The organism is Nocardioides anomalus (assembly GCF_011046535.1).
In the GTDB taxonomy this organism is placed as follows: Bacteria; Actinomycetota; Actinomycetes; order Propionibacteriales; family Nocardioidaceae; genus Nocardioides; species Nocardioides anomalus.
The window spans coordinates 4464216-4520393 of record NZ_CP049257.1 but is presented as its reverse complement, the minus strand read 5'-3'; the positions used below and the strand labels follow the sequence as shown (position 1 = coordinate 4520393).

Below are 56178 nucleotides of genomic sequence, written 5' to 3'. Positions count from 1 at the left end.
CATCGCGCAGCGCCCGCCGCGCCGCAGCATGTCCATGCCCCACATGAGGGTCTCGGGCACGCCGGCGCACTCGAGGACCACGTCGGCGCCCAGGCCTCCGGTGAGCTCGCGCACCGCGGCCACCGGGTCACCGGCGGTGGAGTCCACGGTCTCGAAGCCGAGCCCGGCGGCCCGTTCGAGCCGGTAGCCGCGGCCGACCACGATCACCCGGGCCGCGCCGCAGATCAGGGCGGCGTCGGCGGCGAGGAGGCCGACCGCGCCCGCGCCGGTCACCGCGACGGTGTCGCCGGGCTGGATGCCGCCGCGCCGGGCCACGTGCAGGGCGATGCTGGCCGGGTCGGCGATCGCGCCCTCGTCGAAGCCCAGCTCGTCGGGGAGCCGGAAGATGCACTTGACGTTGTGCACGGCGTAGGTGGCGTTGACGCCCTGCGCGTTGTGGCCGTACTGCTTGTGCAGGCCGGGCTTGCCGTAGTTCTCGCAGAGGTTGTAGCGACCCTCGACGCACTTCTGGCACACGCCGCACGCGTTGTGGCTGGTGCCGGCCACCCGGTCGCCCTCCCGCCAGCCCAGCGCCTGCGTCCCGGGGCCGAGGGCGACCAGCTCGCCGGCCCACTCGTGACCGGGGGTGAACGGGAACCGCTCGGGCCAGAAGCCTGGGTAGTCGCCGTTGATGAGGTGGGCGTCGGTGCCGCAGATCGAGACCGAGCGGACCCGGGCGAGGACCTCGAGGGGCCCGGGCTCGGGCACCGGCGTCTCGGTGATGTCGAGGACCCGGGGCTCGAGGACCACCAGGGTCTGCATCGTCTGCGTCACGTGCGCAACCTCCGAGATCGGGACACCGGGTTGGACACCCAGCAGAAAAGTATCGATAATCGAACAAACACGAACGTAATCGCCGTCACACCCAGGGTCAAGTGGTCCCCACGCAGTGCGTCGGGCCGGGACGGAGGCGCCAGGTGCAACGTCAGGAAGCACTCGAGAGGCTGCGGGCGACCGTGGCCTCGGGTCGCTCGGTGGTGGGCGGCGGGGCCGGCACCGGCCTCTCCGCGAAGTCGGCCGCCGCGGGCGGGATCGACCTGCTCATCGTCTACAACTCCGGGCGCTACCGGATGGCCGGCCGGGGCTCGCTCGCGGGCCAGCTGGCCTACGGCGACGCCAACGCGATCGTCCTGGAGATGGCCGCCGAGGTGCTGCCGCTGGTGCGCGACGTGCCCGTCCTCGCCGGCGTCAACGGCACCGACCCGTTCCGCTCGATGGGCCGCTTCCTCGACGAGATCAAGGCCACCGGCTTCAGCGGTGTGCAGAACTTCCCGACCGTGGGGCTCTTCGACGGGAACTTCCGGGTCAACCTGGAGGAGACCGGCATGGGCTTCGACCTCGAGGTCGAGATGATCCGGCTGGCGCACGAGCGCGACCTGCTCACCACGCCGTACGTCTTCGACGCCGAGCAGGCTGTCGCGATGACCGAGGCCGGGGCCGACGTGCTCGTCGTACACCTGGGCCTCACCACCAGCGGTGCGATCGGGGCGCAGACCGCGCTCAGCCTCGACGAGTCGGTGCGGGTGACCCAGGAGATCCGCGACGCCGCCGCGGCCGTGCGCCCGGACGTCCTGGTGCTCGTGCACGGCGGACCGGTCGCCGAGCCCGAGGACGCGGCGTACCTGCTCTCGCGCACCTCGGGCGTCGTCGGCTTCTTCGGCGCCTCGTCCATCGAGCGCCTCCCCGTCGAGCGCGCGATCCGCGAGCAGACCGAGCGGTTCAAGGACGTCCGGGTCGGCCCCCACGACAGCTCAGGAGAGTCACGATGAACCAGCCCGCACGCCCCACCGACGGCTACCAGGAGGTCGGCCCGGCCGGCGAGCAGAGCGCCGACGAGGTGCTCGCGGCCCTGCGGCTGCCGAGTCGCGGCGAGGTCTTCTCGCTCGCGCTCCCGCGCTACACCGGGATGCCGCTGTTCGGCTCGCACCCGCCGTTCCAGGTGACGATGTACCGCACCCCCGGCGGGCTGCGCGGCGACGGCGTGGAGCCGTGGGGTCCGGTCAACGAGGTCAACCTCCAGTACATGGCCGAGAACGTCAGCGGCACCGCCCACAGCGGCGCCCACGTCGACGCGCTCGCGCACATGACGATCGGCGAGGACGACCACTGGTACGGCGGCGGCAACGCCCGCGAGCACCTGGGCGACCGCGGCCCGACGGTCGGCGACGGGAGCAAGCTGCCGCCGTTCATCCGCCGCGGCGTCCTGCTCGACGTGCCGGGCTTCCTCGGCGTCGACGCCCTCGACGCCCACCAGGCGGTGAGCGCCGAGCAACTGCAGCAGGTCGCCGAGCACCAGGGCGTCGCGGTCCGTGCGGGCGACGTGGTGCTGATCCGGACCGGCTACCTCGGCGCCTGGCCCGATCCGGAGGCGATGGCCCGCCACGTGACGGCCGGACCCGACCTCTCCGCAGCCCGGTGGCTGCTCGATCAGGGGGTGGTCGCGACCGGCACCGACACCGAGACCTACGAGGTGCAGCCCGCCCCCGACCCGGGCTCGCCCGCCAACCCGCAGCCGGTGCACACGCTGCTGCTCATCGAGCACGGCATCTACCTCTTCGAGGGCATCTACCTCGAGGAGCTGGCCCGCGCGGGCGTCCACGAGTTCCTGTTCGTGGCGCTGCCGCTCAAGATCAACGGCACGACGGGGTCGATGCTCGACCCGGTCGCGATCGTCTGAGGTGCGCATCCGGCTGGAGGTCGGCGAGCCCGACGTCGACCCGGGCGCGTGGATCGCTGAGAACGCCGTGCTCGCGGGGGCGGTGACGATCGAGGCGCAGGCCTCGGTCTGGTTCGGCGCGGTGGTGCGCGCCGACGGGGACACCGTGCGCCTGGGCGCCCGGAGCAACCTCCAGGACGGCGCGGTGGTGCACGCCGACCCCGGCCTGCCGGTGACGATCGGCGCGGACGTGTCGGTGGGCCACGGCGCCGTCCTGCACGGCTGCACCGTCGGCGACGGCGCCCTGGTCGGCATGCGCGCGGCCGTCCTGAACGGCGCGCGCATCGGCGCGCAGAGCCTGGTGGCCGCGGGGGCGGTGGTGCTCGAGGGCGCGGAGTTCGAGCCCCGCAGCCTCATCGCCGGGGTCCCCGCCAAGCGGCGCCGCGAGCTGACCGGCGAGGAGGTGGCCGGGCTGGCGGGCAACGCCGCGATCTACCTGGCGCTCGCCGCCGCCTACCGCACCGCGACCACACCGCCCGAGCGGTGACGACCCGGCGCCGGGTCGTCGTCGCGCCCGACAAGTTCAAGGGCTCGCTGAGCGCCGACCAGGTCGCCGCGGTCGTGGCGCGGGTCCTCGAGCGGCACGACCCGTCGGTCGACGTGGTCCGGCACCCGCTCGCCGACGGCGGCGAGGGCACCGTCGACCTGGCCCTGGCCAGCGGCTACGCGCCCGTGACCGTCGAGGTCACCGGCCCGCTCGGTGATCCCGTCCGCGCCACCTTCGCCCTGAGCGACGGGGTGGCCGTGCTGGAGGCGGCCGCGGCCAACGGCCTCGCCCTGCTGCCGGCCGGGCCCGACGAGCACACCGCCGAGCACGCGACGACGTACGGCGTCGGGCAGCTCGTCGCCGCGGCGCTCGACCACGGCGCCACCCGGGTCGTCGTCGGGGTGGGCGGCAGCGCCACGACCGACGGCGGCGCCGGCGCGGTGGCGGCGCTCGGGCTCGGGCCCGACGCCGCGGCCGGCCCCCACCCGCGGCTGGGTGAGGCCGATCTGGTCGTGGCCTGCGACGTGGACAACCCGCTCACCGGACCGCAGGGTGCGGCCGCGGTCTACGCCCTGCAGAAGGGGGCCGGAACCGCCCTGGTCGCCCGGCTCGACGAGCGCCTCGCCCGGTGGGCGGACACCGTCGCCCACGCGACGGGTGAGGACCGGCGCGCCGAGCCCGGGGCCGGCGCCGCGGGCGGGCTGGCCTTCGGCCTGCTCGCGCTGGCGGGCGCCCGCCTCGTGCCGGGCGCCGACCTGCTGCTCGACCTCACCGGCTTCGACGACGTGGTGCGCGGCGCCGACCTCGTCGTGGTGGGCGAGGGGTCGCTCGACGAGCAGAGCCTGCGCGGCAAGGGCCCGGTCGCCGCCGCGCGCCGGGCCGCCGCCCTCGGCGTACCGGTCGTCGCCGTCGTCGGGCGCTCCCTGCTCACGCCGGAGCAGGAGCGGGAGGCCGGACTGTCCGCGGTCCACGCCCTCGTCGACCTGGCACCCGACGAACAGAGCGCCGTCCACGACGCCGAGCGCCTCCTCGAGCGGGCCGCGGCCCGGCTCGCCGCCGACCTCCACGCCTACCCCTCCACCCGACGAGAGTGATCCCCATGACCTGCGACCCCACCCCCACCGGCGCCCAACTGCTCCTCCTGCGGCACGGGGAGGTGGCCTCGCACCGCGGCGACGTCCCCGTGACCGAGGCCGGGCTGGTCCACGCCGAGCGCACCGGAGCGGCGGTGGGCGCCGCGACCGACCGGCCGCTGTCGCTGCTGTACGGCGGGACCCGGCGCAGCCGCGAGACCGCCGAGGCGCTGGTGCGCGGCATCGGTGACCCCGCCCGCGTCACCGGACCCCTGGACGCCTTCGCCCTCCGCAACCCCGACATGTACGCCGCCGGCGCGCGGGTGAACATGGTCAGCTCGGCCGAGCACCTGGCCGAGCAGGTGCCCGGCCTCACCGCGGAGGAGGTCGACGCGCACCCCTGGTGGTCACGGTTCATCGCCTCGCCTGACCGGGTCGGCTGGTGGCTGGCCCACGAGGACCCGCCCGGGGAGACCGGCGCCGACGTCCTGCGCCGGCTGCACCTGTTCGCCCGGTCCCTGGCCGACGCCGGTCCGCACCAGGGGCGCCTGGTCGTCGGCGTCACGCACTCACCGCTGCTGCGCGCCCTGCTCCGCGAGGTCCACGGCAGCGACCCGGGCGAGCCGGCGTACGTCACCGGGGTCTGGCTCCGCGCCGGCTCCGGCGGTGGGCTCGAGATCACTCCGCACGCCCCGCTCGAGGCCTGAGGCGACCACCCCTGCGCTTGACTGGACGCGTGCGCAGACCCGTCCCCGACCAGGCCGGCCCCGGACAGGAGTCGGTGTGGGACTACCCCCGACCGCCCCGGCTGGAGCGCACCACGGCGCTGCTCGAGGTGGTCCTCGACGGGACCGTCGTGGGCTCGACCCGCGAGGGCTGGCGGGTGCTGGAGACGAGCCACCCGCCGACCTACTACCTGCCGCCCGCGGCGTTCCTCGACGGCGCCCTGCGGCCGACCGCCGGCGCGAGCTGGTGCGAGTGGAAGGGCCAGGCGTCCTACTTCGACCTGGTCCACGGCGACGTCGTCGCGCCCCGCGCGGCCTGGACCTACGAGCAGCCGAGCCGCGGCTTCGAGGACCTCGCGGGCGCCCTCGCGGTGATGGCCGCGGCGGTCGACGAGTGCCGCGTCGACGGCGAGGTCGTCACCCCGCAGCCGGGCGGGTTCTACGGCGGCTGGATCACCTCCGCGCTGGCCGGTCCGTTCAAGGGGATCCCGGGCTCGCACGGCTGGTAGGCCGCGGGCGGCGGGTCACGAGGCGGAACCTTCCGGGGGCGGAAGGGGTTCACAGCCGCGCGGGGGCGTGATGGGTTCGACGGACCGCGACCGGGCGTGTTCCCGGTCGAGTCGAACCCATCTCGGGAGTTCAGCATGTCGCTCACCCGCACCGGCCAGGCCGTCGTCGCCGCGGCCGCCCTCGCTGCCGCCGCCCTGGCCAGCCCGGCGGTCGGCCCCGCCAGCGCCAGCGCTCAGGACAGCACGTTCACCGAGGCCGACCGACCTGCTCCGCCGACCTGGTCGGAGTTCAAGGCCTCGACCTACCAGGACCCGACCGGCGTCTACGTCGTCAACGGCGACGAGCCGGTCGGCACGCTGGCCGAGCTCCGCGCGTACTACGAGAAGATGATGGCCACCGACGACCTCAACGGCGGCGACACCTCGCTGGTGGTCAACACCAACGGCGGGGCGGACGACGTGTGGAGCGCCAGCCAGGTCGGCGACCTGACCTACTGCGTGAGCGACGACTTCGGCTCGCTCAAGTCCACGGTCGTGGACGCGATGGCCGGTGGCGCCGCGCTGTGGGAGGGCGCCTCGTCGGCCATCGACTTCGTCTACGACCCCTCGCAGGACGCGAGCTGCTCCACCGACAACGACGCGGTGCTGTTCCCCGTCGAGCCGATCGAGACCGACGAGTACATCGCCCGCGCGTTCTTCCCCAGCAGCCCCGACGCGGAGAGGAACGTCCTGGTCGACGACTCGCTGACCACGTCCGGGTGGGCGCCCTCGGCCATCCTCGGCCACGAGCTCGGCCACGCCCTCGGCTTCCGGCACGAGCACACCCGGCCCGAGGCCGGCACGTGCTTCGAGGACGACAACTGGCGCCCGCTGACGCCGTACGACTCGGTGTCGATCATGCACTACCCGCAGTGCAACGGCGGCTCGGACGACCTGTCCTTCAGCGGGTACGACGCGCAGGGCGTGGCGTCGCTGTACGGCAGCTGATCTGCGGCTGGGACTTCCGCGCGGCCGGGGTCAGCCGATCCCGGCCGTGCGGTCCAGCTCCTGGAGCAGGTCGTGCGCGGCGAGCTCGACCGCCTTGTGGCGCCACTCCGAGGCCCGGTAGACGCAGGCGATGAGCCCGCTGCGGTGCACCCGGCGCAGGTCGCCGTGCACGAAGGCGTAGCGCGCCTTGGTCTCGTCGTTCGCGCCCTCGGTCAGCCCGAGGTGCCAGCCGGCGTACTCGGTCCAGGAGTGCCGCTCGAGGTAGCGGTTCTGCGCCTCCGCGCTGGGCTGGACCTGGCCCCAGTCGGAGTCCAGGACGTACTGCTTGGCCGCGATCAGCTCAAGGCAGCGCGCCACGCCGGCGTCGTTGACCGCGTAGCGAGCCATCAGGCCGGCACCGGCTGGTCGTCCTCGCGGGGCCCGAAGATGCACACGGCGTCGAGCTCCTCGGCGCTGAGCACGCTGCCCCAGCCCTGCATCTGGCTGCGCGAGCGGCGGGAGAACACCGCGCGGAACAGCTCGTACGGCGAGACCGTGTCGGCGAGGGCGCCCGCGCGCTCGCGCACCGCGTCGGCCACCGGCCGCCACAGCTCCTCCGGCATCGGGTGCAGCCCGAGTGCCTCGTGCAGGTCGGCGTGGTGGGTGGCGATGTCGAAGACCGGTCCGGGGGAGTCGACCAGCGTCGCCGTGACCGCGTCCTGGTGGGACTCGAGCTCGGTGACCAGGTCGGCCAGCGGCAGCACCACGCGCTCGCCGACGTGGCGCGAGGTCCACTCCGGGCTGGGCGCGCCGTCGGTCCGGCCGGTCACCATGTCGCTGGCCACGCCGGCCAGGTGGGCGTAGACCTCGTGCACGGTCCACGCCGGTGACGCCGGGACCGGCGCACCGACCTGGTCGGGGGTGAGGGCGGCGGCGAGGTCGCCCAGGGCGCGCACGTGCGCGCGGTAGAGCTGGGCCCAGTCCGTCATGTTCGCGAACCTAGCCCAGATTCCCCGCGGCGACCTGTCGTAGCGGGGGGCGGCTCTTCGTGGAGAGGATGAGACAGCCCCTACCGAGGAGACCGACATGACGCAGTACCTGCTCAGTGTGCACAGCAGCGCCGAGGACTACGCCCGCCCGATCGAGGAGATGATGCCGGCGTTCGAGGCCGTCGACGCCTTCAACCGCAAGGCCCAGGAGGCGGGCGTCTGGGTGTTCGCGGGTGGCCTCAAGCCGGGCGACGAGGCCCGGGTGGTCGACGCCGCGGCGAGCGAGCCGGTGGTCACCGACGGTCCCTACCTGGAGACCAAGGAGTGGATCGGCGGCTTCTGGGTCTTCGAGCTGTCCGACGACGCTGCGGCGCTCCAGTGGGCCACCGAGGCCTCGGCCGCGTGCCAGGGCAAGGTCGAGGTCCGGCCCTTCCAGGACGAGCCTGCGTGACGGCGCCGGACCCGCAGGAGGCCTCGCGGACCGCGGTCGAGCGGATCTACCGCGAGGAGTACGGGCGCATCGTCGCCTCCCTGGTCCGCCGCTTCGGCAGCATCGACATCGCCGAGGACGCGGCCGGGGAGGCGCTGCTGGCGGCGGTGGAGAAGTGGGCGGTCGACGGGGTCCCCCCGAACCCCGGCGGCTGGCTCACCACCACCGCGGGCAACCGCGCGATCGACAGGCTCCGCCGCGAGTCCCACCGCGACGCGAAACACGAGGCGGCCTTCATGCTGCACGACGACACACCCCACGAGCCGACCGGCGTCGTGGAGGACGACCGGCTGCGGCTGATCTTCACCTGCTGCCACCCGGCCCTCGCGCCGGAGGCCCGCGTCGCCCTGACCCTGCGCCTGCTCGGCGGCCTGACGGTGGCCGAGATCGCGCAGGCGTTCCTGGTCCCCGAGACCACCATGGCCCAGCGCATCACCCGGGCCAAGAAGAAGATCAGCGTCTCCGGCATCCCCTACCGCGTGCCCGCGCCCGAGGACCTCGCCGCTCGCGTCGACGCCGTGCTCGCGGTGCTCTACCTGGTCTTCAACGAGGGCTACCTGTCCTCCTCCGCCGAGGCCTCGCCGATCCGCGACGAGCTCACCGGCGAGGCCATCCGGCTGACGCGGATCCTGCGGACCCTGCTGCCCGGCGTACCGGAGGTCACCGGGCTGCTCGCCCTCATGCTCCTCACCGAGGCGCGCCGGGCCGCGCGGCTCGACGCCGACGGCTCGCTGGTCGTGCTCCAGGAGCAGGATCGCGGCGGCTGGGACCGCGCGCTGGTCGAGGAGGGCCACGCGCTGGTCCGCGAGTGCCTGGCCCTCGGCCGGCCCGGCCCCTACCAGCTGCTGGCCGCGGTCAACGCCGTGCACACCGACGCCCCCACCGCCGCCGACACCGACTGGTCGCAGATCGCTGCGCTCTACGACCAGCTCTACGCGCTCTCCCCCTCGCCGATCGTCGCCCTCAACCGGGCCGTCGCCGTCGCCGAGCTCGACGGCCCCGCCGTCGGCCTCGCCCAGGTCGACCGGCTCGACCTGTCCGGCTACCACCCCTTCCACGCCGCCCGCGCCGACCTGCTGCGCCGGCTCGGACGCTCCGAGGAGGCTCGCGCGGCGTACGACGCGGCGCTGGCGCTCACCGACAACGAGGCCGAGCGCGCCTACCTGCTGCGACGCCGGGGTCAGCTGGCCTGACGTCCTAGGGTCGATCCATGACGCCGCCCGCCCCGCTCCAGCTGCCCGACGCCGACCAGGCCCTCGACTGGATCCGGGACCGGAGCGCGTCGGGGCTCGCGCAGGCGCGCGAGCTGGTGGACCGGCTGCGGGCGGAGCCGCCGGCCGAGGCCGAGGAGGTGCTGCGGCGCTGGGACGAGGTGACGCTGCGCATCAGCGACGTGGCGGCGGTGGCCGGGCTGTTCTCCAACGTGCACCCGCAGGTCGGGGTCCGCACGGCGGCAGAGGAGGCCGAGATCGCGGTGGACAAGCTCACCACCGAGCTGCGGCAGGACCGGGCGCTGTACGACGTGTTCGCGGCCCTCGACGCGGGCGGGCTCGACCCGGTGGCGGCGCGGCTGCTGGCCAAGACGCTCGAGGACTTCCGGCGCGGCGGGGTCGACCAGGACGAGGCGACCCGGAAGCGGCTGGCCGAGGTCAGCGAGCGCATCACCACGATCGACCAGGAGTTCAGCCGCACCATCCGCGACGACGTCCGGACGGTGCGGGCCACGCCCGAGCAGCTCGCGGGGATGCCCGAGGACTGGCTGGAGGCGCACCCGGCCGACGCCGAGGGCCTGGTCACCGTGACCACCGACTACCCCGACGCGGTGCCGGCGCGGATGTTCGTGCGCGACCGCGACGTGCGCCGCGAGATCACCATCGCCTTCCTCGACCGCGGCTGGCCGCAGAACGACGCGCTGCTGGCCGAGCTGTTCGACCTGCGCCACGAGTACGCCACGCTGGTCGGCTACACCGACTGGGCGTCGTACGACGCCGCGGTCAAGATGATCCAGAAGGGCCCGGCCATCCCGGAGTTCATCGACAAGATCGCGCGCGTCGCCCAGGAGCCGATGGAGCGCGACCTGGCCGTGGTGCTCGAGCGGCTGCGCCAGGACGTGCCCGACGCGGTCGACGTCGACCCGGCCGACGCCGGGTACTACCAGGAGCTGGTCCGCAAGGAGCAGCACGACGTGGACTCCCAGGAGGTGCGCACCTACTTCGCCTTCGACAAGGTGCGCCAGGGGCTGCTCGACGTGACCGGCCGGCTGTTCGGGCTGCGCTACGAGCCGGCCGCGGACGCGCAGGTGTGGCACGAGGACGTCGCGGCGTACGACGTGTACTCGACCCAGGGCGGGACCGACGGCGACAGCCTGGGCCGGATCTACCTCGACCTCTTCCCGCGCGAGGGCAAGTACAAGCACGCCGCGCAGTTCACGATCACCGACGGCGTGGCCGGCCGGCAGTTGCCCGAGGGCGCGCTGGTCTGCAACTTCAGCCGCGGACTGATGGAGCACGACCACGTGGTCACGTTGTTCCACGAGTTCGGGCACCTGGTGCACCACGTCCTCGGCGGCCACGTCGGCTGGACCCGCTTCTCCGGGGTCGCGACCGAGTGGGACTTCGTGGAGGCGCCGAGCCAGATGCTCGAGGAGTGGGCGTGGGACGCCGACGTCCTCCAGACCTTCGCCACCGACAGCGCCGGCGAGCCGATCCCGGCCGACCTCGTCGCGCGGATGCGGGCGGCCGATGACTTCGGCAAGGGGCTGCAGGCGCGCCAGCAGATGTTCTACGCGGCGGTGTCCTACTGCTTCCACACCGAGCGCCCGGCCGACCGGACCGCGCGGCAGGCGGAGCTGCAGGAGCAGTACTCGCCCTACCGCTACATCGACGACACCCACTTCTTCGCCAACTTCGGCCACCTGGGCGGCTATTCGTCGGCGTACTACACCTACATGTGGTCCCTGGTCATCGCCAAGGACCTGTTCTCCGCCTTCGACGAGGGCGACCTCTTCGCACCCGACGTCGCCGGCCGCTACCGCGACCGCGTGCTGGCCGCCGGCGGCACCAAGGACGCCGCCGACCTGGTCGCCGACTTCCTCGGCCGGCCCTACACCTTCGACGCCTACGCCGCCTGGCTGGCCCGCTGAACGACCGCACCTCGTGTCGGTGTCTCTGTCGGCGTACAGTTCCGATATATCGTGAACTAGTCGCGATACACAGACATCAGGAAGGGGTCCACCATGGGACACCCAGGATTCAACCGACAGTGGGCTCGGCCCGACGAGCTCGGACGGCGCCAGCGCCGCGGCCGCGGACGCGGTCCGTGGGGTGACCTCGGCGGCTGGGACGGCCCCGGCCGCCAGGGTCCGCCGCCGTGGGTGGCGGGGCTGTTCGGCCTCGGCCAGCCGGCCGACCAGCGGCGCGGTCCGCGCGCCCGCCGCGGCGACGTCCGCTCCGCCATCCTCGACGTGCTCCGCGCCTCCGCGGCGGCGGGCGAGGGCGAGCAGGTCAACGGCTACCAGGTCATCCAGCAGATCTCCGAGCGCAGCCAGGGCGCGTGGCGCCCCAGCCCGGGCTCGGTGTACCCGACCATCCAGCAGCTCCAGGACGAGGGCCTGGTCGCGAGCGACGACGAGCGCGGTCGGCGCACGCTGAGCCTCACCTCCGAGGGCCAGCAGTACGTCGCGGACCACGCCGACGAGCTCGCCGGCGTCTGGCGCCCGTTCGAGCGCGAGGCCGAGGAGCAGGAGAGCACGTTCGCGGGCGTCAAGCCCGAGATCGGCCGGGTCATGGGCGCGGTGTGGCAGATCGCCACGTCCGGCTCCGAGGCCCAGCAGCGCGCGGCGGTCGACGTCCTCGTCGAGACGCGTCGCAAGCTCTACGGCATCCTCGCCGACGGCTACGAGGGCCTCGAGGACACCGGTGCCGACGAGGACGCCGAGTCGTGAGCGACGCGAGCATCCGCCTCAGCGACGGCGAGCGCGAGGCCGCGGCGGCCGACCTGGGCGAACACTTCGCCCAGGGCCGGCTGAGCGTCGACGAGCACGCCGAGCGCCTCGAGCAGGTGTGGGCGGCGCGTACTCGCGGCGAGGTCGCGCCGATCTTCCGCGACCTGCCGTCGGCGTACGCCGGGGTCGCGGCGCCGGCCCCGACGCCCCGGTCCGTGCGCGACGGGCGCTACTGGCGCTCCGGCCCCGTGCCGGTGCGGCGCGGCGGGGTCCCCACCCCGCTCGTCGTGGTCCTCGCGGTGCTGATCGCGCTGACCGTGCTCACCCACCTACCGCTGGTGCTGCTCGGCTTCGCGGTCTTCTGGTTCGTCGTGCTGCGCCACCGGCGGCCGCGCCGCGGCCACTCCTGGCACTGACCCGGCACCGAGCGGGACCCGGCCCGCGGGCCGTGATGTCGTCCACACGGCGTAACCCGATCGGGTGTCGACGGTTGTCTCGTCCATGACCCCGCCGCGTCGCCGCGCTCGCACCGCCGCCTTCGCCGTCACCCTCGCCGCGCTCACCCTCGGTGTGCTGGCCGCGCAGCCACCGGCCGGGGCGACCGCACCCGCCCAGGCCGGACCGGGCACCACCACCCCGACGCACGTCACGCTCGCGGACCCGGTCACCGGGCTCGCCGACATCGCCGGCGTCGGCCCCGCGGTCGCGCCGTCGCTGGTGCAGGAGGCCGCGGCCCGGGCCCTCGGCCGGGACGTCTCGGTGACCTGGAACGACGCCGGCACGCCGGCCTCGATCTTCGCTGCGGACGGCGTGCTGGCTCCGGCCGACGGCCAGGCGCCGGCCAGCACCGCGAAGGCCTGGATCGGCGCGCACCGTGACCTCCTCGGCCTCACCGGCGCGCAGGTGGACGACCTCGAGCTGGTGAGCGAGCAGCCGTTCGCGGACAGCCCCGCACGCGCGGTGCTCTACCGCCAGCGGTTCGGTGGACTGGCCTCCGCGACCCGCGGGATGGTCACCGTCGGCGTGGCCGCCGACGGCTCGGTGGCCTACGTGTCGTCGTCCCTGGTCAAGGCCCAGGACGCACCGCTCGCCCAGCCGACGCTCACGCCGCTGCAGGGCTGGCTCAAGGCGGCGGCGAACGTCCAGCGTCCCGTCGTCGGCGCCGCGCTCTCCGCGATCACCTCGACCGTCAGTGGCGGCTGGACCCGCCTGAGCGTGCCCGGTTTCGACCAGCCGCAGCTCGCTCGGATCCGGGCCTTCGCACGCAACGACGGCACCGTGCGTCCGGTCGTCGAGGCCGACGTGATCGACACGAGCAAGGGCACCTCGACGGCCTACCGGGCCTTCGTCGATGCGGTCGACGGCTCCGTCCTGATGCGGCACGACGCCGTGGAGAACAGCAACAACGCGTTCCCGTTCCAGGGCAGTTACACCACCACCGACTGCGGCCAACCGCACGCGTTCACGCTGTCGGACACCAAGACCAAGACCCTCACCGCCGTCGTCGTGCCCGCCCTGGTGGGCGCCGACGACATCATCGTGAAGCTGAGCGGGCCGAACGGCCTCTCCCAGTCCTTCGACCTGCTGACCAGCCCCGAGGTCGCCACCTACACCGCTCCGGGTGGCGGCACGCTGCCGGCGGGGGACTACGCCCTGCAGGTCTGTCCCTTCGACGCCACGACGATCGGCGGCCCCTACACCGCGCTCGTCACCACGAGTGACCTCGGCGCGGGGAGCCCGGCGCAGCCCGCGTGGCGGGCCTTCGCGGCCAACCCCGACCTGGCCTCGGTCACCTCGACCACGGGCGCACCGGGCAACGCCGTCGTCGAGTGCTGGTACGCCGGCACCCCGGGCTGCTCGGCGGGCGAGGCCCACGAGAACGTCGCGGCCACGGGTCCGTGGGACCAGGTCGGCGGTGTGCCGACGTTCACCACGATCGGCAACAACGCCAACACCCACGAGGCGTGGGCCAGCCCGCTGTCGCCGGGCGGGCTGTTCCAGGCGCCGTACGAGCCGGACCGGCAGTACACCGAGGCCTTTACCGACGCCTGGAACAACAGCCGGTGCAACCCGGCCAACCTGGTCCCCGGCGGCAACGACATCAACGCGGTGGTGACCAACCTGTTCACCGGGCACAACCGGATCCACGACTTCGCCTACTACCTGGGCTTCACCGAGAAGAACTACAACCTCCAGCTCGACAACGGCGGCCGCGGCGGCGTGGGCGGCGACCAGGAGATCGGCAACGCCCAGGCCGGCGCCGCCACGACCCAGGTCTTCGACCAGACCGGCGTGGCCACGGGCCGCAACAACGCCAACCAGATCGCGCTGCAGGACGGCGTGCCCGGCATCACCAACCAGTACCTCTTCCAGCCGGTCGCGGGCGCCTTCTACGCCCCGTGCGCCGACGGTGCGATGGACACCGGGATCTACGGCCACGAGTACACCCACGCCATCTCCAACCGCATGGTCGGCGGCCCCGACGACGGGCTGACCTCCGAGCAGGGTGGCGCGATGGGTGAGTCGTGGAGCGACCTCGACGCGGCGGAGTACCAGTTCGAGAACGACTACCCCACCGGCACCAACCCGTGGTCGCTCGGCTCGTACACGACCGGCAACCTGCAGCGCGGCATCCGCGACTACGCCATCAACGAGAACCCGCTCAACTACTCCGACTACGGCTTCGACACCACCGGCCCCGAGGTGCACGCCGACGGCGAGATCTGGAACGGCGTGCAGTGGGAGGTCCGCCAGGCCCTGGTCGACAGGTGGAACGCGACCTACCCGTACGGCGACAAGGCCCTGCAGCAGCAGTGCGCGGAGGCCACCGCCACCCAGACGCCGCTGCCCGCGTCCCAGTGCCCGGGCAACCGGCGCTGGCTCCAGCTGGTCTACGACGCCTGGCTGCTCCAGCCGGGGGCCACCGACATGCTGCAGGCCCGCAACGCGATGCTGGCCGCCGACCAGATGCGCTTCGGGGGCGCGAACCAGGCCGCGCTGTCCTCGGCCTTCGCCCGCCGCGGCATGGGTGCGGACGCCTCGACGCCGACGCCGGACTCCGACGAGCCCGTGCCGAGCTTCCGCTCGGCGCACGGCAACAACTCCGAGGTCACCTTCGCCACGAGCAGCCCCGGCAAGGTCTACGTCGGCGACTTCGAGGCGCGGGCCACGCCCGTGGCCGACACCGACCCCGCGACGCCGCTGGGCGCGAAGGCGGCGTTCACCCCGGGGACCTACACGATCACCTTCGTCTCGCCGAAGAACGGCTTCCGGCGGATCCGGATGGTGGTGCCGGACAGCGGCGTGGCCCTGACCCAGCCCATCGACGACGCGGCCGCGAACGTCGCGTCGTCGGCCAACGGCGCCGCGGTCATCGACACGGCCACGACGGCCGGCTCGCTCAACGCGGCGTCGCTGATCGACGGGACCGAGGCCAGCAACTGGGCCGGGAAGACCGCGACGAACGTCGACCAGTCGCACCCCGCGGTGGCCGTCCGCCTGGCCGGTGGCCTGCAGTCGGTCAGCGCGGCCAAGGTGAGCGCGCTGCTGCGACCGGCCGCGACCAGTGACACCGACCCGGACTCCGGCTCGCGCTTCACCGCGCTGCGGCAGTTCGCCCTCCAGGCGTGCACCGAGAAGTGCGGCGACCCCGCGAGCTACACGACCTTCTACACCTCGCCGGCCGACGCCTTCCCCGGTGACGTCCCGCGTCCGGTGGCGCCGGACCAGACGATGCGCACGTTCCGGTTCGCGCCGGTGCTGGCCTCCGCCGTACGCCTGGTGGCCCTGGAGAACCAGTGCACCGGCACGGTGAAGTACGCCGGCGAGCAGGACGCCGACCCGACCAGCGCCACCGACTGCGCCACCGCCTCCGACCGGGGCACGATCGTGCACGCGGCCGAGCTGCAGGTCTTCTCCGGTGCCATCCCCGACGACCCGACCGGCACCTTCGGCACGTCGGCCGCCGGCCGGGCGGTCAAGACGCACACCCGCATCCGCCTGCCGAAGGTCTGGCAGGTCCGCGGCGGCGCCCCGGCGAAGCTGAAGTACCAGGTCGTCGCCAAGACCACGTCGGGCGCGACCAAGGTCGGCGTGGCCGTGATCCGCATCGACGGCCGCAAGGTCGAGAAGGTCAAGGTGGCCGTCACCGCCAAGCGCGGCAAGAAGGTGGTCGGGAAGTCGTTCCGCCTGCCGGCCTCCCTGGGCCTCGGCACGCACCGGATCCAGGTGACGTTCAAGAGCCGGGACAAGGCCCTGTTCACGAGCTCGAAGTCGCGCCGGATCGTGCTGACCGTCGTCAAGCGGGCCCGGCCGGGCGGGGGCGGCTGAGCAACTGGCGGACCTGGTCCGGCGCGGCGGCCATCCTCCGGCGCCCGCACCACCACGCTCAGCAGCCGGGTCGGCTCGGTCAGCAGCCCCGGCCGGTCCTGAGGTCGGTCAGGGCGTCGCAGTCTGCTCCCTCAGCACCGTGTAGCGCAGGTGCGTGACGCGGTGGGCCTCGTGCACCACCGGGTCCGACAGCCGCACCGGACCGCGGGCGCCGGCGAACCACGGGACGCCCTCCCCGAGCACGACCGGCACCAGCGCGACGTCGATGACGTCGAGCAGCCCGAGGTCCAGCGCCTGCCGCGCGACGGACCCGCCGGCCACGGCGACGTCGAGGTCACCGGCCAGCTCGACCGCCTGCGCGATGGCGGCGCCCACGTCGTCGACGAAGACGTACGGCACGCCCTCCGGCTGCGTCGCCGGCGGTCGGTGGGTGAGCACCACCATCGGCGCCTCGTTGCCGGGGTGGCCGCCCCACCCGCCGGTCAGGTCGTAGAGCCGGCGGCCGACGACGTGGCACCCGATCCGGGAGACCGCGTCGCGGAAGAGGGAGAGCGAGGGCTCGTCCATGTGGAACGCCGGCCAGCCGTCCGCCACCCGCAGCTCGGTGCCGCCCGCGTCGTAGAACTCGAACAGCGGTCCCGGGGTGTCGTCGGGTCGGGCGATGAAGCCGTCCAGCGACATGGCCAGGTTCGCGATCACGCTCATGGGCGTCTCGACCCGGGCGGTGGCGGGGAGTCATCGCTCGGTCTAGGTTGTGGTGGCCGCCACATCTGCTCGGGAGGTAGTCGTGTCGCGAACCACTCGCTGGACCCTGGTCGTGGTCCTGCTCGTCCCTGCCGTCGTGCTGCCGCTGCTGGTCGGGATCTACGACCGCAACGACCCGGAGCTGTGGGGCTTCCCGTTCTACTACTGGTTCCAGTTCCTGCTCATCCCGATCGCCGCGGCGCTCACCACGATCGCCTACCGCCTCACGCTCGGCGACGTCCGACCGCCCGAGTCCGAGGACGACCCGGTGGAGACGATCCGATGAGCGGGGTCGCGGTCGGCGTCTTCGTCTTCCTGTTCCTGCTCGTCACGGTCCTCGGCTTCGCGGCCGCGCGGTGGCGGCGGGCGGCGGACCTCGACAACCTCGACGAGTGGGGGCTGGGCGGGCGCGGCTTCGGCACGTTCATCGCGTGGTTCCTCATCGGCGGCGACATCTACACGGCGTACACCTTCATCGCGGTCCCCGCGACGCTGTACGCCGGGAGCGCGGTCGGGTTCTTCGCCGTGCCGTACACGATCGTGGTCTACCCGCTGATCTTCCTGTTCCTGCCGCGGCTGTGGTCGGTGAGCCACCGGCACGGGTACGTCACACCGGCCGACTTCGTCGAGGGCCGCTACGACAGCCGGCCGCTGGCGCTGGCCGTCGCGCTCACCGGGCTGCTGGCGACGATGCCCTACATCGCGCTGCAGCTGGTCGGCATGGAGGTCGTGCTCCAGGTGCTGGGCCTGCAGGCCGGCGAGGACCGGCCGTGGGTGGTCCAGCACCTGCCGCTGTTCATCGCCTTCGCCGTGCTGGCGGCCTACACCTACTCCAGCGGGCTGCGCGCGCCGGCGCTGATCGCGTTCGTCAAGGACACGCTCATCTACATCGTCATCATCGTGGCCGTCCTCTACATCCCGCACCAGGTCGGCGGCTGGGGCCACATCTTCGACACCGTCGGCGCCGGCTTCGACACCTTCAACAAGGACAACGCCGACGCGATCGCGGCCGGCCAGGCCACGCCCAAGGCGATCATGCCGCCCGAGACCGCGCACTGGGCCTACGCCTCGCTGGCCCTCGGCTCGGCGCTGGCGCTCTTCATGTACCCGCACTCCATCACCGGCGTGCTGTCCACGCGCAGCCGCTCGGTGATCCGCCGCAACGCGAGCCTGCTGCCGGCGTACTCCTTCCTGCTGGGGCTGCTCGCCCTGCTCGGCTTCGTCGCCATCGCCGCCGGGGTCAAGGTGACCAACCCGCAGCAGTCGGTGCCGCAGCTGTTCGAGGACCAGTTCCCGCCGTGGTTCGCGGGCGTGGCCTTCGCCGCCATCGCCATCGGCGCCCTGGTGCCGGCGGCGATCATGTCCATCGCCGCGGCCAACCTGTGGACCCGCAACATCTACAAGGCCTTCATCAACCGCGACGCCACCCACCAGCAGGAGGCCCGCCAGTCCAAGCTGGTCTCGCTGGTCGTGAAGTTCGGCGCGCTGGTCTTCGTGCTCGCGCTCTCCCGTGACTTCGCCATCAACCTGCAGCTGCTCGGCGGCGTGTGGATCCTGCAGACGCTGCCCGCGATCGTGGGCGGCCTCTACACGCGCTGGTTCCACCGCTGGGCGCTGTTCGTGGGCTGGGCCGTCGGCATGGCGTGGGGCACCTGGCTGGCCTACGGCGTCGCCTCGCCCGTGCAGAAGCACTTCGGCGGCCCGCTCGTCGCGCTGCCGTGGGACGACACGACCAAGGTCTACATCGCGATGCTGGCCTTCCTGCTCAACCTGCTGCTGGCCGTCGTGCTCACCGTGGTCTTCCGCGCCGCCGGCGTGCCCGACGGCACCGACCGCACCCGCCCCGAGGACTACACCGCCGACATCGGCGACGAGGGTGTCGCCGAGGAGCTGGACCCGGAAACCGCGAAGCACTGAATGCCCCAGGTGGGCCATGTCGTACGCCGGGCGGCGGTGTGAGGCTCGAGCGGTGAAGCGTGCTCTCCTGGCCGTCGCGGCCATCGTGCTCTCCCCGATCGGTGTGCTCGGCGCCCCGGCGCGGTGAGCCCCGCGCCCACGACCTGTGCCTCACGCTTCCGCACCGACGGGCCGGTGGACGCAGCGGGCGGCACCATCTCCGCGGGTGAGGCGCCCGGCGGGTGGCAGGTCGTCGTGAGCGCGGCGTCGGCGGCAGCGCTGGGTGCGTGGAAGGTCTTCGTCACCTGCTCGGCCACCTCCGACGTCGTCGCGGATGCAGTGGGCACCGCCAGCATGGTCACGGCCTTCACAGTGAGCTGCCCCTCGGGTCAGCGCGCGGTGGGCGGCGGGTTCATCGGCGACGAGAGCTCTCTGGTGGCCCGGTCCGGGCCGATCGGTGCGGCCCCGGACCAGTTCGGCACGAGCCCGGACGGCACGGTCCCGACGCGGTGGCGCATCGACCTCGCCCAGCCTGCCGTCGGCGGAGCCGTGGTGCTGTGCTCGGCGAGCGCCGACGCCACGCTGCGGGGCGCCGCGCTCAGCACCCCGGGCAACGGCACGACGGCCGGGGTCGCGACGGCCACCTGACCGGCCGGGCAGCGAGCGGTGTCGGGCGGTCTCGCTGCGGACGCCGGGCAGCTGGCCGGCGAGAACCGGCTCGGCTTCGCCGCCCCGGTCGCCGCGCTCGGCGACCTCGCGGGGATCGCCACCGGGGCGGTCCCGCAGGCGTGGACGCTGCAGGGCCGCGGGGGAGGGGGCACCGGCTACCGGGTCTACGCGGTCTGCGTGACCACGCCGCCGGCGCCCCCGCCGCCCCCGGCGCCCGTCGACACCACCCCGCCGGACACCACGATCGCCAGTGGACCGGCCAGGAAGACGACCAAGAACAAGGCGAGCTTCACCTTCACCTCCGAGCCGGGCGCGACCTTCACCTGCCGGCTGGACACGAAGGCGCCGGTCGCCTGCACGTCGCCGTTCAAGGTCAAGCGGCTGAAGAAGGGCAAGCACACCGTCACCGTCACCGCCCGCGACGCCGCGGGGAACGCCGACCCCACGCCGGCGACCTGGACGTGGAAGGTCAAGAGGAGGCGCATGCCCAAGTGACTCGTCGGTAACCTCAAGGTGTGAGCGACGCGCCGACCACCCCCAGCTTCGACCTCGGGCCCGACCACGTCGAGCTGCAGCAGTGGGTGCACACGTTCGCGGCGGACGTGGTGCGGCCGGCGGCGGCGGAGTGGGACGAGCGGGAGGAGTTCCCGTGGCCGGTGGTACAGGAGGCCGCGAAGATCGGGCTGTACTCGCTCGACTTCTTCGCCACCCAGAGCTTCGACGAGACCGGGCTCGGCCTGCCGATCACCATGGAGGAGCTGTTCTGGGGTGACGCCGGCATCGGGCTGGCCATCGTCGGCTCGTCGCTGGCCGCGGCGGCGGTGGCGGCCAACGGCACGCCGGAGCAGATCGGTGAGTGGGCGCCGCAGATGTTCGGTACGCCGGACGACCTCAAGATCGCGGCCTTCTGCTCCTCCGAGCCCGACGCCGGGTCCGACGTGGGCGCGATGCGCACGCGCGCGACGTACGACGAGGCGACGGACGAGTGGGAGCTCAACGGCACCAAGACGTGGGCGACCAACGGCGGCATCGCGGACGTCCACGTGGTGACCGCGGTGGTCGACCCGGAGCTGCGCACCCGCGGGCAGGCCAGCTTCGTGGTGCCGTCGGGTACGCCGGGGATCAGCCAGGGCCAGAAGTTCGCCAAGCACGGCATCCGCGCCTCGCACACCGCCGAGGTCGTGCTCGACCACGTGCGGGTGCCGGGGTCCTGCCTGCTCGGCGGCAAGGAGAAGCTCGACGAGCGGCTCGCCCGCGCCCGGGAGGGCGGCACGGCGCGCGGCAACGCGAGCATGGCGACCTTCGAGCGCACCCGCCCGGCCGTCGGCGCGCAGGCCATCGGCATCGCGCGCGCGGCGTACGAGGTGGCCCTGGACTACGCCAAGACCCGCGAGCAGTTCGGCCGCCCGATCATCGACAACCAGGCCATCGCCTTCGCGCTCGCCGACATGCGCACGTCGATCGACGCCAGCCGGCTGCTGGTGTGGCGCGCGGCGTGGATGGCCAAGCAGGGCAAGCGGTTCGAGGCGGCCGAGGGCTCGATGTCCAAGCTGTACGCCGGCGAGACCGCGGTCCGCGTGACCGGCCAGGCCATGCAGATCCTGGGCGGCAACGGCTTCACGCGCGAGTACCCCGTCGAGCGGATGGCCCGCGACGCCCGGATCTACACGATCTTCGAGGGCACCTCCGAGATCCAGCGGCTGGTCATCGCGCGCGCCATCTCGGGCATGCAGATCCGTTGAGGGACCGCTTCCGGGGCCAGATCGCCGGGGTCGGCTCGACGTCGGGCACCCGGGTCGTGGTCGGCCGATGGACCGACACCCCGCTCGGGACCTTCGCCGACGCCATGGTCGAGACCGCCGACGGCCACCGGGTGCTGCTGGCGCCACAGCCGGAGGTGGCCCAGTTCATCGAGGCGACCTACACCTTCGACGAGGTGCGGCTGGAGCCGTTCGCGATCACCGCGAGCGAGACCCACTGGGAGGTCCGCAGCACCTCGCTCGGACTCGACCTCCGGCTGGGCAAGCGCGGCTGGCTCGGCATCGCGCTCCTGGCCGTGCCCCCGCCGCTGGCCGAGGCGCCGGCCTGGTGCACGCTCACCGACCCGGTCGCCCGGGTGGTGCTGCGCGGCGTCCGGACGAGGGGTACGGCGGGCGGCGGGCGCCGGGAGTACTACGGCGCCACCGACACCCGCAGCGTGGTCTCGCTGCACGGCGCCTTCGACGGCGCGGACCTGGGCGGGCTCGCCGACGTCGACCCGCCGGCGCGGTTCGGCTTCTCCTCCACGCCCCGCTCGCCGTCGGTGACCAGCGTGGTCACCACGGTCGTGTCCTAGAGGTCAGTGGCCAGGTTGACCCAGGTCGAGGTCACGACCATCCCGACCCTCTCGTAGAGCGACAGCGCCCCCGTGCGCGTGTCCGTCGACAGGTAGCACCTCTGCGCGGCGTGCTCGCGCGCCCGCGCGAACGCATCGGCCAGCATCGCGCTGCCCAGACCGCGGCCGCGCTGGTCGTGGCGGGTCGCGACGCGGGCCACGTACCCGGCGTCGCCGGAGAGGAACACGTGCGCCGCGCCGAGCAGCTCGCCGTCGGGGCCCTCGACCACGCGGAGGTTCCAGGGTTCGTGGCCGGGGCGCTCCCAGACCAGCGCGGCGAAGTCCTCGACGCCGAGCGGGGTGCGCCACTCGCCGAAGGCGTCCTCGACGACGCGGTGCACGATCGGGTGCTCGGCGGGTCGGGCGTCGCGGACGGTGCAGCCGGCGGGCAAGGGACGCGCGTCGATGACGGCGCCCTCGGGCAGCTCGAGGTCCCAGGCGGTCCAGCGCTCGGCGTACCCGCGCGCGGCGAGCAGCCGGTGGGCAGGCCCGGCCGCGGGGACCTGCGTGGAGAGCAGCGCCGCGCCGCGCGAGCGGGCCAGGGCCTCGAGCCAGTCGGCGAGCGCGGTGCCGATGCCGCGCCCGCGGTGGGAGGGCAGCACGGCGGTGTACGCCGCCTCGGGGAACGCGAGGTCGCCGTAGGCCACCAGCCGTCCGCCCTCCAGGACGCCCACGGTGCTCGTGAGGATGTCGTACGAGGGGCGCTGCCACTCGGCCAGCACGTCCTCGACCGTCGTGTCGGTCTCGCCCACGTCGGCCAGCTGCTCGGTCGAGGTCACGTCGGCCACGGCCTGGGCGTCGGCCAGGGCGAGCGGCCTGGTGGTGAGGCCGGCGGGCAGGTTCACAGCGCGATCCCCCGGTTGACCCAGGTGGACGTGACCGCCATGCCGACCTTCTCGTAGAGCCCGAGCGCGCCGGTGCGGGAGTCGGTGGACAGCTCCGAGCGGGTCGCTCCGTGGGCGCGCCCGGTCTCGAACGCGTCGACGAGCAGCGCCTGGGCCAGCCCGCGGCCGCGCTCCTCGGCGCGGGTGGCGAGCCGCGCGATGTAGGAGGTGTCGGTGGTGAGCTGGAGCCAGGCCATCGAGACCACGCGGCCGTCGGGGTCGACGACGACGCGCAGGTTCCAGGGCTCGAAGCCCGGCCGGTTCACGATCTGGGCCCGCCAGTCCTCGAACGGCTGCCGGTCGCGCACCGACCACTCCAGGAACGCGTCCTCCTGGACCGTCCAGACCTGGTCGTACTCCGACTCCTCGGCCGCGCGGACGGCGTACCCCTCGGGCAGCGGGCGCTCCGGCACGCTCGCGCCGGCGGGGAGCTCGAGCCCCCAGCTCTCCCAGCGCACGTGGTAGCCGAGCGCCTCGAGCAGCCGGTCGCCGGCCGAGCCGCGCGGGTTGGGCATGCCGATCTCGGTCTCGCCCATGGCCCGGGCGGTGTCCTGCATCCAGTGCGCCAGCGCGGTGCCGATGCCGCGCCCGCGGTACGCCGGGTCGACGGCCGCGTCGCCGCGGCCGGTCCCGCTGATCTCGCCGTACGCGACGAGGCGCTCGCCGTCGAAGACCCCGACCGTCGAGCCGGCGACGTCGAAGCCGGGCCGGCTCCAGTCGCTGACGATGTCGGCCTCCTCGATCATCGGCTCGTCGAGGTCGTGGCTCTCCTGGGCGAGGATGACCTCGAAGACGGCGTGGGCGTCCTCCCGGCGCAGCGGACGGCTGGTGAGCCCCTCGGGCACGGTGATCGGTGCGGACACGAGGAGCAGTGGACCGGGCCCGACGCCCCGCGGGCCACCCCTTTTGTCCTCGAGGAGCCGGGACAAGCGTCCGGACGCGCCGAGGGGCGGGCGCCGACTGCGGCGCCCGCCCCTCGGGCGGTGGTGGTGCGTAGTGCTGGTGGACCTGAGGTCAGGCCTGCTCGCCCTCGGCGTTCTTGATGGCCGAGACGTCGAACTCGAGCTTGATCTTGTCCGAGACCAGCACGCCGCCGGTCTCCAGCGCGGCGTTCCAGGACAGGCCCCAGTCCTTGCGGAGCAGGGTGGCCTTGCCCTCGAAGCCGATGCGGGTGTTGCCGAAGGGGTCGGTGGCCGAGCCGGTGTACTCGAAGGGGACCTCGATGGAGTGGGTCACGCCCTTGATGGTCAGGTCGCCGGTGATGCTCCAGTCGTCGCCGTCGCGCTCGACCGACGTCGAGGTGAAGGTGATGTTCGGGAACTGCTCGGACTCGAAGAAGTCGCCCGAGCGGAGGTGGCCGTCGCGCTGCTCGCTGCCCGTGCTGATGCTGTCGGCCACGATGCTCAGCTCGACCTTGGAGTTGGCCGGGTTGGCGGTGTCGACGTGCGCGGTGCCGGTGAAGTCGTTGAACTGGCCGCGGACCGTGGCGACCATCGCGTGCCGGGCGCTGAAGCCGAGGCGGGTGTGGGCCGGGTCGATGGTGTAGTCGCCGGAGATGTCGCTGAGGACGCTGGTGGCGGGGTCGAAGTCGGTGCTCATGCTGTGCTCCTGGGAGAAGGTCTGGACGCCTGTCGTTCAAACTTCAAGCACCGTAACGGACCGAGGTCCGTTTTGATTCCCGGTCCAGACCAGTGCGCACGCGCCGACGGCCGGACGCGGAGTGCGTCCGGCCGTCGACTCGTGCTGGGTTGAGCGTGGGACCCGCCTGGGTACGCCTCAGGCGGCGTGGCTGATCGCGGCGTGCTGCGCAGCGGCGCCGACGGGGACCCAGGTGGCCTCCATGCGGGTGCGCCCCGCGGCGTCGACCACCGGCAGCCAGCGCATCTCGAGCCGCTCGGTCTCGTTGTCGTTCATTGTGGGACACCTCCCGTTCACTTTCTGTTCACTCAAGATACCAGCCCCGGACATCTCGCCTGCCGCATGGCGAAAATCGCCCATGTTGGGGGTCTCTTGCCCGAATCCGGGCAGGAAGTTGCGGTTCGTCGGCGCCAGTGGTCATCGTGGCCAGGTGCCTGTCGACCGAGCGCTCGTGGACCACGTGGTCCGCACGACCGGGCTCTCGGCGCCGGACGCCGCCCGGGTGGTCGAGGACGTGGTGGCCTTCCACGCCGAGCCGCTCGAGGCCTACGTCCGGCGGCGGCACGCGGAGCTGAAGACCTACGGCGCCCGCAACCCCGAGATCTTCGCCGCCCTGGCCGAGGAGCTCGCCCACCGCGTCGTCGCGGCGCCCGCCCTGAGCGAGCGCCAGCTGCGGCGGATCGTCTACGGATAGGACAACGCCATGTGCGGGATCGTCGGGTACGTCGGGAGCCAGCAGGCCGCGCCGCTGCTGGTGGAGGGGCTGGGGCGCCTGGAGCACCGCGGCTACGACTCGGCCGGGCTGGCCGTGCTCGGCCCCGGGCGCGAGGGCCGGCTGCGGGTGGTCAAGAAGGCCGGCCGGGTCCGCGACCTCGCCGAGGCGCTGCCCAAGCGGTTCGCCGGCAAGGTCGGGGTCGGCCACACCCGCTGGGCCACCCACGGGCCCGCCACCGACGTCAACGCCCACCCGCACACCGACACCAAGGGCGACGTCGCCGTCGTCCACAACGGGATCATCGACAACGCCGCCGCGCTGCGGGCCGAGCTGACCGAGGCCGGCGTCGACCTGCTGTCCGACACCGACACCGAGGTGCTGGCCCACCTCATCGGGCGCTCCGAGGCCGACACGCTCGAGGAGCGGGTGACTGAGGCGCTGGCCCGGGTCGAGGGCACCTACGGCCTGGCCGTCCTGCACGCGGCGTACCCCGACCGGGTCGTGGTGGCCCGCAACGGCAGCCCGCTGCTGATCGGGGTCGGCGACCACGAGATGTTCGTGGCCTCGGACCTGGCCGCGCTGGTGCGCTACACGACCCGCGTGGTCCACCTCGAGGACGGCGAGCTGGCCACCATCACCGCGGACGGCTTCACCAGCACCGGGCACCACCAGGCCGTCGACCTGGACATCGACCCGGCGGCGTACGACGCGGGGCAGCACGAGTCGTTCATGCGCAAGGAGATGCTCGAGCAGCCCGAGGCGGCCGAGCGGGTGCTGCGCGGCCGGCTCGACGAGCGGTTCGGCACCTCCCACCTGGGCGGGCTCGACCTGGACGCCCGCGACCTGCGCGCGGTGCGGCGGGTCAAGGTGCTCGGCTGCGGCTCGGCGTACTACGTCGGGCAGATGGGCGCCGGCCTCATCGAGGAGCTCGCCCGCGTGCCCGCCGACGCGGAGTCGGCCAGCGAGTTCCGCTACCGCAACCCGATCATCGAGCCGGACACGCTGTACGTCGCCGTGAGCCAGTCCGGCGAGACCGTCGACACCCTGCTCGCGGTGCAGGAGATCCGCCGCAAGGGTGGCCAGGTCGTCGGGTTGGTGAACGTGGTCGGCTCGGCCATCGCCCGCGAGGCCGGCCGCGGCATCTACCTCCACGCCGGTCCCGAGGTCGCGGTGGCCTCGACCAAGGCGCTGACCACGATGCACCTGGCTTTCAGCCTGCTCGCGCTCCAGCTCGGCCGGGTGCGCGACCTCTCGATCGCCGACGGCCGTCGGCTGGTCCAGGCCCTGCAGCGGCTGCCCGAGCAGCTGGGCGAGGTGCTCGCGCTCGAGGACCAGCTCGTCCCGGTGGCGGCCCGCCTGGCCGAGGCCGAGTCGCTGTTCTTCGTGGGCCGGGTCCGCGGCTACCCCGTCGCCCGCGAGGGCGCCCAGAAGTTCAAGGAGATCACCTACCGCCACGCCGAGGCCTACCAGACCTCCGAGCTCAAGCACGGTCCGCTCGCCCTGATCTCGCCCGCCGTGCCGACCGTCGCCGTCGTCCCCGACGACGAGCTGACCGAGCGCAACGTGGCCGCCCTGCACGAGATCGCCGCCCGCGGCGGCCCCCTCGTCGTCCTCACCCACGCCGCCGTCGACCTCGGCGACCTGCCCTCCCAGGCCGAGGTCTCCCGCATCGACGTGCCGCGCTCCGAGCGCGAGCTGGACGCCGTCCTGCTCACGGTCGCGCTGCAGCTGCTCGCCTACCACGCCGCCGCGGCGCTGGGTCATGACATCGACAAGCCCCGCAACCTGGCCAAGTCCGTCACGGTCGAGTGAGGACCGCCTAGATTCGGTCCGTGACCGCCACCCCGCTCGCCGAGCTGCTCGCCGGCGTACCGTCGCTCAACCGGCCCGACCAGCCCTTCACCTACAGCGTCGAGGGCCAGACGATCGTCGGGACCTGGGACATCGTCAAGGCCACCTCCCTCTACCCGACCGAGGTGACCCACATCGACCGCGACTACCGGCTCGAGGTCGAGCTCGACGAGGGTGAGCACCAGTTCGACGTCGAGGACGAGGAGCACACCACCCGGGCCTCGCTCGACGGCGACGGGCTGCACGCCGAGAAGTCCCTCTTCAAGGGCAAGGAGAAGAAGAAGGAGTTCTCCTTCGAGTTCGGTGGCGTGAACAAGACGGAGGAGGGCATCGGCGTCGCGCCGGTCGTCTACTCCTTCGACACCGACAAGATCAAGCAGCCGCTCTTCGGCTACCTCGAGCAGCACGGGTGGGAGCGCAAGAAGGGGTTCTTCCGCCGGCTGTTCTCGTGAGCCTCAGCTGAGCGCTGCTCGGTAGGCCTCCAGCCCGCGCAGGTACGCCGCCTCCTTGGCCCGGCGCACGGTCGGGTCCGACGCCTCGACCCAGTCCGCGGCCACGTCGAGCGCGTCGTCGAGCAGCAGCGCGCGGCGGGCCACGTCGTGCGCCGGGCCGGCCGGCCAGGGCGCACCGGTGTGGTGGAGGAGCACGGCTTCGTCGAGGACCGGGTCGCCGACGGCGAGGTCCTCCCAGTCCAGCAGCCACAGCCGGTCGGGGCCGGCGAGCCAGTTCTCGGGCCAGGGGTCGCCGTGCACGGCCGCGGCGGCGGGGGTGTCCAGCGCCGCGACGCGCTCGGCCAGGTCGGCCACCTCGTCGGCCAGGTAGGCGTGCACGTCGGGTGGGACGAACCCCTCGACCACGCCGAGGTCGGCGGTGAACCGGTCCAGCCACACGGCGGTGAAGCACGCCGCGGTCGTGCTCGGCGCACCGAGCTGGTCGGCCAGGGCCACGTCGGCGTGCAGCCGGTCGAGGACGGTCCGGGCCTCGTCTCGCCGGATGCGCAGGGCGCCGTGCGTGGCGACCGGCGCGTAGACGTACGGGAAGAGGAGGGTGGTCCGCCCGCCGACCTCGAGCACCTCGAGGACCGGCGGCGCGTGGTGGCGCTCGGCGAGGGCGCCCGCCACCCGGGACCAGGTGGTGAGTGCCTGGTCCTCGTCGGGGTCGGCGGCGACCCGGGCCCACAGCCTCGTGGCACCCACCCGGCAGGCGAAGGAGAGCTTGCCGATGCCGGCGTGGTTGGGTCGGTGGGCCGCGCTGGCGCCGCGGCCGAGCTCGGCGAGGAGCAGGTCGCGGGCCGTGGATGGCGACATGGGCCGAGTCTGCCCCTACCGTTGGTAGGTGAGCACCGACCAGACCTTCGCCGACCTCGGCCTGTCCGAGGCCGTGCTGGGTGCGGTCTCCAGCGTCGGCTACGAGACGCCGTCGCCCATCCAGGCCGCCACCATCCCGCCGCTGCTGGCCGGGCGCGACGTGGTCGGGCTGGCCCAGACCGGCACCGGCAAGACCGCGGCCTTCGCGCTGCCGGTGCTGTCCCGGCTCGACCTGGAGCAGAAGGAGCCGCAGGCACTGGTGCTGGCGCCGACGCGCGAGCTGGCGGTGCAGGTGGCCGAGGCCTTCGAGCGGTACGCCGAGCAGGTCGGCGGCGTGCGGGTGCTGCCCATCTACGGCGGCCAGGGGTACGGCGTGCAGCTGAGCGCGCTGCGCCGCGGCGTGCACGTCGTGGTGGGCACGCCGGGGCGGATCATGGACCACCTCGACAAGGGCACCCTCGACCTCTCGCGGATCCGGTTCCTGGTCCTCGACGAGGCCGACGAGATGCTCAACATGGGCTTCGCCGAGGACGTCGAGCGGATCCTGGCCGACACCCCGGCCGAGAAGCAGGTCGCGCTGTTCTCCGCGACCATGCCCAAGCAGATCCGGCGGCTGGCCGAGACCTACCTCGACGACCCGGCCGAGATCCAGGTCGAGGCCACGACCCGGACGTCGTCGACCGTGCGCCAGCGCTACCTGGTCGTCTCCTACCCCCAGAAGCTCGATGCGCTCACCCGCATCCTCGAGGTCGAGTCCTTCGAGGCGGTCATCGTCTTCGTGCGGACCAAGAACGAGACCGAGACCCTGGCCGAGAAGCTGCGCGCCCGCGGCTTCAGCGCGGTGGCCATCAACGGCGACGTGCCGCAGCCGGTGCGGGAGCGGACCGTGGCCCAGCTGCGCAGCGGCGAGCTCGACGTGCTCGTGGCCACCGACGTCGCGGCCCGCGGCCTCGACGTGCAGCGCATCAGCCACGTCGTCAACTACGACATCCCGACCGACACCGAGTCCTACGTGCACCGCATCGGCCGCACCGGTCGTGCCGGTCGCGAGGGCGACGCGATCTCCTTCGTGACCCCGCGCGAGCGCTACCTGCTGCGCCACCTGGAGAAGGCCAACGGCGTCGCGCTCGAGCTGATGGCGCTGCCCAGCGTCGACGACGTCAACAGCACCCGCCTCACCCGCTTCGACGACGCCATCACCGAGGCGCTCGCCCAGCAGCAGCGGGTCGACTTCTTCCGCGACGTGGTGGCGCACTACGTCCGCGAGCACGACGTCCCCGAGCTCGACGTCGCGGCCGCGCTGGCCGCGGTCCTGCAGGGCGACGAGCCGCTGCTGCTCGACGCCGAGCCGGAGCGCCCCGAGCGCCCGGTGCGCGACCGCGACCCCAAGCCGGGCGACGGCTTCGCGACGTACCGCATCGACGTGGGCCGCAAGCACCGCGTCGAGCCGCGGCAGATCGTCGGTGCGCTGGCCAACGAGGGCGGCCTCAACCGCCGCGACTTCGGGGCCATCACCATCCGCTCGGACTTCTCCCTCGTCGAGCTCCCGGCCGAGCTGTCCGGAGAGACCTGGGGACGGCTGCAGAACACCCGCATCGGCGGGCGTCCGATCAAGCTGCGCCAGGACTCCGGGCGCCCCGGCCGTCCGCACCGCGCCGGCGACGCGCCACCCGCGGGCCAGCAGGGCAAGAAGCCCCGCCACAAGAAGGACCGGTGACGCGGGCCGCGCCGATGGGGTAACAAGTCCAGATGAGCCTGTTCCGCACGAAGTCGATCGAGCAGTCCATCGAGGACACCGACGACCCGGAGACCAAGCTCCGCAAGGACCTCGGGGCGCTCGACCTCACCGTCTTCGGCGTCGGCGTGATCATCGGCGCCGGCATCTTCGTGCTGACCGGCACCGTCGCGGCCAGCAACTCCGGCCCGGCGCTGGCGCTGAGCTTCGTCATCGCCGCGGTCGCGTGCGGGCTGGCCGGGCTCTGCTACGCCGAGTTCGCCTCGACCGTCCCGGTCGCCGGCAGCGCCTACACGTTCTCCTACGCCACGCTGGGCGAGCTCGTCGCCTGGATCATCGGCTGGGACCTGGTCCTGGAGTTCACCATCGGAGCGGCCGCCCTGTCGGTCAGCTTCTCGGGCTACCTCCAGTCGCTGCTGGACGGCACCCCGTTCGAGCTGCCGGCCTCGATCAGCTCGGCCTCGGACGGCTTCATCGACCTGCCGGCCGTCGTCATCGCGCTCGTGGTCATGGGCCTGCTGGTGCGCGGCACCAAGTTCTCCAGCCGGATCAACCAGGTGGTCGTGGCCATCAAGCTGGCCGTCGTCGCGGCGGTCATCGTGGTCGGCTTCGCCAAGGTCACGCCGTCGAACTGGACGCCGTTCATCCCTGAGTCCAAGCCGGTCCCCGACGGCGGCGGCGGCTTCGCGCAGACCCCGCTCATCACCACGCTGCTCGGCATCGAGCCCGCGGTCTACGGCATCGGCGGCGTGGTCGCGGGCGCGGCGATCGTGTTCTTCGCCTTCATCGGCTTCGACATCGTGGCCACCACGGCCGAGGAGGCCAAGAACCCGCAGAAGGACGTGCCGATCGGCATCCTCGGCTCGCTGGCCGTCGTCACCCTGCTGTACGCCGCCGTCAGCCTCGTCGTCACCGGGCTCCAGCCGTATGAGGACATCGACCCCGACGACGCCGCCCCGCTGGCCACCGCCTTCAAGGCCGTCGGCGTGGACTGGATGGGCGACCTCATCTCCGTCGGTGCCTGCATCGGCCTGGTCGTCGTGGCCATGATCCTCATGCTCGGCCAGACCCGCGTGGCCTTCGCCATGGGCCGTGACGGGCTGCTCCCGCGCGGGCTGAGCAAGGTGCACCCGACCTTCGGCACGCCGTACCGCATCACGCTGATCACCGGCGTCGTCGTCGCCGCCATCGCCGGCTTCGTCGACCTCACCACGCTGGCCGACCTGGTGAACATCGGCACCCTCTTCGCCTTCATCCTGGTCAGCATCGGCGTGGTCATCCTGCGCCGGACCCGCCCCGACCTGCCGCGGGCCTTCCGCACGCCGATCGCGCCGGTCGTGGCCACGCTCGCGGTCGTCATGTGCCTGTACCTGATGCTCAACCTCAAGGGCGAGACCTGGACCCGCTTCCTGATCTGGATGGCGATCGGCTTCGTCGTCTACTTCGCCTACGGCCGGCGCCACAGCCGGGTCAGCCAGGCTGAGGGAGCCGCTGCGTCCCGATGACGGAGAGGAGCTTGAGCTTCTCGTGGCTCTCGCTGCCCGGATCGGCGGTGTAGACGAGCAGCGAGTGGCCCTGCTCGGGGTCGACCAGGACCTGGCAGTGCAGGTCGAGGCGGCCGAGCTCGGGGTGCACGTAGCGCTTCAGCCCCTGCGGTCGCAGGCCGACCTCGTGCGTCGCCCACAGCGTGCGGAACTCCTCGCTCTGCTCGAGCAGCAGCTCGGCCAGGTGCGCGGCGCGCGAGCGCGGGCCGCGCTCGGCCGCGATCGCGCGCAGCCCGGAGGCGAACACCCGGGAGAGGAACGCGTGGTCGTCGGGGTGGTGGAGCGCCCGGGTGTCGACGTCGGTGAACCACCGGTAGCCGATGCTCCGGGCCGGCCCGGGGAGCGAGGCGGTGTCACCGGTGAGCGCGACCCCGAGCGGGGTCTGGCGCAGCACCTCGCCGAGCTCGGTGACGATCTCGGCGGGAGTGTCGACCAGCCGGTCGAAGATCCGCAGCAGCCCCGGGCTGATGTGCTCGCCGACGGTGCCTCGCACGGGCGGCTGGTGGCCGGCCAGCCGGAACAGGTGGTCGCGCTCGGCCAGCGAGAGGTGCAGCCCCTGGGCGATCGCGGCGAGCATCTGCTCCGACGGCTGTGGTCCGCGCTCCTGCTCCAGGCGGCTGTAGTAGTCGGTCGACATGTGGCAGAGCGCGGCCACCTCCTCGCGGCGCAGGCCGCGGGTGCGGCGGCGGGCGCCACGGGGCAGTCCGACGTCCTCGGGCTGCAGCGCGGTCCGGCGCAGCCGCAGGAACTCCGCCAGGCCGGTCCGGTCGATCACGGGTCCTTCCTACCCGGCGCCGCCGCGCCCATCCACGGATCGACGATCCCTGGATGCGGTCCTCGCGTCGGCGCAGGCTCGAGGCATGAGCCGCACACCCGACCTGTCCCTGCCCGACCTGAGCCGGACCCGCGCCGTCGTCACCGGAGGCAGCGACGGCCTCGGCCTGCGCCTGGTGACCCGGCTGGCCGCGGCCGGCGCCGAGGTGGTGCTGCCGGTCCGCAACCGGACCAAGGGCGAGGCGGCCCTGGCCGGCGTACGCCGCGAGGTGCCGGGCGCGCGGGTCTCGCTGCGCGACCTCGACCTGTCCTCGCTCGCCTCGGTCGCCGCGCTCGGCGAGACGCTCGTCGCGGAAGGCGAGCCGCTGCACCTGCTGGTGAACAACGCCGGCGTGATGAGCCCGCCCCAGCGCCAGACCACCGCCGACGGCCACGAGCTCCAGTGGGGCACCAACCACCTCGGGCACGCCGCGCTGGTCCACCACCTGCTGCCGCTGCTGCGCGAGAGCCGGGCGCGCGTGGTCTCCCAGGTCAGCGTGGCCGCCGCGAGCGGCCAGATCGTCTGGGACGACCTGGACGCCGAGCGGTCCTACGACGCGATGCGCTCCTACCGACAGTCCAAGATCGCGATGGGGCTGTTCGGGTTGGAGCTGGACCGGCGCAGCCGCGCGGGCGGCTGGGGCGTCACCAGCACCCTGAGCCACCCCGGTGTCGCTCCCACGAGCCTGCTGGCCGCCCGGCCGGAGGTCGGCCGCTCCCGCGACACCACCAGCGTGCGGGTCATCCGGCTGCTGTCGCGGATCGGCCTGGCCGGTACGCCGGACTCGGCCGCCCTGCCCGCGCTGCTGGCCGCGACCGCTCCTGACGCGGGCGGGCGGCTGTACGGCCCGCGCGGCCCCGGCCACGTCGGCGGGGCGCCGGCCGAGCAGCGGCTCTACCGCCCGCTGCGCGACGAGGCCGAGGCCGCCCGGGTCTGGGAGCTCAGCGTGCCGGCGCCGCCAGCCGGGCGTTGACCAGCGCGGCGGCCGCGACCTGACCCGACGCGGCCGCCGTCACGACCGCCGCCATCGGCATCGGCAGGTCGGGCAGGTGCGCCATGTCGCCGGCCGCGTGCACACCCGGCACGGACGTCCGACCGAAGGCGTCGACCCGCACGCAGCCGGACGGGTTCAGCTCCAGGCCGAGCTGCTCGGCGAACGGTGCGCGCTGGGCGAACGTGGTGGTGACGAACAGCCCGGCCACCTCCTCGTCCGGGCCGTCCGCGAACGACACCCGGGCCCCGACCGGACTCGCGCACACCCCGGTGACGGGCTCGGTGCGCACCGCGACCCCCTCGGGCGGCTCGACCTCGAGTGCGGCGCCGTCGGTGAAGACCGAGACCCGCGACGCGATCGGCCCCACCAGCCGCGGCAGGTGGCCTGCGCCCGCGGTGCCCAGCACGCCGACGTGGCCGCCGGCGAACTCGTGGCCGTGGCAGAACGGGCAGTGCGCGACCACACCGCCCCACAGGGCCTCGAGCCCGGGCGTGGCCGGGAGCGTGTCGACCACCCCGGTCGCCAGCACCACCCCGCCGGCGCGCACCTGCGCGCCGCCCACCTCGACGACGAAGCCGTCCCCGTCGGGCGCGATCGAGGTGACCTCGTCGTCGCGCACCGCCACCGTGTCGTACGCCGCGAGGTCGGCGCGGGCCGCCCGGCGGAACTCCGCGGGCGGCGTGCCGTCGTGGGTGACGACGTTGTGCATGTGCGCAGCCGGGTCGTTGCGGTAGCGGCCGGAGTCGACCATCAGCACCCGCCGGTGCACGCGGGCCAGGGTCAGGGTGGCCTGCAGGCCGGCCGGGCCCCCGCCGACCACCACCGCGTCGTACTGCTCGTGCTCTGTCATGTGCGCTCCTCGGGCTCGGACTTGTCTCGACCACGAGGATGTGACTTCATGTCAACATGAAGTCAAGCCCGCGCGAGCTCGACTGGTCGATCGGCGACACCGCGGCCCGGTTCGGCCTCGAGACGCACGTCCTGCGGCACTGGGAGGACAGGGGGCTGCTGCGCCCGGCGCGCGACCCGGCGGGCCGCCGGCGCTACACCCACGCCGACGTGGTGCGGGTGGCCACCGTGGTGCGCAGCAAGGCGGCCGGGATGAGCCTGGAGCAGATCCTGGTCCTGCTCGACGCCGACGCCCCCGGCCGCCACGAGGTCCTCGGGGCGCACCTCGCCGACCTGGACCGACGCATGGACGACATGGTGCGATCGCGGGCCATGACCGAGCACGCCCTGCGCTGCCGGGCCCACGACATCGCCGCCTGCCCCCGCTTCAGCGCGATCCTCGACGACCTGGTGACGGGACAGCGCGGAACCTTCCCCTCCCCGCACGCTGGACAGCACGCGCACTGAGGGGTTGGGTCGGGCGCAGGCCACATCGGGGTGGCCGCGGTCGGTCTCGGAGGCCCCCATGTCCTGGTCCCACCGGCTCCTCGGAGCCGCTCTCACCCTGGCCGCGGCGGCCGGCACCACGCTCGCGGCGACCCCGCCCGCCCACGCCGCGGGCGAGTCCTACGTCGCGCTCGGCGACTCCTACTCCGCGGGCAACGGCACGCGCGAGAAGCTCGACGACTGCTGGCGCTCGTCGCTGGCCTACCCCAGCCTGATCGCCGCCGCGCGTGGCTGGGCTCTGGACTTCCGGGCCTGCTCGGGGGCGACCGTCCCCGACGTGGTCGACACCCAGCTGAGCGCGCTCAGCGCGAGCACGTCGTACGTCACGATCTCGATCGGCGGCAACGATGCGGGCTTCGCCGACGTCCTCACTGAGTGCGCACTCCCCGGATGGGCCAGCGACTGCGACGGCGCGATCGACGGCGCCCAGTCCTACATCGCCTCGACGCTGCCCGGCAGCCTGAGCGGGCTCTACGCCTCGATCCGCAGCCTGGCCCCGGGGGCCGACGTGGTGGTCGTGGGCTACCCCCGGATCTTCATGGGCGAGGACTGCAACGCGCTGACCTGGTTCTCCCCCGCGGAGGAGGAGCGGCTGAACCAGACCGCCGACCAGATCAACGCGGTGATCGGCGCGGCGGCGAGAGGTGCGGGCTTCGCCTTCGCCGACCCGACCGGGGCCTTCACCGGGCACGCCGTCTGCGACGAGCCGGAGTGGATCAACGGGCTCTCGGACCCGATCGACGACAGTTATCACCCGAACGCCGCGGGCCACGCGAACGGCTACGCGCCCCTGGTGAGCGACCGGCTCGGCTTCGGGTTCGCGGCGACGCCGGCGCTCCTGGAGGCCGCGCGGGCCTCGGGTCCGGCCCTCGCGGCCGCGCAGCAGCAGCACGCCGCGGCCGACCGCACCATCGAGCCGGAGCGGTTCCGCCTGCCCGACCTGCACAGCCCGGAGGTCCGGGCCGCGGCGCAGGCCCACGGCATCCGGCTCGAGCGCTGGATCGCGAACCACACCTGACCCGCGGTCCCGCGCGCGGTGGGCGGCGGCCTGTACAAAGGTCGGCATGACGACGCGACCTCGGGCCGCCGCCGCCACGCTGACGACGTTGATCCTGCTGCCGCTCGCCGCCTGCTCCGGCGGCGACGACGGCGGGGACCAGCCCGCGGGTCCGGACCCGCAGGACGCACTGACCCTGCTGGCCTCCGGGCTGGCCGCCCAGGACCTGTCCAAGGTCGCCCTCACCCCCGACACCGCGACGGCCGCGCAGGCGGCGTACGACGCCATCGATGCCCAGCTCGACGGCAACGACCGGACCGTCGACACCGCCGGGGTCGAGGTCGGCGCGGGCGGCGGGACCGCCACCGGCACCCTGCACTGGACCTGGGACCTGGGCGTCGCCACGTGGGAGTACGACGCGCCGGTGGACCTCACGCTGGCCGGCGACGCCTGGCAGGTGGCGTGGGCGCCGAGCGTGGTCGAGCCGAGCCTGCAGGACGGCGAGGCGCTGGACGCCTCGTCGGTGCTCGCCGACCGCGGCGACATCCTGGGTGCCGGCGGGCAGCCCCTCATCACCGAGCGCGCGGTCGCCCGCGTCGGCGTCGACAAGGCGCAGCTCGACGGCGCCGACCCGGCGGCCTCGGCGCGAGCCCTCGCCCAACTGGTCGGCGTCGACGCCAAGCCCTACGTCAAGGCCGTCACCGGCGCGGGGGCGCAGGCTTTCGTCGAGGCCATCACCTTCCGCCAGGAGGAGCTCCCCGCCGCGGTGAGCAGCGGCGTCGAGGCCATCCCCGGCGCCCGGGTGATCGCGGCCCAGCTGCCGCTCGGCCCGACCAAGGACTTCGCGGCGCCCCTGCTCGGCCGGGTCGGCGAGGTGACCGCGGAGATCGTGGCCGAGCACCCGGAGTACCACCCCGGCGACATCGCCGGGCTCTCCGGTCTCGAGGCGCGCTACGACGAGCGCCTGCGCGGCACCCCGGGCGTCCTGGTCCAGGCCGTGCCCGCGCAGGGCAGCCCACGCGAGCTGTTCCGCACCGACGCCGCGCCCGGCGACCCGCTCGTGCTGTCCCTCGACGTGGCCCTGCAGACCGAGGCCGAGGACCTCCTGGCCGGCGTCGGTCCGGCCAGCGCGCTCGTGGCGGTGCGGCCGAGCACCGGCGAGATCCTGGCCGCGGCCAACGGCCCCGGCACCGGCGGGCAGAACGTCGCGACCTTCGGCCAGGCCGCGCCCGGGTCGACCTTCAAGGCGGTGAGCAGCCTGGCCCTCCTGCGCGCCGGGCTCACGCCGCAGACCACCGTGCCCTGCACGCCGACCATCACGGTGGACGGCAAGGAGTTCAAGAACTACTCCGACTACCCCAGCAGCGCGCTCGGCGACATCCCCCTGCGCGAGGCGGTGGCCAACTCCTGCAACACCGCCTTCATCGCCCAGGCCGGGAAGCTGTCGGGCACCGGGCTCTTCGACGCCGGCGTCTCGCTGGGCATCGGGCTCGACCACGACCTCGGCTTCCCGGCGTACTTCGGCAAGACCGACCCCGACCCCAGCGGCGCCACCGGCGCGGCCGCCCAGCTCATCGGGCAGGGCACGATCCTGGCCTCGCCCATGGTGATGGCCACCGTCATCGCCTCGATCCAGCAGGGCGCGCTGGTCGTGCCGCGGATGGTCGAGGGCGTCGACGTCAGCGCACCCGACGGCGCCCAGCCGCTCACCGCGGGCGAGGCCAAGGCGCTGCGCTCGATGCTGCGCGCGGTGGTCACCGACGGCAGCGGCCGGGCCCTGGCCGACGTGCCCGGCCCGCCGGTCATCGCCAAGACCGGCACCGCGGAGTTCGGCACCGGGGCCGACCTGCAGACCCACGCCTGGATGATCGCCGCGCAGGGCGATCTCGCGGTGTGCGTGTACGTCGACGTGGGTGCGTCCGGCAGCGGCACCGCCGGGCCGATCGTGGAGGCGTTCCTGCGGGCGGCCGGTCAGGCCTGAGCGAGCGTCGCCGGGGAGGAGCGGACCCCCCGCTGCATGGGGTCAACGAGGGGTCCGGGTGCCGAGTTCGCAGTGCTCCCTCCGAAGTCGACGGGGGACAGCGAACCACACCCCGAGCCCACCTGTCACGGGTTGGCGGCCGGTGAGAAAGTGGCCTCATGACCGGCCTCGACCTCCTCGCTGACGACCACCGCAGGCTCTTCGTCGGGGGAGCCTGGACCGACGCCGAGGGCGGCGCGACCTTCGACGTGCTCGACCCCGCGGACGGCTCGGTGCTGTGCCAGGTGGCCGACGGGTCGGTGTCCGACGGGCAGCGGGCCCTCGAGGCCGCGGTGGCCGCGCAGGACGACTGGGCGGCCACCAACCCGCGCGACCGCGGCGAGATCCTGCGCCGGGCCTTCGAGCTCGTGGCCTCGCGCACCGACGACTTCGCGCAGCTGATGAGCCTGGAGATGGGCAAGACGGTCAAGGAGGCGGCCGGCGAGGTCGGCTACGGCAACGAGTTCCTGCGCTGGTTCTCCGAGGAGGCCGTGCGCATCCACGGCCGGTGGATGAATGCCCCCGCCGGCGGGTCGCGGCTGTTGACGATCAAGAAGCCCGTCGGACCCTGCCTGTTCGTCACGCCGTGGAACTTCCCGCTGGCCATGGGCACCCGCAAGATCGGCCCGGCCATCGCCGCCGGCTGCACGATGATCGTCAAGCCCGCGGCCCAGACCCCGCTGACGATGCTGGCCCTGGCCGCGACGTTCGCCGAGGCCGGGCTGCCCGACGGCGTGCTCAACGTCGTCCCGACCACCCACGCCGGCGAGGTCAGCGCGGCGATCATGGCCGACCCGCGGCTGCGCAAGGTGAGCTTCACCGGCTCCACCGGCGTCGGCAAGCAGCTGGTCAAGCAGGCCGCCGACCAGCTCCAGCGGGTCAGCATGGAGCTCGGCGGGAACGCGCCGTTCCTGGTCTTCGACGACGCCGACGTCGACGCCGCGGTCGACGGCGCGATGCTGGCCAAGATGCGCAACATGGGCGAGGCCTGCACCGCCGCCAACCGGTTCCTGGTGCACGCCTCGGTGGCCGACGAGTTCGCGAAGAAGCTGGCCGACCGGATGGGCGCCCTCACCCTCGGCCGGGGCCAGGACGACGGCACCGACGTCGGGCCGCTGATCGACGAGAAGGCCGTCGAGTCGGTGACCGGTCTCGTCGACCGGGCCGTCGAGGCCGGCGCCTCGGTCGTGGTCGGCGGCCAGGCCCACGGCGGCCCGGGCTTCTTCTACCCGCCGACGGTCCTGGTCGACGTGCCGCAGGACGCCGAGATCAACCGCGAGGAGATCTTCGGCCCGGTCGCACCGATCACCACGTTCGAGACCGAGGAGGAGGCCGTGGCCCAGGCCAACGACACCGAGTACGGCCTCTCCTCCTACGTCTACACCAACGACGTGCGCCGCACGATCCGGCTGGCCGAGGCCCTGGACTTCGGCATGGTCGGCGTCAACACCGGGCTGGTCTCCAACCCCGCCGCGCCGTTCGGCGGGGTCAAGGCCAGCGGCTTCGGTCGCGAGGGCGGCTTCGAGGGCATCGAGGAGTACCTCGACACGACGTACGTCGCGCTCGCGCTCTGACGCTCTTGGCTGAGGCGTTGGGCCTTTCCTGACGGCGTTGGGGTGTTGCAACGGCCCAACGGCGTGGGGATACCCGGGTACCCGGGTATCCCGACCGGGGCCGGGCTCAGGCCGGCCCGCCCTCCACCGGCTTGGCGGTCACGGCCTTGGGCGCGTCGGCGGCGGCGGGCTCGGGCGAGCTGCCGTCGGTGGCCTTGGCCAGCGCGCCCTTGAGCATGGCCTCGAGGTCGAGGCCGGTGGAGGTCTTGAGCATCGACAGCGTCTGCACGATGTTGTCGTTGACCTGGCGGGGGATCGCGCCGGCGCCGTCGGTGGACAGCACCGTCAGGTTGTCGATCGCGCTGATCGGGGCGGCGACCTCCTTGGCGATCTGGGGCAGCACCTCGATCATCATCTGCAGCACGGCCGCGTCGTTGTAGTGCGCGAAGGCCTCGGCGCGCTTGTCCATCGCCTCGGCCTCGGCCTGGCCGACCGCGAGGGTTGCGGCCGCGGTGGCCTCACCCTCGGCGCGGGTGGCGTCCGCCTCCGCCGTACGCCGGGCCTTCTCGGCCTCACCGCGCTTGGCGCCCTCGATCGCCTCGGCCTCGGCCAGCGCGGAGCGCCGCGCCTTCTCGGCCTCACCGGTGAGCCGGGCCTTCTCGGCGTCGGCCTCGGCGGCCGCGATGGTGGCGGCCTTGCGGGCCTCGGCGGCCGCGATCTCCGCCGTGCGCGACGCCTCGGCCTCCTGCTCGACCTTGTAGCGCGCGGCGTCGGCCGGCTTGCGGACCTGGGTCTCCAGCTGGCGCTCGGTCAGCGCGGCCTGGCGCACGGCGACCTTCTCCTGCTCGGTGAGGATCGCCTGGTCCCGGTCGGCCTGGGCCAGCGGGCCGGCGGCGGCGGCCTGGGCGGCGGCCGCGTCGGTCTCGGCCTTGATCTCGGCCTGCTTGAGCGCCAGCGTCCGCTGGGCGATGGCGATCTGCTGCTCGGCGGCGATGGTCGCCTGCTCGGCCGCCTGCCGGGCGTTGGCCTCGGCGATCCGGGCGTCCTGGCCCACCCGCGCGGCCTCGGGACGACCGAGGTCGGCGAGGTAGGAGCCGTCGTCGGTGACGTCCTGGATCTGGAAGGTGTCGAGGATCAGCCCCTGGCCGGTCAGCGAGGTCTCGGACTCCTCGGCCACCCGCTGGGCGAACGCCGCCCGGTCGCGGATGATCTGCTCGACGGTCAGGCCGCCGATGATCGAGCGGAGCGCGCCGGCCAGCACCTCCTGGGTGAACGGCTCGACGTCCTCCTGCTGCGACAGGAAGCGCTGGGCCGCCAGCCGGATCTGGTCGGCGTTCCCGCCCACCTTGACGATGGCCACGCCGTCGACGTTCAGCTTGATGCCCTGGCCCGACACCGCCCCGCGGATCTGCACCGAGATCCGACGGCTGGAGAGGTCCATGGTCGCGAGCTTCTGCACGAACGGGATCACGAACACCCCGCCGCCCAGCACGACCTTCTGCCCCGACAGGTCGGTGCTCAGCTGCCCGGTCTCCGGGTTCAGCACCGCCTTGCCCTTGCGGCCGGTGACGATGAACGCCTGGTTGGGGCCGGCGACCTTGTAGCGGCTGGTGATGAGCAGCACCAGCAGCACGACGACCACGACGAGGCCGGCGATCGGGATGAGCATGGTTCCTCCGAGATTCGGGTGGTTCTGGGGTGGGCTCGTTGGGACGGGTCAGTCGGTCAGTTCGTTCCACACCGGCGCGACGCGCACCGCGGTGGGGGAGAGGATCTCGGTCACGTGCACCTCGGTGCCGGGGGCGAGCGGTTGCTCGGCGCGGGCGTTGAGCTGGACGGTGTGCCCGCCGATGGCCAGCCGCACGGTGCCGTAACCCTCGGCCGGGATGGGTCCGATCACCCGGCCCGACCGGCCCAGCGCGTCGTCGGCCGACAGGGTGGCGTCGCTGCTGCCGTCGCGGACCAGCCGGGTCAGCCAGACCGTGAACCACGCGGCCAGCCCACCCGCGCCGACCCCGACCAGCGCGCCGAGCAGCGCCGGCGCGCCCGCGCCCTGGACCGCCGCGGCGGCGAACCCGAAGGCCGCGATGAACCCGCCCAGCACCGCGCTGGAGAAGATGTCGCCGGTCAGCGCGTCGAAGACCCCGTCCAGCAGGTCGCCGAGCACGAGGCTCACGAGCAGGAGCAGCAGCCCCAGGGCGCCGACGACGAGGAAGGTGGTCACGATGCGCGCAGCCTAGCCACGCCCTGGCATCGTGAAACCCCGTGGAGCCGTACGCCGCGGTGGTGGACCAGTACACCCGCTTCGCCGCCGAGGCTCGGGACGAGTCGCCGTGCTTCGCCGAGTGGGCCCTCGGCGTCGCGTCCGATCCCGAGGTGCTCGCCTCGATCTCCTCGCTGCCCGGCACCAAGAAGCAGCCGAACCTGGTCTTCGCCGCCGCCCGCTGGCACGGCGTACCCGCGCCCGGTCCGTACGCCGGGCTCCGGGCGGCGCTGCTGGCCGACGACGGGCGGATCCGCGCCACGGTGCTGGAACGCGCGACCCAGACCAACGAGGTCGGCCGGCTGGCCACCCTGCTGCCGGCGTTCCCGACAGGGCCGCTGGCCCTGCTCGAGGTCGGCGCCTCGGCCGGGCTCAACCTGTTCCCGGACCGCTGGGGCTACTCCTGGACGCCGGGGCACGACCTCGGGCCCGAGCCGCGACTGCGCTGCGCGGTCACGGGCCCGGCGCCGCTGCCCACCTCGCTGCCCGATGTCCGGTGGCGCGGCGGCATCGACCTGCACCCCCTCGCGGTCACCGACCCCGACGACGTGGCCTGGCTCGAGGTGCTCGTGTGGCCCGAGCAGGAGGAGCGGCGCGAGCGGTTGCGGCACGCGGTCGCCGTGGCCCGCGAGGACCCGCCGCACCTGGTGCCCGGCGACCTGCTCACCGAGCTGCCGGCGCTCGTGGCCGAGGCGTCGGCGTACGGCACGGTGGTGGTGTTCCACAGCGCGGTCGCGGTGTACCTCGCGCCGGAGGACCGCGAGCGGATGCGGGCGCTGATGACCGGGCTGGTGGCCGACGGGGCCTGCACCTGGATCAGCAACGAGGCGCCCGGGGTCTTCCCGGCGTTCGCCCACCCGGACGCGCCGCCGCTGCGCTTCCAGCTGAGCGTGGACGGCCGGGCCGTCGGCTTCACCCAGGGGCACGGGCACGAGCTCGCGTGGCTTGACCTCAACTGTGCTTGAAGTCGTTCGATGAGCGGGTGCACGCGATCCGGCTCCACGCCTTCGGCCCGCCCGAGCACCTCGTCCTGGACGAGCTGCCCGACCTCACGCCCGGGCCGGGCGAGGTCCGGATCGCCGTGGAGGCCAGCGGCGTGCACCTGCTCGACACCTCGCTCCGGCGCGGCGAGGCGGGACCCCTCCCGCTGCCGGAGCTGCCCACCGTCCCGGGCCGGGAGGTGGCCGGTGTCGTGGACGCCGTCGGTCCGGGCACCGACCGGGCCTGGCCGGGGAAGCGGGTCGTGGCGCACCTCGGTCAGGTGCCGGGCGGGTACGCCGAGCAGGCGGTGGCCGCCGAGGCCGCGCTCCTCGAGGTCGCTGACCACGTGTCCTTCCCCGACGCCGTCGCGGCGGTCGGCACGGGGAGGACCGCGCTCGGCGTGGTGACCCTCGAGCCGCCGGGGCCCGACGACGTGGTCCTGGTGCTGTCCGCCGCGGGTGGGCTGGGCTGGCTGCTCGTGCAGTCGGCCCGGGCCGCCGGCGCCCGCGTGGTCGCCGCCGCCTCGGGGTCGCGGACGCAGGTGCTGGTCGCGGACCAGGTCGTCGACTACGCCGAGCCGGGCTGGGCCGAGCAGGTCGACGGTGGTGTGACCCTGGTCTACGACGGCGTGGGCGGAGCGGTCGGCCGGACGGCCCTGGAGCTGCTGCGACCCGGTGGCCGGCTGGTCATGTTCGGCTTCTCCGCCGGCGCCCCGACGGCGCTCACCACCGAGGACCTGGTGGCGCGGGGCATCAGCGCCGGGTGGTCCCTCGGCCCGCGGATGGCCGCAGTGCCCGGCGGCGTGCCGGGACTGGCGCGGAGGGCGCTGGCCAAGGTCGCCGCGGGGGAGTGGCGGCCGCTGGTCTCGACGTACCCCCTCGACCGGGCCGTCCGCGCCCACGCCGACCTCGAGGGCCGCCGCGCGCTGGGCAAGGTGGTCCTGGTCCGCCGATGAATCCGGTCGAGACCGTCGGTCCGCACTGGCAGGATCGACGCGAGAGGAGGAGATCGTGAGCAGGAGCCTGCCGCGGGCGCTGAGCCCGTTCCGCCACCCGGCCTACCGCCGGCTGGCCGTGGCGCTGACCCTGTCGACGTTCGCCTCCGGCGTGTGGCTGGTGGGGCTGGTCTGGGAGGTCATCCGGATCGGCGGTGGGCCGGCCCAGCTGTCCTTCGTCTCGACGGCGAGCGCGGTCGGCGTGATCCTCCCGGCGCTGCTCGGCGGGGTGGTGGCCGACCGGGTGCCGCAGAAGCTGATCCTGCTGGTCGTGGCCTCGGTCGAGCTGGCCGGCATGGCGCTGGTGGCGGTGCTGTCGCTGACCGACACCGCGCAGCTGTGGCACCTGGCCGCGGTCTCGTTCGTGACCGGGATGGGCATGGCGTTCTACTACCCGGCGTACTCCGCGTGGCTGCCGGCGCTGGTGCCCGAGTCCGACCTCCAGGCGGTCAACGGCTTCGAGGGTGCGGTCCGCCCGACGGTGGGCCAGGCCATCGGCCCGGCCGTGGCCGGCGCCGCGGTCGGGGCGTTCTCGCCCGGCGCGGCCGTGCTCGTCGCCGCGGGCGCCTCGGTCCTGGGCCTGTGCGCGCTGACCCTGGTCCCGCTCACGCCGGTGCGCCGCGAGGCGGTCCCGGAGGAGGAGCGGCGGGGTCCGGTCGCGTCGGCCGTGGCCGACGTGCGCGAGGGCTTCGCCTACATGGTGCGCACGCCGTGGCTGCTGGCCACGCTGCTGTTCGCCTCGCTGATGATCCTGGTGATGATGGGGCCGCTGGAGGTGCTGACCCCGTTCCTCATCAAGGACGAGCTCGGCGGCGGCGCCAGCGACCACGCCCTGGTCCTGGCGGCCTTCGGCATCGGCGCGGCGGTCGGGGCGATGACGGTGGCCTCGCTGCCGATGCCGCGGCGCTACCTGACCTGGATGAACCTCACCTGGGGGCTGGCCTGCCTGCCCCTGCTCTTCTTCGGGCTGGCCACCGACGTGTGGCAGCTGGTCGTGGCGGCGTTCGTGTGCGGGGTGCTCTTCGACGGGCCGATGGTCATCTGGGGCACGCTGCTGCAGCGCCGGGTGCCGCCGCACCTGCTCGGCCGGGTCGCCTCGCTCGACTTCTTCGTCTCCATCGCGCTGATGCCGGTGTCGATGGCCCTGGCCGGTCCGGTCTCCGAGACGATCGGGCTCACCGCCACCTTCGCGATCGCGGGGCTGGCCCCGCTCGTCTTCGCGGTCGCCGCGGTCTTCCTGGCCCGGCTGCCCCAGGACGAGCTCGCCCACCCGCTGCGCGACGAGGAGCCTGCGCTCGAGCCGGTGCCCTAGCCGGCAGCCGCTCTCGACGCCTCGTCGCTGGCCGACGCCGGTCGAACGATCAACCGCACGCCCCAGACGATCAACCGCAGGCGCGGGTACGACCGCAGGCTGGAGCCATGACCACCACCTCCGACCGCGCGCCCTCCGTGGGGCCGACGACGGGCAGCAGACCGAGCGCCGCGATCCTCGCGCTCACCGCGGGCATCGCGATCCTCGTCTCGAGCGAGTTCCTGCCCGCCGGGGTGCTGCCGGCCCTGGCCGCCGACCTCGACGTCAGCGAGGGCACCGCCGGCCTCGCCGTCGCGGCGACCGCGATCGCCGGGGCGATCACCGCGCCCACGATCGCGGTGGTGCTGCCGCGCGCCGATCGCCGGGCCGTCCTGGTCGGGCTGCTCGTCGCGGCCGCCGTCTCCAACCTGGCCGTCGCACTCACGCCGTCCTTCGCGCTGCTGCTGGTGGCCCGGCTCGTGCTCGGGGCCGCGCTGGCCGGCTACTGGTCCTTCGCGTTCGGCGCGGGCGTGACGGCCTCGCCGGGGCGCGACCACGTCGTGGCGACCTCCGTCTCGCTGGGCGTCACCGTCGCCTCGATCGTCGGGGTGCCCCTCGGCTCGCTGCTCGGGGACGCCGTCGGCTGGCGGACCGTCTTCTTCATCGCTTCGGGCCTCGCCCTGGCCAGCGCGCTGTGGCTGGCCCGAGCGATGCCGTCGGTGCCGGCGAGTCCCGGCGCCGGGTTCGCGATGATGCGCCGGGCCCTGGCCAACCGGCACCTGATGGTCGGCATCCTCGCGGTGATGCTGGTCGCGTTCGGCAACTTCGCGGCGTACCCGTTCATCCGGCTCGCCATCGACGCGGTCGACAGCGGCGCCACCACCTGGATGCTGGTGCTGTGGGGCGTCGGCGGCCTGGCCGGGAACCTCACCGCCGGCCGGTACGCCGCCCGCCTGCGCGCCGTCGTCACCGTCGCGCCGCTGCTGCTCGCCGTCGCCCTCCTGCTCACCGCGACCGCCGGCGGCGTCGCCGTCCTGGCCGTCGGGATCGCACTGTGGGGCTTCGCGTTCAACGCGATGCCGGTCGCGTCCCAGCTGTGGGTGACCCGCGTGGAGCCCGACCACGGCGAGTCGGCGATGGCCCTCAACGTCACTGCTTTCCAGGTCGCCATCACGCTGGGCGCCGCGTCCGGGGGCCTGCTCGTCGACGCCCACGGTGTCACCGCCGCGCTGACGCTCGGTGCTGCTCTCGCCGCGAGCGCGGCGGTCGCCTTCGGCGTGCTGCGGGCCGCCCGGGCCTAGCGTCTCAGGAGGCGCGCTGGCCGACCCGCGCGAGCTCGAGACGGCGCGCAGCGGTGGCGGACGCGGACCGCCCAGGACGGCCCGCGGTGGTCCGCCAGGCCTGCGGCGGGACCCCGTGCTGGGAGGTGAAGGCCCGGCTGAACGCCGCCGACGACCCGTAGCCCACGGCGTGCGCCACCTGCTCGACCGGCGCGTCGCCGGACTGGAGCAGGCGGCGGGCCTCCTGCATGCGGGCCTCGCGCAGCACCTCGGCCGGGCTCAGCCGCAGCTCGCGGCGGAACCGGTCGCCCAGCGCGGAGCGCGACAGGTGCACGAGGCCCGCCATCCGGTCGACGTTCCACGCCTCGCCGGGGCTGGCGGTCACCGCGGCCACGACCGCCGCGACGGCTGCGTCGGAGGCCGGGTCGTCGCGGGTGGGCAAGCCCTGGTCCTCCAGCCACGACTCCGTCATGGCGGCGCCGACCAGGTTGGCGTACGACGACGACATCAGCGGCGGCCCGCACTGCGCCACCGTCGGGCACGACCGCACCAGGGCCGTGATGCCGTCGTGCCGGGTGGCGAAGTCCGTCACGACGAGCACGCTCGGCAGCGGATGCGTCGGCACCCCGACCGCGAGGTCGGTCACGTGCAGCTCGGTGTCGGAGCAGGCCACGAGCGTGAACGCCTGCCGCGCCGAGACCAGCACCGCGTCCCCGGGGAGCAGTGGGTGCGCCGCGCCGGCGTGCAGCACGGCCGCCCCCTCGACGACGAGCACCCAGTGCGGTCCGCGGGTGACGTCGTACGTCGCCCCCGCCGCGAGTGACTCGACTCGGCTCGTCGTCATCGACCAGGGCTGGCGGGGTTCGGCCACGTGGGGAGCAAGCGTGCAGAGCGGTGAGGCATTCCCCGTCGCGTCGGACACGCGCGCAGCGTCGTGCTGCCTGGACGGCCCCCCGAGCGTCGAGGCGAGCACGGACCGCGAGGAGTTGCCGGGCTTGCGGTGGACGCGCGACAGGTGCCACTCCACGGCCTCGACCAGCGCGGTCCCGGACTCGAGCCGGGTCCTAGGCCGCCGCGCGCTCCTGCCCGACCACCGTCACCCACGGCACGACGGCGAGCACGGCCAGGCACCACACGGTGCCGAGCCCGGCCCCGGCCAGCACCACCGCGACGACGACCAGCGCTGCGCTGGCCGCCACCACCCCGAGCCGGCGCGCGTCCGCGCTGCGGGTGAGGGCGCCGTGGAGCAGGTGCAGCACGAGGACGTACGCCGCCAGCGGGACGGCCACCGCGAGGACGGTGCCCGTCGCGCCGAGCTCCGAGTGGTCCTCGAGCAGGTACGCCGCCGCGTGCAGCCCGGCGCCCAGCGCCACCAGCGCACCGAACAGCACCACGTGGCCGTAGCCCCAGCCGAACGAGCGCTCGCGGTGCCGGTTGAGCAGATCGCCGTACGGCACCGAGAAGTAGCTCCACCAGACGCCGAAGACCACCGCGGTGCCGGCCAGGCCGAGGACCGCGACCTCGACCGTCCACCCCTCGGCGACCAGGGCGCCGATGGCCGCGGTCGTCCCGAGCAGCCCCTCGCCGAGGGTGATGATGACCATCAGCCCGTAGCGCTCCGCGATGTGGTGCCCGTGCCACGGCGTGCCGCCGTAGCGCCGCTCGGCCACGACCGGCCCGGACACCTCCACGCCGATGAGGACCACCACGGCGACCACGGTCACCGTGAGCGAGGGGTTGACCAGGGCCATGGCCAGCCAGCCGACCTCGGCGACCGCGAGGGTGGCCACCATGGTCGAGCAGAGCGAGCGGTGCTCGGCGTCCTGGCGCCCGGCCCGCAGCCACTGCAGGACCATCGGCAGCCGCATGACGGCGTACCCGACGACCAGCAGGCGCACGTCGAGGTGGTGCTCGTGCGCCAGCACCGACTCGAACATCCGCGGCACGCCGAGGGCCAGCACCAGCACGCCGACCATCTGGACCATGGTGGTGAGCCGGAACGCCCAGTCGTCGGTGTCGTAGGCCGAGGCGAACCACGAGAAGTTGATCCACGCCCAACTCACCGCGAACGTCGCGAAGGCGAAGGCCACCACGCCCTCCCAGACGTGGTCGGAGGCCAGCGCGTGCGCCAGCTCGTCGGCCGCCGCCGCGAAGGCGATGACGAAGGTCAGGTCGAAGAGGAGCTCGAGCGGCGTCGAGGCCCGCCCGTGCTCGCGCGGGTCCCGCCCGGCCATTCGCCGGATCGAGTGGGTCAGCGCCTCGGACACGCGCCGAGGCTAGTGCGACCTGGGGTGCGTTGATCGACCCACCGCGGCGTCAGCGCCGCCCAGGCGGCCCGCTGACGACCCCGACAGCCGACTCGACGGGCCCAGCGGCCCGCCTTCGCGTATGAGGCGCCGTCATCGCACCACCTGGACGACGCTGCCATCCACGCTGGGTCGATCAACGCACCCTAGACCGACACCCCGAGCGTCGCGGCCAGCATGGAGCGCGAGGAGATGCCGAGCTTGCGGTAGACGTGCGAGAGGTGCCACTCGACCGCCTTGACCGTGACCACCAGCTCGTGGGCGATCTGGCGGTTGGTCAGCCCGTCGGCGGCCATCCGGGCGACCCGGCGCTCGGAGACGGTGAGGGCGGCCATGGCCTCGGTCTGCACCTTGCGCGGCTGCTCGCCGAGCCGGTCGAGCAGGCGGCGGACGCGACCCTGCAGCGGCCAGAGCTCCTGGCGCCCGGCCTGCTCCTCGGCGGCGCGGAGCAGGCCGAGGGCCCGCTCCTCGGCGTCGGGGGCGTGGGTGAGCAGCAGGAAGCCGGCCAGGTCGGTGTCGATCTGGGCGGACAGCCGCTCGGCCGTGGTGCCCGCCAGGACCGCGCGGGCGCGCAGCAGGTGCTGGACCCGGTGCGGCCCGGCGTCGACCGCGGCCAGGGTGCGCAGCGCGCCGGCCATGGCGTACGGCGAGCCGGAGCGGCGGGCGATCTCGACCTGCTCGCGGGCCAGGTCGGCGGCCTCCCTGGCCTGGCCGGTGCGCAGCTGCGCGAGCGCGGCGCCGGCCCGCCAGGGCAGCTGGTCGGGGCCGGCGTCGGGGGCGAGCCGGCCGGCGGTGAGGAAGTGCGCGACCGCGGCGTCGGCGTCCCCGAGCGCGGCGGCGACCTCACCCTGCGCGTGGTGCGCGAGCGCCGCCGCGAGCCCGGTGCCGGACAGGAGCGGGGTCAGCTCCTCGCCGTGGGTGACCGCGTGGGACAGCTCGCCGCGGGCCAGCCGGCAGTCGATGAGCGCACCCAGCAGGGTGGCCAGCTCGACGTCCGGCAGCGGCTCGGACGAGGCTGGGCCGTGGGTGGCGTGCAGCGCCAGGAGCTCGTCGAGCCCCTCGGTCAGGGAGCCCGCGCGGACGCGCTCGGTGGCGCTGTCGAGCGAGGGGACCCCATCCATGGCACGAGCCTAGGAAGCCAGCCCCCGGCGCGTGCGCGGTTCCTCCCGATTGCCCGGCGGTGGTTCAGTCCGCTGGCCCGGGTCCTGGCCGTTCGGGGGAGCGCTGGCCTGTCCGAACGGCCAGACCGGGACTGCGCGCGGCCCACGCCCGACCCACGCCAGCAGGCGTACGTCGGCCGGCGCGGTCGCATCCACGGCGTGCGGCGGGCCGAACCGCGGCCCCCGGTCCCGGGCGTCGATGACCGCTCCGGCGATGCCCAGGAGCCCCGCGGCGAGGTCCGGCGGGATCCGCCGCCCGTGGCCGGTCGCCTGCCCGACGTCCCAGCCGTGCAGCGCGATCTCCAGCGCGGCCGTGACCACGAGCAGCGGCGCGTCCAGCCCCAGGTCACCGACCTCGACGTACTCCTCCGCCTCGCCCGCCGGCCGCGCCGCGGTCCACGCCCCCAGCAGGGCGCACGCCTTCTCCCGCAGCGCGTCCACCCGGCTCGCGGTCGGCGGGACCGGATCGACCCGGACCCGCCCCGCGGCCGCCTCGGCGAAGGCGTCCAGGGCGTCCTCCATGTGCGCCAGCAGCCGCTCGAGCGTCCAGCCCACGCACGGCGTCGGCGCGCCCAGGTGCTCGGGGCGGATGTCGGCCAACGCCAGGCGCGTGTAGGCGAGCGACCGCTCCAGCAGCTCGACGGCGCCCTCGAGCGCCGCGCTCGAAGACCAGCGCGGGCTCGGCGCACTCATGGCGCGCCCCCCGCGGCGTTGCCGACCCTCGGCGGACGGAGCCGGTCCGCCGTCGAGCCGGCGCCTGGCGAGGCGCACACCCTGAGCACGCTGAGGACCACGCCGGCCTCCGAGCGCGGCGCTCGCGCCGCCCTGCTCACGACAGGCTCGGGGTGTGCGCCTCGTGGCCGGCGGGGACGTGGTCCCCGCGGGCGACGGCGGCGTCGGCGGGCACCGGGTCACCGGGCTGGTAGTCGGCGGGCAGCCGCGCGGGCAGCCCGAAGGTGGCGAACAGCGCCGGGTCGAAGAACGCCCCCACGTGGGCGACCTTCCCGTCCTGGATGTCGAGGACCTGGAGGTGGAAGGGCTCGAACCCGCCGTCTGGGCTGCGCATGTAGAGGCCGAAGGCCGGTTGCCCGTTGGCCCGGGTCTCGACCATCGGCATGTCGTTGATGCCGCCGGGACACTGCGTGGCGATGAGGCGGCCGATGTTCTCGTTGCCGAGGTACCACCCGGTGAACGGCGGCATCTCCCACGTGGCCTCGGCCCGCAGCAGCTGCACGATCGCGTCGATGTCCTTGCGCCAGAACGCGTCGACGTAGCGGTCGAGCAGCACCCGCTGGCCGTCATCCAGGCCGTCCTCGACGGTCTCGTCGGTCAGGCCGCGGTCGTTCATCTGGGCGTGGGCGCGCTGGAGCGCGGAGTTGACGGCGGCCACGGTGGTGTCGAGCGACTCGGCCACCTCCGCGGCCGACCAGCGCAGCACGTCGCGCAGGATCAGCACCGCCCGCTGCTTGGCCGGCAGGTGCTGCAGGGCGGCGACGAAGGCCAGCCGGATCGAGTCGCGCTCGGCGACCACGACGGCGGCGTCGGGGATCGGCTCGAGCCAGGCCACCTCGTGGTCGGCCTCGAGCGCGTCGCCGGCCATCTGGTCGGGGGTGCCGAGCCCGGCGGGCAGCGGGCGGCGCGGCTTGTTCTCCAGGTTGGTCAGGCACACGTTGGTGGCGATCCGGTAGAGCCAGGTGCGCACCGAGCTGCGGCCCTGGAAGTTGGCCGACGCCTTCCACGCCCGCAGGAACGTCTCCTGGACCAGGTCCTCGGCCTCGTGCACCGACCCGCTCATCCGGTAGCAGTGCGCGAGCAGCTCGCGCTGGTAGCGCTCGGTCAGCGTCGGGAAGTCGTCCAGCTCGGCCGTGGGGTCGTCCTGGGCAGTGGTCACCGCTCGCTCCTGCACTGTGGTCAACGTCCTGCTCCTCGCGCTCGTCAGTCTGCCTGGACCTACCGACCGCGGTCGAGGGCAGGACTCATCGGTGCGCGACGACCAGACCCAGGGCGCGCTCGGCGAGGGGTACGGCGCGCGCCCGGTCGGCGGGCACCAGACCGACCCGCGTGCGGCGGTCGAGCAGGTCGTCGACGTCGTGCGCGCCCTCGTGGGTGACGCCGAAGACGAGCTCGGCCAGGGTCACGCCCTGCACCCCTGGGGCCAGCAGCTCCTCGTCTCCGAGCCCGGTCACCGAACGCGCGGTGTCGAGGACCAGCGCGGCGTCGGTGCCGAAGCGCCGGACCAGGCGCCGCGGCTGCTCGAGCCCGGCGAGGGTGATCCGGTCGGCCGCGCCGAGCAGCGGCAACGCGCGGGTCCGGCAGGGGCCGGCGTCGATCCCGGCGTGCGCGACGGCGGCGTCGACGGCGTCCTCGGCCATCTGGCGGTACGTCGTGAGCTTGCCGCCCACGGTGGTGACGACGCCGGTGCGGCTGACCAGGGTGGCGTGCTGGCGCGAGAGGTCGGCGGTCTCACCGGGCCCGGCGTCGAGGAGCGGGCGGAGCCCGGCGTACGCCCCGACCACGTCACCGCGGTGCAGCGGCCGCTCGAAGGCGGCGCTCACCACGTCGAGCAGGAAGCCGATCTCGGGCTCGGTCGGCTGGGGCACGTCGGGCACCGGGCCGTCGGCGGGCTCGTCGGTGAGTCCGACGTACGCCGTGCCGTCGGGCTGGGGGAGCACGAGCACGAAGCGGTTGGTCTGGCCGGGCACGGGCGCGAACACCGCCGCCCGCAGCCCCGACACGCAGTCCTCGCGCAGCACCAGGTGGGTGCCGCGGCTGGGACGCAGCCGGATCTCGTGGACCAGGTCGGCCGCCCACACGCCGGTCGCGTTGACCACGGCACGAGCGCGCACCACGACGGTGCCCCCCGTCAGCTCGTCGCGCAGGGTGACCGCGGTGCCGGTCGCGGCCAGCACCCGGGCGCGGGTGCGGACGTGGGCGCCGTGGGCGGCCGCGGTGCGGGCCACGGTGGTGACCAGCCGGGCGTCGTCCTCCAGCTGGCCGTCCCAGCCGAGCAGCGCCCCGCGCAGCCCGGCCCGGCGCAGCGGCGGGGCCAGGGCGAGCGCCTCGGCGGTGCCGATCCGGCGCGGGCGGGGCAGGGTGTCCGGGCTGGTGTGCGCGGCCCGGCGCAGCAGGTCGCCGCCGAGCAGCCCGCCGCGGATCACCGTGGACTGCAGCGCGGTGACGGCGTCGTTGAGCGGGATGAGCGTGGCCATGGCGTGGGTGAGGTGCGGCGCGGTGACCTCCATGAGCAGGTGCCGCTCGACCGCGCTCTCGTGGGCCACGCCGAGCTGGCCCGAGGCGAGGTAGCGCAGCCCGCCGTGCACGAGCTTGGACGACCAGCGCGACGTCCCGAAGGCCAGGTCGTGGGCGTCGACGGCCAGGACGGACAGGCCGCGGGTCACCGCGTCCAGCGCCACGCCGGCGCCGGTGATGCCGAGACCGATCACCACGACGTCGACCTCGTTCGGCACGCCGGCCGGGCCGGCGGTGATGCGGTGGCCGGTCACGGCCGCAGCGTCCGGGTCAGCAGGGTGGCGAGCTCGGCGTCGAGCGCGTCCTCGGTCACCGTGTCGTCGACCATGGTGTGCACCGAGAGCACGAAGCCGTGCACGGCCAGCAGCAGCCCGCGGGCGATGGTCGTGGGGTCCCCGCCGCGGATCTCGCCGGCGGCCTGGCCCTGGGCCACGGCCTCCGCGGTGAGGGCCAGGATGAAGTCCTGCGAGCGCCCGCGCCGGCTGAACAGGTAGGGCAGGATCAGCTCCGGGTCGAGCTCGACGATGCGCACGAACAGCTCGTTCTGGCGCAGCTGGCGGACCGTGCCGACGATGCCGTCCACCACCCGCTCGAGCGCCGGGCCGGCCGCGACGACCTGCTCGGTGACCACGCCCTCCCACTCCCGGGTCATCAGGTCGGCCAGCAGGGTGGGCATGTCGGCCCAGGTCCGGTAGATGGTCATCCGGCTGACCCCGGCCCGGCGGGCCACCTCGGTCAGCGTGGTGCGCCGCCACCCCACGTCGAGGAGGCAGTCGCGGGCGGCGTCGAGGTAGGCGTCGCGCGGCTCGCGCTCGGCCGTGGCCTCGGCCGCGTTGTGACGAAGTGACGTCATGTGTCACAGTGTAACGCATGATCGAGATGCACCCCCAGCGCTGGGGAGACCCGGCCCGGGCGGCCGCTCTGCCCGACTCGACCCGCGGGCTGGTGGAGCTGGCCTTCGGCCTGGCCGAGACCCCGGCGGCCGAGCGGGTCGCCGTACCGCCCTCGGCGCTGGCCGACGACCTGCTGGCCCCGCTGCGCGACGCCCTCGGGGCCGAGCACGTCCGGACCGACGACGAGACCCGCCGGCTGCGCACCCGCGGCAAGTCCACGCCCGACCTGCTCAAGGCGCGGGCCGGCGACCTGGCCGACGCCCCCGACGCCGTGGTCCGGCCGGGCTCGCACGCCGAGGTCGAGGCGGTCCTGGCCTGGGCTGTGGAGCACCACGTCGCTGTGGTCCCGTTCGGGGGCGGTACGTCGGTCACCGGCGGGCTCAGCGCGCGGCGCGACGGCTTCGCCGGCCTGGTCTCCCTGGACCTGGTCCGCATGGACCGCCTGGTCTCGGTCGACCACGAGTCGATGACCGCCGTGCTCGAGCCCGGCCTGCGCGGCCCGGACGCCGAGGCGCTGCTGGCCGCCGAGGGCGTGCTGCTGGGGCACTACCCGCAGTCCTTCGAGTTCGCCTCGATCGGCGGCTTCGCCGCGACCCGCTCCTCGGGCCAGTCCTCGGCCGGGTACGGCCGGTTCGACGCCCTCGTCGTGGGCCTCCGCGTGGCCACGCCGCGAGGCCCGGTCGAGCTGGGCTCGGCGCCGGCCAACGCCGCCGGCCCCGACCTGCGCCAGCTCTTCCTCGGCTCGGAGGGCGCGTTCGGCGTCATCACCGCCGTGACGGTGCGGGTCCGTCCGCTGCCCGAGACCACGGTCTACGAGGGGTGGCACTGGCCGTCCTTCGCCGCGGGGGCCGACGCCATGCGCGCGCTGGCCCAGTCGGGCCTGCTGCCCACGGTGCTCCGCCTGTCCGACGAGGCGGAGACGGCCATCAACCTGGCCCGCCCGGACAGCATCGGCGGGGAGAGCGCCGGCGGCTGCCTGATGATCACCGGCTACGAGGGGACGCCGTCGGCGGTCGCGGCCAAGCGGACCGCGGTCACCGCGCTGCTCACCGGGCTCGGCGGCACCTCGGCCGGCCCCGAGCCCGGCGAGGCCTGGGCGCACGGCCGGTTCGAGGCGCCGTACCTCCGCGACGCGATGCTCGACGTCGGCGTCCTGGTCGAGACCCTGGAGACGGCGACGTTCTGGTCGAACCGCCAGGCGCTGTACGACGCGGTGCGGACCGCACTCGAGACGAGCCTGGGCGAGGGCACACTCGTGCTCTGCCACGTCTCGCACGTCTACGAGACCGGCTGCTCGCTCTACTTCACGGTCGCGGCCAAGGGCGACGCGGACCCGCTGGCGCAGTGGCTGGCCGCCAAGCGCGCGGCCAGCGACGCGATCGTCGCCGCCGGCGCCACCATCACCCACCACCACGCCGTCGGCACCGACCACAAGCCGTGGCTGACCGCCGAGATCGGCGAGCTCGGCGCCTCGGTGCTGCGCGCGGTCAAGGCCGACCTCGACCCGACCGGCGTGCTCAACCCGGGGGTGCTCATCCCGTGAGCCGCTCGTTCACGTTCCTGGTCAACCCGGCCTCGGGCGGCGGGGCCGCGCCGGCCGCCGTCGTCCCCGTTGCCCGCGCGCTGCGCGAGGCCGGTGCCACCGTCGACGTGACCTACTCGCCCGGTCCCCGCGCGATGGCCGCGCTGGTCGACGCCGCGGTGGCCCGCGGCGACGTCGTGGTCTCGGTCGGCGGCGACGGGATGCTGTCCTCGCTGGCCGGGCTGGTGTCGGCGGCCGGCGGGACGCTCGGCGTGGTCCCGGCCGGGCGGGGCAACGACTTCGCGCGGATGCTCGGGCTGCCCACCGCGCCCGACCAGGTCGCGGGGCTCCTGCTGGCCGGCGCGGTCCCGGCCGTGGACCTGGTCGCGCTCTCCCTCCCCGGGACCGACGAGCGGCTGGTGGCCGGCTCGGTCTACTCCGGCGTCGACGCCCGCGCCTCGGAGATCGTGGACCGCTCGCGGCGGCTGCCGCGGCGGGTGCAGTACCCGTACGCCGCGCTGCGCGCGCTCGCGACGTACGCCCCGGCCCGCTACGCGGTCACCGTCGACGGCGTCGAGCAGACCTACGACGCGGCCACGGTGGTGGTGGCCAACTCGGCGTACTACGGCTCCGGCATGCAGATCGCCCCGGCCGCCGCGGTGACCGACGGGCGATTGGACGTGGTCGTGGTCGGCGCCGCCTCCCGGCTGGCGCTGATGCGCTCGCTGCCCAAGATCTACGACGGCTCGCACGTGGCGCTGCCCGAGGTCACCGTCCTGACCGGCCGGCGGGTCGAGCTGCGCGCCGACGCGCGGGTCCCGGTGCCGGTCGGCGGCGACGGCG

General features: G+C 74.0%; 55 protein-coding genes (2 of these 55 running past the window's edge). 35 read left to right on the top strand and 20 right to left on the bottom strand.

What is annotated here, in order from left to right; translation table 11 throughout:
* A protein-coding gene (locus tag G5V58_RS22510; protein WP_165237459.1) for a zinc-dependent alcohol dehydrogenase crosses the window boundary here: on the bottom strand, positions 1 to 813 show its 5' portion. 243 nt of this gene lie to the left of the window's left edge; the window shows 813 of its 1056 coding nt (coding positions 1-813); its start codon is at positions 811 to 813; its stop codon lies off the left edge, out of view.
* 182 nt (positions 814 to 995) lie between these two features.
* Between G5V58_RS22510 and G5V58_RS22505 the strand changes: the two genes are divergently transcribed.
* From G5V58_RS22505 to G5V58_RS22475, 7 genes are all read left to right on the top strand, one after another.
* Positions 996 to 1808: a phosphoenolpyruvate hydrolase family protein gene (locus G5V58_RS22505; protein WP_230486861.1), complete on the top strand. Its 813-nt coding sequence runs from the start codon at positions 996 to 998 to the stop codon at positions 1806 to 1808.
* On the top strand, positions 1805 to 2716 hold the full coding sequence (locus G5V58_RS22500; protein ID WP_165237455.1) for a cyclase family protein: 912 nt from the start codon (positions 1805 to 1807) through the stop codon (positions 2714 to 2716). Before G5V58_RS22505 ends, G5V58_RS22500 begins: the two co-directional genes overlap by 4 nt.
* A gap of 1 nt (position 2717) precedes the next feature.
* Entirely contained in the window at positions 2718 to 3242 is a 525-nt protein-coding gene (locus G5V58_RS22495; RefSeq protein ID WP_165237453.1) for a gamma carbonic anhydrase family protein, read from the top strand.
* Positions 3239 to 4336 carry a glycerate kinase gene (locus tag G5V58_RS22490; RefSeq protein ID WP_165237451.1) on the top strand — a complete coding sequence of 366 codons (1098 nt, stop codon included), beginning with the start codon at positions 3239 to 3241 and terminating at the stop codon, positions 4334 to 4336. Before G5V58_RS22495 ends, G5V58_RS22490 begins: the two co-directional genes overlap by 4 nt.
* 5 nt (positions 4337 to 4341) lie before the next feature.
* Complete coding sequence (locus tag G5V58_RS22485; RefSeq protein WP_165237449.1) at positions 4342 to 5022, top strand: histidine phosphatase family protein; 681 nt, start codon at positions 4342 to 4344, stop codon at positions 5020 to 5022.
* 29 nt (positions 5023 to 5051) lie between these two features.
* Entirely contained in the window at positions 5052 to 5549 is a 498-nt protein-coding gene (locus tag G5V58_RS22480; protein ID WP_230486860.1) for a DUF427 domain-containing protein, read from the top strand.
* Positions 5550 to 5684: 135 nt separating this feature from the next.
* Positions 5685 to 6536 carry a zinc metalloprotease gene (locus G5V58_RS22475; protein WP_165227628.1) on the top strand — a complete coding sequence of 284 codons (852 nt, stop codon included), beginning with the start codon at positions 5685 to 5687 and terminating at the stop codon, positions 6534 to 6536.
* Between the two features lie 30 nt (positions 6537 to 6566).
* Here the strand turns inward: G5V58_RS22475 and G5V58_RS22470 are convergent, their stop codons facing one another.
* Entirely contained in the window at positions 6567 to 6923 is a 357-nt protein-coding gene (locus G5V58_RS22470; protein ID WP_165237445.1) for a hypothetical protein, read from the bottom strand.
* Entirely contained in the window at positions 6923 to 7504 is a 582-nt protein-coding gene (locus G5V58_RS22465; protein ID WP_165237443.1) for a maleylpyruvate isomerase N-terminal domain-containing protein, read from the bottom strand. Before G5V58_RS22465 ends, G5V58_RS22470 begins: the two co-directional genes overlap by 1 nt.
* A 97-nt stretch (positions 7505 to 7601) precedes the next feature.
* On the opposite strand from G5V58_RS22465, the gene G5V58_RS22460 reads away from it, so the two are divergent.
* From G5V58_RS22460 to G5V58_RS22435, 6 genes are all read left to right on the top strand, one after another.
* The gene (locus G5V58_RS22460; protein ID WP_165237441.1) at positions 7602 to 7955 is read left to right on the top strand and encodes a YciI family protein; all 354 of its coding nucleotides are present in this window, start codon (positions 7602 to 7604) and stop codon (positions 7953 to 7955) included.
* Entirely contained in the window at positions 7952 to 9187 is a 1236-nt protein-coding gene (locus G5V58_RS22455; protein ID WP_165237439.1) for an RNA polymerase sigma factor, read from the top strand. Before G5V58_RS22460 ends, G5V58_RS22455 begins: the two co-directional genes overlap by 4 nt.
* 17 nt (positions 9188 to 9204) lie before the next feature.
* Positions 9205 to 11136 (top strand): M3 family metallopeptidase, encoded by a 1932-nt coding sequence (locus tag G5V58_RS22450; RefSeq protein WP_165237437.1) that lies wholly within the window; start codon positions 9205 to 9207, stop codon positions 11134 to 11136.
* Positions 11137 to 11229: 93 nt separating this feature from the next.
* Positions 11230 to 11937 (top strand): PadR family transcriptional regulator, encoded by a 708-nt coding sequence (locus G5V58_RS22445; protein WP_165237435.1) that lies wholly within the window; start codon positions 11230 to 11232, stop codon positions 11935 to 11937.
* Positions 11934 to 12353, top strand: coding sequence for a DUF1707 SHOCT-like domain-containing protein (locus G5V58_RS22440; RefSeq protein WP_165237433.1), 420 nt, complete (start codon positions 11934 to 11936; stop codon positions 12351 to 12353). The genes G5V58_RS22445 and G5V58_RS22440 overlap by 4 nt, the downstream gene beginning before the upstream one ends.
* 85 nt (positions 12354 to 12438) lie before the next feature.
* Positions 12439 to 16266 carry a M36 family metallopeptidase gene (locus tag G5V58_RS22435; protein WP_165237431.1) on the top strand — a complete coding sequence of 1276 codons (3828 nt, stop codon included), beginning with the start codon at positions 12439 to 12441 and terminating at the stop codon, positions 16264 to 16266.
* Between the two features lie 108 nt (positions 16267 to 16374).
* On the opposite strand, the gene G5V58_RS22430 is transcribed toward G5V58_RS22435, so the two are convergent.
* Positions 16375 to 16971: a dihydrofolate reductase family protein gene (locus G5V58_RS22430; RefSeq protein WP_165237429.1), complete on the bottom strand. Its 597-nt coding sequence runs from the start codon at positions 16969 to 16971 to the stop codon at positions 16375 to 16377.
* An 82-nt stretch (positions 16972 to 17053) separates the two neighbouring features.
* Here G5V58_RS22430 and G5V58_RS22425 point away from each other — a divergent pair, with 82 nt between their 5' ends.
* The 6 genes from G5V58_RS22425 to G5V58_RS22400 all read left to right on the top strand — a co-directional run bounded on the left by G5V58_RS22425 (position 17054) and on the right by G5V58_RS22400 (position 21910).
* The gene (locus G5V58_RS22425; protein ID WP_165237427.1) at positions 17054 to 17296 is read left to right on the top strand and encodes a DUF3311 domain-containing protein; all 243 of its coding nucleotides are present in this window, start codon (positions 17054 to 17056) and stop codon (positions 17294 to 17296) included.
* On the top strand, positions 17293 to 18927 hold the full coding sequence (gene mctP, locus G5V58_RS22420) for a monocarboxylate uptake permease MctP (RefSeq protein ID WP_165237425.1): 1635 nt from the start codon (positions 17293 to 17295) through the stop codon (positions 18925 to 18927). Before G5V58_RS22425 ends, mctP begins: the two co-directional genes overlap by 4 nt.
* A 174-nt stretch (positions 18928 to 19101) precedes the next feature.
* The gene (locus G5V58_RS22415) at positions 19102 to 19554 is read left to right on the top strand and encodes a hypothetical protein (RefSeq protein WP_165237423.1); all 453 of its coding nucleotides are present in this window, start codon (positions 19102 to 19104) and stop codon (positions 19552 to 19554) included.
* A gap of 18 nt (positions 19555 to 19572) precedes the next feature.
* Positions 19573 to 20070, top strand: a complete 498-nt coding sequence (locus G5V58_RS22410; RefSeq protein WP_165237421.1) for a hypothetical protein — start codon at positions 19573 to 19575, stop codon at positions 20068 to 20070.
* Between the two features lie 20 nt (positions 20071 to 20090).
* Complete coding sequence (locus G5V58_RS22405; RefSeq protein WP_165237419.1) at positions 20091 to 21317, top strand: acyl-CoA dehydrogenase family protein; 1227 nt, start codon at positions 20091 to 20093, stop codon at positions 21315 to 21317.
* The gene (locus G5V58_RS22400; RefSeq protein WP_165237417.1) at positions 21314 to 21910 is read left to right on the top strand and encodes a hypothetical protein; all 597 of its coding nucleotides are present in this window, start codon (positions 21314 to 21316) and stop codon (positions 21908 to 21910) included. Before G5V58_RS22405 ends, G5V58_RS22400 begins: the two co-directional genes overlap by 4 nt.
* Here the strand turns inward: G5V58_RS22400 and G5V58_RS22395 are convergent.
* The 4 genes from G5V58_RS22395 to G5V58_RS22380 all read right to left on the bottom strand — a co-directional run bounded on the left by G5V58_RS22395 (position 21907) and on the right by G5V58_RS22380 (position 24747).
* The gene (locus tag G5V58_RS22395; RefSeq protein ID WP_230486859.1) at positions 21907 to 22794 is read right to left on the bottom strand and encodes a GNAT family N-acetyltransferase; all 888 of its coding nucleotides are present in this window, start codon (positions 22792 to 22794) and stop codon (positions 21907 to 21909) included. The two genes, G5V58_RS22400 and G5V58_RS22395, sit on opposite strands and share 4 nt — an antisense overlap.
* Positions 22791 to 23696: a GNAT family N-acetyltransferase gene (locus G5V58_RS22390; protein WP_230486858.1), complete on the bottom strand. Its 906-nt coding sequence runs from the start codon at positions 23694 to 23696 to the stop codon at positions 22791 to 22793. The genes G5V58_RS22395 and G5V58_RS22390 overlap by 4 nt, the downstream gene beginning before the upstream one ends.
* Positions 23697 to 23847: 151 nt before the next feature.
* Positions 23848 to 24432 carry a YceI family protein gene (locus G5V58_RS22385; RefSeq protein WP_165237415.1) on the bottom strand — a complete coding sequence of 195 codons (585 nt, stop codon included), beginning with the start codon at positions 24430 to 24432 and terminating at the stop codon, positions 23848 to 23850.
* Positions 24433 to 24609: 177 nt separating this feature from the next.
* Entirely contained in the window at positions 24610 to 24747 is a 138-nt protein-coding gene (locus G5V58_RS22380; RefSeq protein WP_165237413.1) for a hypothetical protein, read from the bottom strand.
* A 154-nt stretch (positions 24748 to 24901) separates the two neighbouring features.
* On the opposite strand from G5V58_RS22380, the gene G5V58_RS22375 reads away from it, so the two are divergent.
* Genes G5V58_RS22375 through G5V58_RS22365 form a run of 3 tightly spaced genes read left to right on the top strand, consistent with a single transcriptional unit; the run spans position 24902 to position 27489 of the window.
* Complete coding sequence (locus tag G5V58_RS22375) at positions 24902 to 25165, top strand: hypothetical protein (RefSeq protein ID WP_165237411.1); 264 nt, start codon at positions 24902 to 24904, stop codon at positions 25163 to 25165.
* A gap of 9 nt (positions 25166 to 25174) precedes the next feature.
* Positions 25175 to 26998 (top strand): glutamine--fructose-6-phosphate transaminase (isomerizing), encoded by a 1824-nt coding sequence (gene glmS / locus G5V58_RS22370; RefSeq protein WP_165237409.1) that lies wholly within the window; start codon positions 25175 to 25177, stop codon positions 26996 to 26998.
* A gap of 20 nt (positions 26999 to 27018) precedes the next feature.
* Complete coding sequence (locus tag G5V58_RS22365) at positions 27019 to 27489, top strand: hypothetical protein (RefSeq protein ID WP_165237407.1); 471 nt, start codon at positions 27019 to 27021, stop codon at positions 27487 to 27489.
* A gap of 3 nt (positions 27490 to 27492) precedes the next feature.
* Here the strand turns inward: G5V58_RS22365 and G5V58_RS22360 are convergent, their stop codons facing one another.
* Entirely contained in the window at positions 27493 to 28344 is an 852-nt protein-coding gene (locus tag G5V58_RS22360; RefSeq protein ID WP_165237405.1) for a phosphotransferase, read from the bottom strand.
* Between the two features lie 28 nt (positions 28345 to 28372).
* Here G5V58_RS22360 and G5V58_RS22355 point away from each other — a divergent pair, with 28 nt between their 5' ends.
* Positions 28373 to 30061, top strand: coding sequence for a DEAD/DEAH box helicase (locus tag G5V58_RS22355; protein WP_165237403.1), 1689 nt, complete (start codon positions 28373 to 28375; stop codon positions 30059 to 30061).
* Between the two features lie 32 nt (positions 30062 to 30093).
* Positions 30094 to 31584, top strand: a complete 1491-nt coding sequence (locus G5V58_RS22350) for an amino acid permease (protein ID WP_165237401.1) — start codon at positions 30094 to 30096, stop codon at positions 31582 to 31584.
* Here G5V58_RS22350 and G5V58_RS22345 read toward each other — a convergent pair.
* Positions 31550 to 32398: a helix-turn-helix transcriptional regulator gene (locus G5V58_RS22345; protein ID WP_165237399.1), complete on the bottom strand. Its 849-nt coding sequence runs from the start codon at positions 32396 to 32398 to the stop codon at positions 31550 to 31552. The two genes, G5V58_RS22350 and G5V58_RS22345, sit on opposite strands and share 35 nt — an antisense overlap.
* Positions 32399 to 32483: 85 nt before the next feature.
* Here G5V58_RS22345 and G5V58_RS22340 point away from each other — a divergent pair, with 85 nt between their 5' ends.
* Positions 32484 to 33410 (top strand): SDR family oxidoreductase, encoded by a 927-nt coding sequence (locus G5V58_RS22340; protein ID WP_165237397.1) that lies wholly within the window; start codon positions 32484 to 32486, stop codon positions 33408 to 33410.
* On the opposite strand, the gene G5V58_RS22335 is transcribed toward G5V58_RS22340, so the two are convergent.
* Positions 33379 to 34281, bottom strand: coding sequence for an NAD(P)/FAD-dependent oxidoreductase (locus G5V58_RS22335; RefSeq protein ID WP_165237395.1), 903 nt, complete (start codon positions 34279 to 34281; stop codon positions 33379 to 33381). The genes G5V58_RS22340 and G5V58_RS22335 overlap by 32 nt on opposite strands.
* 56 nt (positions 34282 to 34337) lie before the next feature.
* On the opposite strand from G5V58_RS22335, the gene G5V58_RS22330 reads away from it, so the two are divergent.
* The 4 genes from G5V58_RS22330 (at position 34338) to G5V58_RS22315 (ending at position 39417) form a co-directional block, all read left to right on the top strand.
* The gene (locus G5V58_RS22330) at positions 34338 to 34787 is read left to right on the top strand and encodes a MerR family transcriptional regulator (RefSeq protein ID WP_165237393.1); all 450 of its coding nucleotides are present in this window, start codon (positions 34338 to 34340) and stop codon (positions 34785 to 34787) included.
* Positions 34788 to 34845: 58 nt separating this feature from the next.
* Positions 34846 to 35844 carry an SGNH/GDSL hydrolase family protein gene (locus G5V58_RS22325; RefSeq protein ID WP_165237391.1) on the top strand — a complete coding sequence of 333 codons (999 nt, stop codon included), beginning with the start codon at positions 34846 to 34848 and terminating at the stop codon, positions 35842 to 35844.
* A gap of 46 nt (positions 35845 to 35890) precedes the next feature.
* Complete coding sequence (locus G5V58_RS22320; RefSeq protein WP_165237389.1) at positions 35891 to 37804, top strand: penicillin-binding transpeptidase domain-containing protein; 1914 nt, start codon at positions 35891 to 35893, stop codon at positions 37802 to 37804.
* 158 nt (positions 37805 to 37962) lie between these two features.
* A complete protein-coding gene (locus G5V58_RS22315; RefSeq protein ID WP_165237387.1) occupies positions 37963 to 39417 on the top strand; it encodes an NAD-dependent succinate-semialdehyde dehydrogenase in 1455 nt (484 codons plus the stop codon).
* Positions 39418 to 39523: 106 nt separating this feature from the next.
* Here G5V58_RS22315 and G5V58_RS22310 read toward each other — a convergent pair whose 3' ends face one another.
* Positions 39524 to 41065 carry a flotillin family protein gene (locus G5V58_RS22310; RefSeq protein WP_165237385.1) on the bottom strand — a complete coding sequence of 514 codons (1542 nt, stop codon included), beginning with the start codon at positions 41063 to 41065 and terminating at the stop codon, positions 39524 to 39526.
* Between the two features lie 48 nt (positions 41066 to 41113).
* Positions 41114 to 41620: an NfeD family protein gene (locus G5V58_RS22305; protein WP_165237383.1), complete on the bottom strand. Its 507-nt coding sequence runs from the start codon at positions 41618 to 41620 to the stop codon at positions 41114 to 41116.
* 41 nt (positions 41621 to 41661) lie between these two features.
* Between G5V58_RS22305 and G5V58_RS22300 the strand changes: the two genes are divergently transcribed.
* The 4 genes from G5V58_RS22300 (at position 41662) to G5V58_RS22285 (ending at position 46226) form a co-directional block, all read left to right on the top strand.
* A complete protein-coding gene (locus G5V58_RS22300; RefSeq protein ID WP_165237381.1) occupies positions 41662 to 42624 on the top strand; it encodes a DUF2332 domain-containing protein in 963 nt (320 codons plus the stop codon).
* Positions 42621 to 43595, top strand: coding sequence for a zinc-binding dehydrogenase (locus G5V58_RS22295; RefSeq protein WP_230486857.1), 975 nt, complete (start codon positions 42621 to 42623; stop codon positions 43593 to 43595). Before G5V58_RS22300 ends, G5V58_RS22295 begins: the two co-directional genes overlap by 4 nt.
* Before the next feature lie 55 nt (positions 43596 to 43650).
* The gene (locus tag G5V58_RS22290; protein ID WP_230486856.1) at positions 43651 to 44946 is read left to right on the top strand and encodes an MFS transporter; all 1296 of its coding nucleotides are present in this window, start codon (positions 43651 to 43653) and stop codon (positions 44944 to 44946) included.
* Between the two features lie 107 nt (positions 44947 to 45053).
* Positions 45054 to 46226, top strand: coding sequence for an MFS transporter (locus G5V58_RS22285; protein WP_165237379.1), 1173 nt, complete (start codon positions 45054 to 45056; stop codon positions 46224 to 46226).
* Between the two features lie 4 nt (positions 46227 to 46230).
* Here the strand turns inward: G5V58_RS22285 and G5V58_RS22280 are convergent, their stop codons facing one another.
* The 7 genes from G5V58_RS22280 to G5V58_RS22250 all read right to left on the bottom strand — a co-directional run bounded on the left by G5V58_RS22280 (position 46231) and on the right by G5V58_RS22250 (position 53773).
* The gene (locus G5V58_RS22280) at positions 46231 to 47049 is read right to left on the bottom strand and encodes a helix-turn-helix transcriptional regulator (protein WP_165237377.1); all 819 of its coding nucleotides are present in this window, start codon (positions 47047 to 47049) and stop codon (positions 46231 to 46233) included.
* Positions 47050 to 47269: 220 nt separating this feature from the next.
* Complete coding sequence (locus G5V58_RS22275; protein ID WP_230486855.1) at positions 47270 to 48472, bottom strand: low temperature requirement protein A; 1203 nt, start codon at positions 48470 to 48472, stop codon at positions 47270 to 47272.
* Positions 48473 to 48657: 185 nt separating this feature from the next.
* Positions 48658 to 49632, bottom strand: coding sequence for a helix-turn-helix transcriptional regulator (locus G5V58_RS22270; RefSeq protein ID WP_165237375.1), 975 nt, complete (start codon positions 49630 to 49632; stop codon positions 48658 to 48660).
* Positions 49633 to 49641: 9 nt separating this feature from the next.
* Positions 49642 to 50364: a TIGR03086 family metal-binding protein gene (locus tag G5V58_RS22265; RefSeq protein ID WP_165237373.1), complete on the bottom strand. Its 723-nt coding sequence runs from the start codon at positions 50362 to 50364 to the stop codon at positions 49642 to 49644.
* A gap of 136 nt (positions 50365 to 50500) precedes the next feature.
* A complete protein-coding gene (locus tag G5V58_RS22260) occupies positions 50501 to 51562 on the bottom strand; it encodes a sigma-70 family RNA polymerase sigma factor (protein WP_165237371.1) in 1062 nt (353 codons plus the stop codon).
* 85 nt (positions 51563 to 51647) lie between these two features.
* Entirely contained in the window at positions 51648 to 53174 is a 1527-nt protein-coding gene (locus tag G5V58_RS22255) for a glycerol-3-phosphate dehydrogenase/oxidase (protein ID WP_165237369.1), read from the bottom strand.
* Positions 53171 to 53773, bottom strand: a complete 603-nt coding sequence (locus G5V58_RS22250) for a TetR/AcrR family transcriptional regulator (protein WP_165237367.1) — start codon at positions 53771 to 53773, stop codon at positions 53171 to 53173. The genes G5V58_RS22255 and G5V58_RS22250 overlap by 4 nt, the downstream gene beginning before the upstream one ends.
* Before the next feature lie 17 nt (positions 53774 to 53790).
* Here G5V58_RS22250 and G5V58_RS22245 point away from each other — a divergent pair, with 17 nt between their 5' ends.
* Together G5V58_RS22245 and G5V58_RS22240 are read left to right on the top strand one after the other, a co-directional pair.
* Positions 53791 to 55356, top strand: a complete 1566-nt coding sequence (locus G5V58_RS22245) for an FAD-binding oxidoreductase (protein WP_230486854.1) — start codon at positions 53791 to 53793, stop codon at positions 55354 to 55356.
* Positions 55353 to 56178: the 5' portion of a diacylglycerol/lipid kinase family protein gene (locus G5V58_RS22240; RefSeq protein ID WP_165237365.1), read on the top strand. Its footprint extends 86 nt past the window's final position; only the first 826 of its 912 coding nucleotides appear in the window; its start codon is at positions 55353 to 55355; its stop codon lies beyond the right edge, outside the window. Before G5V58_RS22245 ends, G5V58_RS22240 begins: the two co-directional genes overlap by 4 nt.

Excerpts from the sequence above, each read along its gene's own strand:
- G5V58_RS22500 (WP_165237455.1), top strand. The coding sequence starts at position 1,805 with ATGAACCAGCCCGCACGCCCCACCGACGGCTACCAGGAGGTCGGCCCG.
- G5V58_RS22485 (WP_165237449.1), top strand. The coding sequence starts at position 4,342 with ATGACCTGCGACCCCACCCCCACCGGCGCCCAACTGCTCCTCCTGCGG.
- G5V58_RS22475 (WP_165227628.1), top strand. The coding sequence starts at position 5,685 with ATGTCGCTCACCCGCACCGGCCAGGCCGTCGTCGCCGCGGCCGCCCTC.
- G5V58_RS22470 (WP_165237445.1), bottom strand. The coding sequence starts at position 6,923 with ATGGCTCGCTACGCGGTCAACGACGCCGGCGTGGCGCGCTGCCTTGAG.
- G5V58_RS22465 (WP_165237443.1), bottom strand. The coding sequence starts at position 7,504 with ATGACGGACTGGGCCCAGCTCTACCGCGCGCACGTGCGCGCCCTGGGC.
- G5V58_RS22460 (WP_165237441.1), top strand. The coding sequence starts at position 7,602 with ATGACGCAGTACCTGCTCAGTGTGCACAGCAGCGCCGAGGACTACGCC.
- G5V58_RS22450 (WP_165237437.1), top strand. The coding sequence starts at position 9,205 with ATGACGCCGCCCGCCCCGCTCCAGCTGCCCGACGCCGACCAGGCCCTC.
- G5V58_RS22445 (WP_165237435.1), top strand. The coding sequence starts at position 11,230 with ATGGGACACCCAGGATTCAACCGACAGTGGGCTCGGCCCGACGAGCTC.
- G5V58_RS22435 (WP_165237431.1), top strand. The coding sequence starts at position 12,439 with ATGACCCCGCCGCGTCGCCGCGCTCGCACCGCCGCCTTCGCCGTCACC.
- G5V58_RS22430 (WP_165237429.1), bottom strand. The coding sequence starts at position 16,971 with ATGAGCGTGATCGCGAACCTGGCCATGTCGCTGGACGGCTTCATCGCC.
- mctP (WP_165237425.1), top strand. The coding sequence starts at position 17,293 with ATGAGCGGGGTCGCGGTCGGCGTCTTCGTCTTCCTGTTCCTGCTCGTC.
- G5V58_RS22385 (WP_165237415.1), bottom strand. The coding sequence starts at position 24,432 with ATGAGCACCGACTTCGACCCCGCCACCAGCGTCCTCAGCGACATCTCC.
- G5V58_RS22380 (WP_165237413.1), bottom strand. The coding sequence starts at position 24,747 with ATGAACGACAACGAGACCGAGCGGCTCGAGATGCGCTGGCTGCCGGTG.
- glmS (WP_165237409.1), top strand. The coding sequence starts at position 25,175 with ATGTGCGGGATCGTCGGGTACGTCGGGAGCCAGCAGGCCGCGCCGCTG.
- G5V58_RS22360 (WP_165237405.1), bottom strand. The coding sequence starts at position 28,344 with ATGTCGCCATCCACGGCCCGCGACCTGCTCCTCGCCGAGCTCGGCCGC.
- G5V58_RS22350 (WP_165237401.1), top strand. The coding sequence starts at position 30,094 with ATGAGCCTGTTCCGCACGAAGTCGATCGAGCAGTCCATCGAGGACACC.
- G5V58_RS22340 (WP_165237397.1), top strand. The coding sequence starts at position 32,484 with ATGAGCCGCACACCCGACCTGTCCCTGCCCGACCTGAGCCGGACCCGC.
- G5V58_RS22335 (WP_165237395.1), bottom strand. The coding sequence starts at position 34,281 with ATGACAGAGCACGAGCAGTACGACGCGGTGGTGGTCGGCGGGGGCCCG.
- G5V58_RS22330 (WP_165237393.1), top strand. The coding sequence starts at position 34,338 with ATGAAGTCAAGCCCGCGCGAGCTCGACTGGTCGATCGGCGACACCGCG.
- G5V58_RS22325 (WP_165237391.1), top strand. The coding sequence starts at position 34,846 with ATGTCCTGGTCCCACCGGCTCCTCGGAGCCGCTCTCACCCTGGCCGCG.
- G5V58_RS22320 (WP_165237389.1), top strand. The coding sequence starts at position 35,891 with ATGACGACGCGACCTCGGGCCGCCGCCGCCACGCTGACGACGTTGATC.
- G5V58_RS22315 (WP_165237387.1), top strand. The coding sequence starts at position 37,963 with ATGACCGGCCTCGACCTCCTCGCTGACGACCACCGCAGGCTCTTCGTC.
- G5V58_RS22310 (WP_165237385.1), bottom strand. The coding sequence starts at position 41,065 with ATGCTCATCCCGATCGCCGGCCTCGTCGTGGTCGTCGTGCTGCTGGTG.
- G5V58_RS22285 (WP_165237379.1), top strand. The coding sequence starts at position 45,054 with ATGACCACCACCTCCGACCGCGCGCCCTCCGTGGGGCCGACGACGGGC.
- G5V58_RS22280 (WP_165237377.1), bottom strand. The coding sequence starts at position 47,049 with ATGACGACGAGCCGAGTCGAGTCACTCGCGGCGGGGGCGACGTACGAC.
- G5V58_RS22270 (WP_165237375.1), bottom strand. The coding sequence starts at position 49,632 with ATGGATGGGGTCCCCTCGCTCGACAGCGCCACCGAGCGCGTCCGCGCG.
- G5V58_RS22265 (WP_165237373.1), bottom strand. The coding sequence starts at position 50,364 with ATGAGTGCGCCGAGCCCGCGCTGGTCTTCGAGCGCGGCGCTCGAGGGC.
- G5V58_RS22250 (WP_165237367.1), bottom strand. The coding sequence starts at position 53,773 with ATGACGTCACTTCGTCACAACGCGGCCGAGGCCACGGCCGAGCGCGAG.
- G5V58_RS22245 (WP_230486854.1), top strand. The coding sequence starts at position 53,791 with ATGATCGAGATGCACCCCCAGCGCTGGGGAGACCCGGCCCGGGCGGCC.